Genomic DNA, 48,090 nt, shown 5'->3' with positions numbered 1-48,090 from the left:
CGCTGCGCGCGATCGACCCTCCCCCTCCAGGGGAGGGATCGATCCTCCTCCTCCAGGGGAGGGTGGCAGTCCGGCCCATGACTGAAGTGCGAGGCCCCATGTCCCAACCGCTGCTGATCGAGCACGATGACGGCGTCGACCGGGTGACGCTCAATCGTCCTGACAGTCTCAATGCGCTCGATCCTGCGCTGATCGACGCGCTCAACGACTACTTTCAGGGTCTTCAGCGCAATCGCGACACGCGTGTCGTCGTGCTGAAGGGCGCCGGCAAGAATTTCTGTGCCGGCCTCGACCTCAAGGCCGCGATGCAGCGCCGGGCCGGGCAGCAGGAGCCGCCTGGGGTCGCGGAGTCGCTGGACTCGCAGCGGCGCATCGCCGACATCGTGATGCTGATGCGGCGCTGTCCGCAGCCGATCCTGGCGCTGGTGCAGGGCGCGGCTGCGGGCGGCGGCTTTGCGCTGGCGCTAGCGTCCGACATCCGCATTGCGACGAGATCGGCGCGGATGAACTGCGCCTTCATCAAGCTTGGTCTCGGCGGCTGCGATATCGGCACCAGCTATTTCCTGCCGCGTCTCGTCGGCGTGTCGGTTGCATCCGAACTGATCCTCACCGGGCGCTTCATCGGCGCGGAGCGCGCGCTCGCGGTCGGCCTGGTCTCGGAAGTCGTGGACGAGGGCGAACTCGACGACGCGGCCGAGCCCTATGTCGAGGCGATGATGACCGCCTCGCCCGTTGGGCTGCGCCTGTCCAAGGAATGTCTCAACATGAGCGTCGATGCCGGATCGCTGGAAGCTGCGATCGCGATGGAAGATCGCAACCAGGTCCTGTGCAGCCGCTCGGAAGAGTTTTCGGAAGGCATCAGGGCCTTCCTTGAGAAGCGAAAGCCTGTCTATATCAAGCGCTGAACGACGAAGATCCGCAAAGGACAGTAATTCCGGGAGACGCAAAATGAGTGGAAGCGCGGCGGCGGTGATGACGAGGCCCGCCTTTCGCAAGGTCGCGTGGCTCGCGCGCGACATCGATGTCGAGCGTCGCGATGGCGGCACGGTGGTGCTGAAGTCGCGCATTCCGCTGCAAGCTTACGAGATGCACATCCCGGCTTCGCTGGCGAAATGGGCGGAGGAAGCGCCAGAGCGCATCTGGCTCGCGCAGCGCGGCGGGCCCAACCGCGAATGGCGCAAGGTGTCTTATGGCGAAGCCAAGCGCATCGTGGATGCGCTGACGCAAGGCTTGCTCAATCTCAAGCTCGAGGGACGTCCGGTCGCGATCCTCTCCGGCAATTCGATCGAGCATGCGTTGATGACGCAGGCCGCGATGCAGGCTCGTTCACCCGCGGCGCCGGTGTCGCCGGCCTACTCGTTGATGAGCCACGATCACGTCAAGCTGAAATATCTGTTCGACCTCATTAAGCCGGCCGTGGTGATGGTGCAGGACGGGCCGACCTTCGAGAAGGCGCTGAACGCGCTCGATCTCACCGGCGTCACCGTGGTTCACGTCGCGCGCCCCTGCGACGGCATCGCAAGCGTCAGTTTCGCCGAGCTCGCGGCAACGCCTGTCACGGCCGATGTCGAGGCGTCGATCGCACAGATCACGCCGCAGACCGTAGGCAAGCTGCTGTTCACGTCAGGCTCCACCGGTATGCCCAAGGCCGTCATCAACACGCAGCAGATGATGTGCGCCAACGCGGCGATGATGATGCAGGTTCGTCCGCGTGATCCCAACGGGCCGATCTCGACCATGCTGGACTGGATGCCCTGGAATCACACGATGGGCGGCAATGCGGCGTTTCATCCGATCCTGGTCGATGGCGGCACGCTCTACATCGACGAGGGAAGGCCGATGCCGGGCCAGTTCGAGGAGACGCTGCGGAACCTGCGCGAGATCTCGCCGACCTATTACGCCAACGTGCCGGCCGGCTACGCGGCGTTGGCGGCGGCGATGGAGAAGGACGACGCGCTCTGCCGCTCCTTCTTCAAGAACCTGTCGATCATGGCCTATGGCGGCGCGCGGCTGCCGGACGATCTGTACGACCGCATGCAGGCGCTCGCCGTGAAGACCACGGGCGAACGCATCGTGTTCTACACCGGCTGGGGTTCGACCGAGACCGCGCCGACCTCGACCGGCACCTATTGGGATACCGAGCGCGTCGGCCTGATCGGTCTGCCGTTTCCCGGCGTCGAATTGAAGATGGTGCCGTGCGGCTCGAAATACGAACTGCGCCTGCGCGGCGTCAACGTCACGCCCGGGTATTTCGGCCAGTCGGATCTCACGAAGAAGATGTTCGACGAGGAAGGATTCTACTGCATCGGCGATGCCGGCATCTTCGTCGACGATTCCGATCCGGTGCAAGGCATCATCTTCGCCGGCCGCGTGGTGGAAGACTTCAAGCTCACCACCGGCACTTTCGTCCATGTCGGCTCGCTCCGTACCGACGCGATCGCCGCAGCAACGCCTGTGGTGCACGACGCGTTGGTCGCGGGACAGGATCGTGCCTACATCGGCCTCTTGGCCTGGCCGAACCTGCACGCCTGCCGCCAGCTCGTCGGCAATCCCGATTTGAGCTTTGCCGATGCGGTGAAGCATCCCGAGGTGATTGCCTGCTTCAGGCGCGGCCTGGAAGCCCACAACCGGGAATGCGAGGGCGCCAGCAGCCGTATCATCGCGCGCGCGATGCTGATGGTCGAGCCGCCCTCGATCGACGGCAACGAGCTCACCGACAAGGGCTACATCAACCAGCGCGCCGGCCTGGAACGCCGCGCCGCGCTGGTGGAGCGGCTTTATGACGACAAGCCGGATGAAGATGTGATCGTGCTGCGATGAGCGCTCCACTCTCTCACCACCGTCATTCCGGGATGGCCCAAAGGGTCAGGCCCGGAATCCATAACCCCAGCCGGTGGCTATCGATTCCGGGCTCGCGCTACGCGCGCCCCGGAATGACGGCCCAATGAATCGAATGAATAAACAAAGGTAAGCCCGCCATGAACTTCGACTTCTCCGACGACCAGAAGCAGCTCCGCGACCAGGCGCGCAAATTCCTTGCTGAGAAGTGTCCGCCCAAGGCGGTGCGCGTCGTGCTCGATGGCAAGGCGCCTTACGACAAGGAGCTGTGGAAAGGCCTCGCCGAGATGGGCTTCCTCGGCGTCGCGATTCCCGAGGAGTTCGGCGGCGCCGGTGCCGGCCATCTCGAGCTCTGCGTGATCGCGGAGGAAATGGGCCGGGCCAACGCGCCGGTACCGTTCTCCTCGACCGTGTACCTTGCTGCCGAAGCGCTGCTGATTGCGGGCAATGATGCGCAGAAGAAGAAATGGCTGCCGGCGATTGCTTCCGGAGAGGCCATCGGCACGCTCGCGCTGTTCGAGGGCAAGGGCAACCCTTCGCCGAAGCACGTCAAGCTGACGGCTGCGAACGGTGTGCTCAATGGTGTCAAGAAACCGGTTGCCGATGGGGCAATCGCCGACTTCGCGGTGGTCGCCGCGCGCACGGGATCGAGCGGGCGCGACAATGACATCTCGCTGTTCCTGGTCGATCTCAAAGCCGGCGGCGCCCAGGTCAAAAGCCTCACCAATCTCGATCCGACCCGCGGGCAGGCCGAGATCATCTTCAAGGACGCCAAAGCTGAGCCGCTCGGCGCACCCGGCGAAGGCTGGAGCATCCTCACCCAGGTGCTCGACCGCGCAGCAGTGCTGTGCGCGTTCGAGCAGGTCGGTGGTGCCGATCGCGCCCTGGAGATGGGCCGCGACTACGCGCTCGACCGCATCGCTTTCGGCCGCCAGATCGGCTCGTTCCAGGCCGTCAAGCACATGCTTGCCGACATGTATGTCTCGGCGACGCTGGCGCGATCCAACAGCTATTACGGCGCCTGGGCGCTCTCGACCAATGCGGCCGAGCTGCCGGAAGCCGCGGCTGCGGCGCGCATCAGCGCGACGCAGGCATTCCAGCACTGCGCCAAGAACAACATCCAGGTTCACGGCGGCATGGGCTTCACCTGGGAGTTCGACTGCCACATGTACTATCGCCGCGCCAACGCGATGGCGCTCGGGCTCGGCAGCCTCACTTATTGGGAAGACCAGTTGATCGATCGGATGCGGAAGAAGAACGCAGCGTAACGAGAGATGCGTAGGGTGGGTTAGCCGAAGGCGTAACCCACCACTGACCGGCAGTGCTCGACAGAATTGGTGGATTACGCCTCCGGCTAATCCACCCTACGGACAACAGAGAAGCAAGATGAACTTCGACGACACCCCGCAGGAAGCCCAATTCCGCGCCACCGCGCGCGCGTGGATCGCTGCCAACGCGCCCAAGCAGTATGAAGAGGAACTGCGCAAATCCTCACTCGGCCGCACCGTGCTCAAGAACGCCAACATTCTCGAAGTGGCGAAGGCGTGGCAGAAGAAGAAGGCCGACGCCGGCTGGGCCTGCCTGCACTGGCCGAAGGAATATGGCGGGCGTGGCGCCTCGCCGATCGAGCGCGTGATCTGGCAGCAGGAGGAGGGGCCGTTCGGTCAGCTCTCCCGCATGTTCATCATCGGCCACGGCATGTGCGGGCCGACCATGATGGCGTTCGCGCGCGAGGAGCATAAGCGCACCTATCTGCCGCCGCTCGCCTCCGGCGAGAAGGTCTGGTGCCAGCTGTTCTCCGAGCCCGCCGGCGGCTCGGACGTTGCGGGCCTGCGCACACGCGCGGAGAAGGACGGCGACGACTGGATCATCAACGGCCAGAAGATCTGGACCTCGGGTGCACATTATTCCGACTACGGCATTTTGCTCACCCGCACCGATCCGACCGTGCCCAAGCACAAGGGCCTCACCATGTTCTTCCTGGACATGAAGAGCCCGGGCGTCGAGGTCAGGCCGATCAAGCAGGCGAGCGGCGCCTCCGACTTCAACGAGGTCTATTTCACCAACGTCCGCATTCCCGACCATCAGCGCCTCGGCGAGGTCGGCGACGGCTGGAACGTCTCACTGACCACGCTGATGAACGAGCGCAGCGCCATCGGCGCGGCCGTCTCGACCGGTTTCCCCGAATTGTTCGAGTACTGCTCCAGCCTGATGCTCGACGACGGCCCGGCGATCGAGGATCGCGCGGTGCGATCCAAGCTGGCGAACTGGGCGGTGAAGGCAAGCGGGCTGAAATACACCAGCATGCGCGCAATCTCGGCGCTGTCGAGGGGCGAACGCCCGGGGCCGGAGAACTCCATTGGCAAGCTGGTGGCCGGCTCCATGATCCAGGACGTCGCGACCTATGCACTCGATCTGCAGGGCGCATCCGGCGTCGTCAGCGGCGAGGATGGCGAGCTGGCCGGCCGTTTCCAGGCCATGCTGCTGCGTGCGCCGGGTACGCGCGTCGAGGGCGGCACCGACGAGATCATGCGCAACATCATCGCCGAGCGGGTGCTGGGCCTGCCCGGCGACATCCGCGTCGACAAGGACGTGCCGTTCAACAAGATCCCGACGAAGGGAAGAGGCTGAATTCGTAGGGTGGGCAAAGGCGGGGTACGCGCCGTGCCCACGTGTTCTATCGAAGGAAGGTGGTGGGCACGCTTCGCTTTGCCCACCCTACGCGCCGCGCAAGGATTGAGAGGTCCGCCATGAATTTCGACGACACCCCGCAGGAAGCCGTGTTCCGTGAGACCGCGCGCAAATGGATCGAGGCCAATGCGCCGAAGGAGCTGCATGGCGAGCTGTCAAAGTCCTCGCTCGGCCGCATCCGCCTTGCCAATCACGACATCGTCGATGTCGGCAAGGCCTGGCAGAAGAAGAAGTTCGAGGGCAATTGGGCCTGCCTGCACTGGCCGAAGGAGTATGGCGGCCGTGGCGCGACGCCGATCGAGAAGGTGATCTGGCAGCAGGAGGAGGGCGTCTACGGCAAGCTGACGCAGCCGTTCCAGATCGGCGAAGGCATGTGCGGCCCGACCGTGATGGCGTTCGGCAGCGAGGAGGCCAAGCGCCGTTACTTGCCGAAGCTCGCATCGGGCGAGGAGATCTGGTGTCAGCTGTTCTCCGAGCCGTCTGCCGGCTCGGACGTCGCGGGCCTGCGCACCCGCGCGGAGAAGAAGGGCGACAATTGGGTCGTCAACGGCCAGAAGATCTGGACCTCGGGTGCGCACTATTCCGACTACGGTCTCCTGATCGCGCGAACCGATCCGAACGTGCCCAAGCACAAGGGTCTCACGATGTTCTTCCTGGACATGAAGAGCCCCGGCGTCGAGGTGCGACCGATCAAGCAGGCCAATGGCATGCAGGAGTTCAACGAGGTCTATTTCACCGACGTCGTGATCCCCGACAGCCAGCGACTCGGCGCGGTCGGCGAGGGCTGGAGCGTGTCGCTGACCACGCTGATGAACGAGCGCATGTCGATCGGCGCGCGGCTTGCGACCGGCGTGCCTGAGATGTTCGAGTTCTGCTCCAACCTGATGCTGGAGGACGGCCTCGCGATCGATGATCCCGCCGTGCGCTCGAAGCTGGCGAGCTGGGCGGCGAAGTCGAATGGACTGAAATACACCAGCTACCGCACGATCTCGGCGCTATCGAAGGGCGAGCGGCCGGGCCCGGAAAATTCCATCGGCAAGCTCGTCTCGGGCATGATGCTCCAGGACATCGCGACCTACGCCATGGACCTCCAGGGCGCGGCCGGTGTTCTCACCGGCAACGACGAGGAGACGGTGCAGGGACAGTTCCAGCAGATGCTGCTGTCCTCGCCCTCGATGCGCATCGCCGGCGGCACCGACGAGATCCTGCGCAACATCATCGCCGAGCGCGTGCTGGGCTTGCCCGGCGACATTCGCGTGGACAAGGACGTGCCTTACAACAAGATCCCGACCAAGGGACGGTGATCTCGATGCGGAAACAACGGAGGTGGGTTACGTCTTCGGCTAATCCACCCAATGAGAGCAATGCGAGCTGATTCATGGACGCGACAGTCAAACAGAACGACCGCATCGGCGTGCTCGAAGAGCTCCTCAACGAGCGCTACTCGGTCCGCGCCTTCCTCCCGAAGGAGGTCGATCGCGCGACCATCGAGCATGTGCTGACCACCGCGCAGCGCACCGCGTCCTGGTGCAATAGCCAGCCCTGGCAGGTCATCATCGCCAGTGGCGAGGCCAAGGAGCGCTTTCGCAAGGCGATCTACGCGGAGGCCTCAAAGGGCCTTGGCGACGACTACGATTTCACGCCGCCGCGCGAATATGTCGGGGTCTATCTGGAGCGCCGCCGTGAGAGCGGCTTCCAGCTCTACAACACGCTCGGTATCGCGCGGGGAGACAAGGCGGCCTACGCCAGGCAGGCGCTGGAAAACTACAATTTCTTCGGCGCGCCGCATGTCGCGATCATCCACACCAACGAGCCGCTCGGCATTTATGGTGCGATCGATTGCGGCGCTTATGTCGGCAATTTCATGCTGGCCGCGCAGGCCCTCGGACTCGGCACCATTCCGCAGGCAGCGCTCGCACGGCATTCCGGCCTTATCCGCCGCCACTTCAATCTATCCGACGACCGCCGCGTCGTCTGCGGCATCTCGTTCGGCTATGCGGACCATGCGCATAAGGTCAACAGCTACCGCACATCGCGTGCGAGCGTGGCCGAAACCGTGACCTTCGTGGACGTGTGATCGGCCTCGGACGCGCAAGAAGACGGCCGTGGAAGCGGCCGTCTTCTTCTCGTCCCGATGATCCAATCGACGCCGGCTATCAGCCGCCGCTGCCGCCGATCACGGCCCGCACGGTCTCATCGGGCCCGAAATCCTCGGCGCCGTCGACATAGAGCAGCGCGGCGAGCTTCGAGCGGGCGCGGTTCACGCGGCTTTTGATGGTACCGACCGCGCAGCCGCAGATCGAGGCCGCGTCCTCGTAGGAGAAGCCGGACGCGCCGACCAGGATCAACGCTTCACGTTGATCCTGCGGAAGCTTGTCGAGCGCCGTGCGAAACTCCTCGAATTCGAGATGCGCATTCTGCGAAGGCTGGGTCTTCAGCGTCTTTGCGTAGTTGCCTTCGGCATCCTCGACCTCGCGCCGCCGCTTGCGATAGTCGGAACGGAACAGGTTGCGCAGAATCGTGAACAGCCAGGCCGGCAGGTTGGAGCCGGGCTGGAACGAGTCGATGTTGGCAAGCGCACGCAGCAGCGTCTCCTGCACCAGGTCGTCGGCACGGTCCGCATTGCCGCTGAGCGAGATGGCGAAGGCGCGCAGACTAGGGACTGCTGCCAAGATGTCGTTACGCAGGGAGTCCGTGAGAGGCATTAGTCCCTCCCATTGTTGTCGTTGGATCCGCCCTCATTTTCCACGTGGGGTGTCGCCCCCGGCGCATCAAGCTTCTTGATCAGTTCTGCGAACCGATCCGGAACCCCCTGTCGTACGACATCGTCGTACATGGCGCGCAACTGGTGCCCGATCCGTGATTGAATCTCCGGAGTGAGGCCTCCCTTGCCGGGGGTCGTGCTTCTGCTGGCTTGAGACTTGAGATCTTTCATGACCTGTTCCACGTTTCCCCGAGTTAAGTGACTGCAAATTCGAGAGGTTTTCTCAACCGGGAGCCGTTCCCTGGATAGGCACAATTCCAGGTCAGCGAAAAAGTTCCCAGCTCAGCGGAACTTTTCTTGACCTGATGCGTAATCAGCCCAGCAGGGGAACCCGGGCCCCCCGCGTGACTCCTGGACCTCAAGGCTGGCCCGAAGACGAATGGAGTGGGGATGTCCCGTTCACAGCTTGTTGCTGAACACTTGCCGTTGTTGCGCCGGTATGCGCGCGCCCTGACCGGCAGCCAGGCCTCCGGTGACGCCTATGTCGCAGCCATGTTGGAAGCCATGCTGGGAGATCCGTCGGTGCTCGACGAGAGCCATGGGCCTCGGGCCGGCCTGTTCCGGCTGTTCACGCAGATTTGGAATTCGGTCTCGGTCAACGAAGATGCCGAGGTGACGACCCTGCCGATGCCGCCGGAGCGGCGGCTGTCGAACATCACGCCGCTGCCGCGGCAGGCTTTCCTGCTGCTTTCGCTCGAGGGCTTTTCGGAAGAGGAAGTCGCCTTCATTCTCGGCACCGACGTCGCGGAGACGCGGCGTCTTGCAGACGCGGCCGGACGCGAGATGGCGGCCGAGATTGCCACCGACGTGCTGATCATCGAGGACGAGACCTTCATCGCCATGGACCTCGAGAGCCTGGTGAAGAATCTCGGCCACAACGTCGTCGGCGTCGCGCGCACCCACGCCGATGCGGTGGCGCTGGCCAAGAACAAGCGGCCCGGCCTGATCCTCGCCGACATCCAGCTCGCCGACGGCTCCTCGGGCCTGGACGCCGTCAACGAGCTGCTGCGCACCTTCGAGGTGCCGGTGGTGTTCATCACCGCCTATCCGGAGCGCTTCCTCACCGGCGAGCGTCCCGAGCCGGCGTTCCTGATCTCAAAGCCGTTCCAGCCGGCGATGGTATCGGCGGTCGCGAGCCAGGCGCTGTTCTTCCAGCGCAATTCGCGCAATCGTGCGCCGAAGGCACCGGCGGCGTAACAGGGCGCTGGTCCTGCCAGTTGGGAAGTGATTTGCTCCGGCGTGCTGCAAGGCACGCCGGATTTTTCATGCTCTCTGGTACGCTTGACGGCCGTGGAATTCACCGCTCATACGTCATGCAGCGGCTCCGCTTGCGGCCGCGCCAATCGGAGATGTGTCCATGGACCAGCCGCTGCTCGACCGCCTCGCCATCCGCGACCTCGTCGAGAACTGGGCGGTGTGGCGCGACGCCGGCGACTGGGAGCGATTTGCCACGGTCTGGCATGACGAGGGCTGGATGTCCGCCACCTGGTTTCAGGGGCCGGCGCGGGATTTCATGCGGGTCAGCCAGGAGGGGTTTGCCAAAGGCGTGCGCATCTTCCATTTCCTCGGCGGCACCAGCATCGATCTCGCGGGCGAGCGAGCCATCGCCCAGACCAAGATGACGATCTCGCAGCGCGCCCTGGTGCACGACGTGCTCTGCGACGTCGTCTGCACCGGCCGCTTCTACGATTTCCTGGAGAAGCGGCAAGGCAAGTGGGGCATCGTCCGTCGCCAGCCGATCTACGAGAAGGACCGGATCGATCCGGTCGATCCCGCCGCGACGCTGCGCCTCGACCAGAAGGCGCTCGCCGCGCTCCCCAAAGGCTACCGCCACCTCGCCTACATGCAGGAGCTGATCGGCTACAGGGTCAAGCGCGACATGCCCGGCCTCACCGGCCCGGAAGTCGAGAAGCTCTATGGCGAAGGGCGGGAATGGCTCGCGGCGAAGGCGAAGTAGGCGCCAGAAAAAAGTAAGGCGCGACTGGCATCACCACAGTCGCGCCCTACGTCGCCGGCTTATGGGGCAGGGGGGAATAGCCGGCTGCTGAGACGACTCCCGACTGTCAGAGTCGTTCCACGGCTAGCGAAATATTTCGCCGACCTGCGGCATTTTTCGCACACGGTTAAGTGATCGTAACGGCCGAGAACCGCCGATCCTGCGGCGGCGTTGTTCCCGCGATCGCCATGGGGCGAGGGATCGACGGTCATGTCGCAGATTCAAAAGGTTTTTTTAGGCACCATTGCGATCGTCGCAACGCTCGGTGCTGTGCAATTGGCCTCCGGACATGACTTGGCTGATCGCTGGCAGGCGATCGCCGACACATCCAGCCACAGCTCGAACCTCGCCCCGAGCCAGAACGTCAATCGCGCCGCGAAGGCGGACCGGCTCGCCGAGATCAAGCCGGCGCCGGTTCCGACCCGCACGGTGTCGATGCGGCTGAACGACCTCCCCGATACGTCCGTGCTGCTGCGGGTGCCCGCGGTGATCGAGACCGGCAATGCCAAACAGCCAGTGCTGCTCCAGAACCAGCAGAAGGTTCGCAGCAAGCCGACGATCGCCTGTGAGCCGATGGTCAGCTCCCTGACCGAGGTCGCGAAGCTGCTCCAGCCCGGCCGTTGCGTGACCTGATCCGCGCCTTCCGTGACGGCGATCCTCCGGGCGGATACTTCACGTCCTCTTGATCCGCCGTGGCCTCGCGCTATATCCGGGTTCCTCCCTTTTGTTTTCACCGGGTAAGCGCATGACGACGTCAGATACGGCTGTGCATATGCAGCCTTTCCAGGCCGAAGTTTCCGAACTGCTGCATCTGATGGTGCACTCCGTCTATTCGGAAACCGACATCTTCCTCCGCGAACTCATCTCCAATGCCTCCGATGCCTGCGACAAGCTGCGCTATGAGGCCATCGAAAGTCCCGCCCTGCTGGGCGAGGGTGACGCGCTCAAGATCCGCATCATCCCCAACAAGACGGCCAAGACGCTTACGATCGCCGACAACGGCATCGGCATGGAGCGGCAGGAGCTGATCGACCATCTCGGCACCATCGCCCGCTCCGGCACCAAGGCGTTCGTGTCCAAGCTGAAGGAGGCCAAGGACGGTCTCGGCCTGATCGGCCAGTTCGGCGTCGGCTTCTATTCCGCCTTCATGGTCGCCGAGAAGATCGTCGTGATCAGCCGCCGCGCCGGCGAGAGCGATGTCTGGACCTGGAGCTCCCAAGGCGGCTCCGGCTTCGAGATCGCCCGGGCCAGCGACGAGGAAGCGGCGCGCGTGATGCGCGGCACCGAAATCGTCCTGCACCTGAAGGACGACGCCAAGAAATATCTCGAGACCTACGAGATCGAGCGCATCGTCACGGCCTATTCCGACAACATCCTGTTCCCGATCGAGCTCGTGGCCGAAGAGGGCGAGCCGCGCCAGATCAATTCGGCGAGCGCGCTTTGGCAGCGCTCCAAATCCGAGCTGACGGCAGACGACTACAAGAAGGCCTATCAGCAGATCGCCTCCGCCTTCGACGATCCCGCGATGACGCTGCATTACCGCGCGGAAGGGCGCTACTCCTACGCCGTGCTGCTGTTCGCGCCCTCGACCAAGCCGTTCGACCTGTTCGAGCCGAACCGCAAGGGACGCGTGAAGCTCTACGTCCGGCGCGTCTTCATCACTGACGACGCCGATCTGTTGCCGGGCTATCTGCGCTTCATCCGCGGCGTCGTCGACAGCGAGGATCTCCCGCTCAACATTTCGCGCGAGATGCTTCAGAACAATCCGCAGCTCGCGCAGATCCGCAAAGCCGTGGCGACCCGGGTCGTATCCGAGCTCGAAAGCCTTGCCGATAAGGATCCGGAGAATTTCATCAAGATCTGGGACGCCTTCGGCGCGGTGCTGAAGGAAGGCATCTACGAGGATTTCGAGCGGCGCGAAAAGCTGCTCGCGCTGTCGCGCTTCACCACCACGTCGGGCGAGAAGCGGTCGCTGAAGCAGGTCATCGCCGATTTCAAGCAGAACCAGACAGAAATCTATTATCTGGTCGGCGACAGCATCGAGCGGCTGAAGTCCAATCCGCGGCTGGAAGCCGCGACTGCGCGCGGCATCGAGGTGCTGCTGCTGTCCGATCCCGTCGATGCCTTCTGGACTTCGATGCCGTCGGAGTTCGAAGGCAAGCCGCTGAAATCGCTGAGCCAGGGTGATCTCAATCTCGACCTGATTCCGCGCGTCGACGAGGCGGACGAGGCGAAGAAGGACGAGCCCGCCGCGGATGAAGCGGCCACCATCGCCGTGATCAAGGCCGCGCTCGGCGAGCGCGTCAGCGACGTCAAGGCCTCGACGCGGCTCACCAGTTCAGCCTCCTGCCTCGTCGCCGACAGCCAGGGCCCCAGCCGCGAGCTCGAGCGCATCCTGTCGCAGCAGAACCGCGGCATGAAGACCAAGCCGATCCTCGAGATCAATTTGCGCCATCCGCTGGTCACCGCGGTCACCAGGGCGCAAGCCGGCTCGAAGGTCGTCGACGATCTCAGCCTGCTCCTGCTCGAACAGGCGCAGATCCTCGACGGCGAATTGCCGGAAGACCCGGCGGCGTTCGCGGCAAGGCTGAATCGGCTCGTGCTGCAGGGGCTGGGCGCCTAGCGCCGTAGCCCCACCGTGCTCACCTTGCCGTCATCTTTCTCCAGGAACAGTCGCGTCCGCCGTGATGTTATGGCATATGATGCCGCCAGCCCCCGATCCGCCGGCGGCTACTGACTTGAGGACGCGTCCATGCGCTTGCCGATCTTGACCCTCACCGCGATTGCCACGCTGTTCGTCGCGGCAGATGCCAGCGCCCAGACCTATGATCCGCGCTATCCGGTGTGCATGCACGTCTATACGCCCGGCGGCTTCGGCGGTGGCGGCGGCGGGGACTATTTCGACTGCTCCTTCACCTCGCTGCCGCAGTGCCGCGCCACCGCGTCGGGCCGCTCGGCGAGCTGCGATCTCAATCCCTATTACGCCTTCGACGAACCGCCGCCGCCGCCGCGCCGGCGCCACAAGAAACAGCACTAGCGGTCGGCGATGCGGTTCTCATTCGCCTCGCGTGGTTCGCTCGGCCTGGCCATGGCCGTCGGTGTCCTGCTCGCCGCCGCCCCGTCGTATGGGCAAACCTTCGATCCCCGCTATCCCGTGTGCATGCACGTCTATTCCGGTGCGAATGGCGGTGGCGGGGACTGGTACGACTGCTCCTTCACCTCGCTGCCGCAGTGCCGCGCCACCGCTTCGGGGCGCGCCGCGACCTGTGACCTCAATCCGTACTACCCGGTTAACGCGCCGCCGCAGCATCTGCGTCACAGGCGAGCCGGCTAGCGCCTAACGGGTCGCCGCTTCCGCTTCGCGCGTGTGCTGCAACTACTGCTGATTCCAATCATTCCGCCCACCTTGCGCCAGCCGACTCGCGCCAGCCCTCGGCTCGGTAAGGAATGACTAGCGTTAATCGCGCACTAACTGGCTTTTACCCTGCCCCTTAACACCTGGGCAGGCGGCGCGGGCTAAGCTTGGAGAACCAGCAGCCACGGCCCGAGAGAATAACGGCATGACCACCGGTGTCATCGAGCAAGCGAAAGCCGCGCGCGCGCCGTCGGCGTCAAAGATCTGGCTGAAGGCCATCGAGCTCACAGCACGGATCGAGACGCTGCCGGGCCGGCTGTTCGCCGACGTTGTCGACGATTGGGCGCGGCGCCAGCCTGGTCGCATCGCGCTGGTCATGGATGACGCAGCGCTCGACTATGAAGGCTTGTCGAAGCGCATCAACCGCTATGCACGCTGGGCGCGCTCGGTCGGCGTGGCCAAGGGCGATACCGTTGCGCTGATCATGCCGAACCGTGCCGACTATGTCGCCGCCTGGCTCGGCATCAGCCGGATCGGCGGTGTGGTCGCGCTGATCAACACCAAGCTCGTCGGCCAATCGCTCGCGCATTGCCTCGATGTCGCAAAGCCGGCGCACATCATCGTCGCGCACGATGTGATGGCGACGCTGGAGAGCGCGAAGCCCTATCTGAAGACAGAGGCAAAGGTCTGGACCCACGGCGATGCCCGCAGCCAGCGCGCGATCGACGTCGCTCTTGCCGTCCTCGACGACGGTCCGCTCTCGTCGGACGAACATGGCGGCGTCACGATCGACGACCGTGCCTTGCTGATCTACACGTCAGGCACCACCGGCCTGCCGAAGGCCGCCAGCATCAGCCACCGCCGCATCCTCAACTGGGGCTTCTGGTTCGCCGGCCTCGCCGGCGCGACGCCGCAGGACCGGCTCTACGACTGCCTGCCGCTATTCCACTCGGTCGGCGGCATCGTCGCGCCGTGCAGCATGCTGGCTGCCGGTGGCTCGGTGGTGATTGCTGAGAGGTTCTCGGCTTCGCACTTCTGGTCCGACATCGTCCGGCATGACTGCACGATATTTCAGTATATCGGCGAGCTCTGCCGTTACCTGCTGAAGGCGGCGCCGTCGGAATACGAGAACCGGCACCGCCTGCGGCTCGTCTGCGGCAACGGCCTGCGCGGCGACATCTGGGAAGATTTCCAGGCACGCTTTGCCATTCCACGCATTCTCGAATTCTACGCGGCGACCGAAGGCAATTTCTCACTGTTCAATGTCGAGGGGCAGCCGGGCGCGATCGGGCGCATTCCACCGCTGCTTGCGCATCGCTTTCCCGCCAGTCTCGTCAAGCTCGACCCCGACAGCGGCATGCCGCTGCGCAATGACGAGGGCTTTTGCATCGCCTGTGCCCGCGGCGAGGCCGGCGAAGCCATCGGCCGCATCGGCACCGCGGACGAGGGCGGCGGCCGCTTCGAGGGCTACACCGATGCCGGTGAGACCGAGAAGAAGGTCTTGCGCAACGTCTTTGCCAAGGGTGATGCCTGGTTCCGCACCGGTGATCTGATGCGGATCGACGACAAGGGGTTCTTCCATTTCGTTGACCGGATCGGCGACACCTTCCGCTGGAAGGGCGAGAACGTCGCGACCTCGGAGGTGAACGACGCCGTGCGCGATTTCGCCGGCGTGGTTGACGCCACCACCTACGGCGTCGCCATCCCCGGCGCTGATGGCCGCGCCGGCATGAGTGCGATCGTCGTGAACCAGGGCTTTGACATCGCCGCGCTGCCTGCGCATCTCGCGCAGCGGCTGCCGGCTTATGCCCGTCCCGTCTTCATCCGCATCTCGCGCGAGCTCGATGCGACCGAGACGTTCAAGCAGAAGAAGGGCGATCTCGCGCGCGAGGGATTTGATCCGGCTGCGATCTCCGATCCGCTGTTCATGCTCGATCCGAAATCCGGCACCTATGTCACGCTGGATGCCAGTACATTTGCCGCAATCGTCGACGGTGCGATCCGGCTGTAACGGCAACAAAATCCGTCAGATAGGTCCAATTTTATCTGCATTGTCCAAGAAGCCATTTACTTCTGTCGGGTAGACAGACGGCCATGGGGAGGCGGTCATCAAGAGCCGCCGCAACACGAACGATAACGAAAAGCGAGCCAGCCATGTCGGTAAGGTCAAAGGTCATTGAAGCGATCCAGCAGATCGCCAAGGAGCAGCACGTCGCGCTGCCCGCACTCTCGGACGATCTGTCCCTGCACGAGACGGGCTTCGACTCGCTCGCCTTTGCGATTCTTGTGGCGCGCCTCGAGGACGAGATCGGCGTCGACCCCTTCACCATTTCCGAGGACGCAGCGTTCCCCGCCACTGTGGGCGATTTCGTGCGGGCCTACGAAAATGTCCCCGCGTGAGATCTTTGCGCTTCGCGACCATCTCGGTGCGGAGCTGAAAGGCCGCACGATTTCCGATGCGCACGACGTCGTGTCGCTGACCGACGTCCTGTCGCACACGGTTCTGGGCGGCCGCCTGTGCGAGCTGGCGGGCCGCGCCGTGCTGCTCAAGCTGTCCGACCAGCTCCGGTCAGGCCTTGCCATGATCGAGCTCGACGGCATCGCCCGCCGCATGCTGCTGTGTCCGCCCGATCTCAACCCGGCGCATCTCGATTCGTTAATCGCTGATGCCGGCATCGATGCCGTCGTCACCGACGAGCCCGATCGCTGGGTCCGCACCGGCGTTCCGCTGGTCGTCACCGCGCATTTGCCGCTTCATGCCACCACGCCGGCCACGAGCGAGCGTGCGACCGAATGGTTGATGTTGACGTCGGGCACCTCGGGCGTGCCAAAGATCGCTGGTCATATGCTGAAGGCGCTGACCGGCGCGATCGTTGCCGAGGGTCCGACGCGCGGTCCGGCGCCGGTATGGGCGACGTTCTACGACATTCGCCGCTACGGCGGCCTGCAGATCTTCCTCCGCGCCATCCTGTCCGGCGGCTCGATGGTGCTGTCCGATCCGCATGAAGCGCTCGGCGACCATGTCGCTCGGTTGAATGCGCGCGGCGTCTCGCACATCTCGGGCACGCCCTCGCATTGGCGCAAGCTCCTGATGAGCGGCGCGGCCGCGCAGTTCGCCCCGGCCTATGTCCGCCTTTCCGGCGAGATCGCCGACCAGGCTGTGCTCGACGGCTTGAAGGCGGCGTTCCCCAATGCTTCTGTCGGTCACGCCTATGCCTCGACCGAGGCCGGCGTCGGCTTCGCCGTGAATGACGGGCTGGAAGGCTTTCCGGCCAATTATCTCGGCAGTCGCAACGGCGTCGAGATGAAGGTCGTCGACGGCTCGCTGCGGATCCGCTCGGCGCGCACCGCGCATGCCTATGTCGGCCGCAACGCGGCGGCGCTCACCGATGCCGACGGCTTTGTCGACAGCGGCGACATCGTCGAGCTGCGCGGCGACCGTTATTACTTCGTCGGCCGTCGCGGTGGCATCATCAATATCGGCGGGCTGAAGGTCCACCCCGAGGAAATCGAGGCGGTGATCAACCGCCATCCCGACGTGCGGATGTCGCGCGCGAAGTCGCGCCGCAGCCCGATCACCGGCGGCATCGTCGTCGCCGACGTGATCCTCACTGAGGGCACCGATCCGGCGCGCGCGAAAGAGATTCGCGACCAGATCCTGGATCAGTGTCGCGCCCGGCTCGCGTCCCACAAGGTGCCGGCGGTGATCCGCTTCGTCGAGGCGCTCGACGTCACCCCGGCCGGCAAACTGGCGCGCACCGATGCATAACGTTCTGGTCACCGGCGGCAGCCGCGGTATCGGCCTTGCCATTGCAACGCGCCTCGTCGGCGGTGGCTTCAACGTGATCGCGGCGGCGCGGCGCGAGACCGACGAGCTCAGGGCGGCGATCGCCAAGTCCGACGGGCGCCTGCATTTCCGCGCCTGCGATCTTGCGGTGATCGATGCAATACCGGCCTTCGCAAAGCTCGTGCGCGACGAATTCGGCCCGATCTACGGCCTCGTCAACAACGCCGGCCTCGGCACCGAAGGCTTGCTCGCCACCATGCACAATTCCGAGATCGCGGCACTGGTGCAGCTCAACGTGCTGTCGCCGATCATCCTCACCAAATATGTCGCGCGGCAGATGATGGCCGATGGCGCCGGTCGCATCATCAACATCTCCTCGATCATCGCGACCACGGGCTACAATGGCCTGTCGGTCTACGGCGCGACCAAGGCTGCCGCCACCGGCTTCACCCGCTCGCTCGCCCGGGAGGTCGGCAAGCTCGGCATCACCGTGAACGCGATCGCACCGGGTTTCATCGACACCGAGCTCACGCATAATCTCTCCGACGAGGGACGCAAGCGCATCGCCGGCCGCAGCGCGCTGCGTCGCCTGCCGCAGACGGACGACGTCGCACGCATGGTGGAATATCTGCTGGGGGAAGGCGGCCGCAATGTCACCGGAACGGTGTTCACCGTCGACGCGGGGAATACGGCATAAGCGGAACTCAGCCATCATGATCGCATTGATCCGGCACAATGACATTCAGCCGGATTTGGTCGTAAGATGCCCCGCAATCGGTTGGGTTACGTCAATCGATCTGCCCTAATCGACGGGGAGCAGTCCATGACCACGCCGAACATGACCGCTTCAAATCGGGGCTGCACGGAAGAATCCCGTGCGAAGTCGGACGATGTCCACTGCCCGCCGATGTCGCATCAGAATTCCGGCAGTCACGGGCATGAAATACACCCGCAGCAATTCGTGCGCCTTGTCGGCTGCCATGATGCGTCTCTCGATCCGCTGCGCAAGCGTCAGGACGTGAAGCTGCACTAGAGCATGATCCGGAACGGTGTGCAGCGGCTTTCCGACGAGATCATGTTCACACGGATGAACCAAAGCGCGATGACGATCCATCCAGGCTCATCACGCGTTAACTGTTCACGTCCGCTGCTTCGGTAAGTCCTTCGGCAGGTCAATCCGTTCGTGTGAGAATTCGGGCGGCCCTTCGGTGAGGCGGCGGATGCGGCGCTCGCGTTCGTCCGCCGGCAACGCCGGGTCGAGCAGCGTCTCGATCTCGTGGACGGCGATCTCCTCGATCCTGGTGGCCTCCGATTCGATCGGGTGCACCGGCGTGAGGACCGGCCGCGGGATATTCAGGCCCAGCTCGATCAACTTGCAGATCGCATCCGAGCGGGTCAGGTGATGAGCTTCAGCCCAGGCGTCGACGGCTGCCGTCAGCCTCTCGGGCATTTTCACCGCGCTGATCGGGTCGATACCCGTGCGCCGGCGGACCGGCGAGGTGGAGTCCTTGTTGCCGAAGTCGGGCACCTCGATCATCCCATGCAATCCCTTGGAGCTGAGCGACGATATCCGGTCTCCCTCGGCGGTCGTTTGATGCCGATCAATGATCCCGCCGCGGCGTTGCAACGCTGCCGTATCTTGTTGTCAGGGTCGGTTTCGGCCAATGATTGTATGGGGCGCCGGTCAGCGAACCCGGATCGATCCTCCCACGTATTTGTTTCGCACTCCAACCATCCGGCATCCCCGATGACCTCTGGCGAATCCTTCTATGGCGGCATTCCGGTGTTCCGAGGCTTCACCAGCCTGATGGACCCTGCGCTGTATTCGCCGCTCCCGGACGACTGGAGCATCGGTGTTGCCGACATCGTCGATTCGACCAAGGCGATCGCGGCGCAGCGCTACAAGGCGGTCAACATGGCTGGCGCCGCCGTGATCGCGGCGGTGACGAACGCGTTGGGAGGACGCGAATTCCCCTTCGTGTTCGGCGGCGACGGCGCAAGCTTCGCGGTTGCGCCAGACGATCTCGAACTTGCCCGCGAGGCGCTGGCTGCGACCGCGACCTGGGTGCGGGAAGATCTCGATCTGATCATGCGCATCGCGCTGGTGCCGGTCAGCATCATTCGCGCTCAAGGCCTTGACGTGCGCGTCGCCCGCTTCGGGCCGTCGGCAAACCTGTCCTATGCGATGTTCTCGGGCGGAGGACTCGCTTGGGCCGACGCCGCGATGAAGCGTGGCGAGTTTGCGGTCACGGCGGCGCCCGCCGGCGCACAACCGGACCTCTCGGGCCTGTCGTGCCGTTTCGAAGTGATGCCGGCTGCGCGCGGCCTGATCCTGTCGGTGCTGGTGATGCCGGTGCGCGGCGTCGATCCGCACGCCTTCCGAAAGGTGATCGAGGACATCATCCATCTCGTCGAGCGCAGCCCGGAAGGGGGCCGTCCGGTGCCACCGCAGGGGCCGCCGCTGAAATGGCCGCCGCAGGGGGTGGAATTCGAAGCCCGCACCAGGCGCGGCGGTTCGCTGCTCGCGCGCAGGGCCAGCGTGCTGGCCTATACGCTGTTCGCCTATCTGATCATGCGCTTCGACATCAAGATCGGCGGTTTCGTGCCCAGTCTCTACAAGCGCCAAGTCGTCGAGAACTCCGACTTCCGCAAGTATGACGACGGCCTGCGCATGATTCTCGACTGCACCCCGCAGCTCGAGCGACTGTTGAGCGATCGTCTCGCGGCAGCCGCGCGCGACGGCATCGTCCGGTACGGCCTCCATCCGCAGGATGCCGCGATGATGACCTGCTTCACGCCGTCGGCGCTGCGCAGCGACCACGTCCACTTCATCGACGGCGCCCGAGGCGGCTATGCCTCGGCGGCGACGGCGTTGAAAGCGATGATGGCGTGAGAAGATCGCGTCCGGGACACAGACTACCGTCCCGCGCGCGTCCAGGTCTCGCCGCCACAGAGCGCCCCGACGCAGCCTTCGACCCGCAGCGAGTCCGCGCCAGTCAGGCTGATGTTGCTCGCATAGGTGCTGCCGTCGTCGGCATTGTAGATCTGCCCCGACCATTTGTTCGGACCTGCGGACTGCATGTCGCTGAACAATGGCAGGCCGATCATCGGGCGTCTTGCGAGCGCGGGATTGGGATTCTTGCTGTCGGTGGCGGGCTGACCGGTCGAGGTGTCGTAGGGCTCGCGCAGCCAGACGATGTGGCCGCAGATGCCGCCGCATTTGCTGATCTTCACGCGCGCGTCGCCCGCCTGCGTGAGCCAAGTCCCATCGGCGCTCTGCGCACGAGCGCCAGATGTGCCAAGCAACGCGGCGAGGAGGACGCTGAGAGCTGCGAATCTGGACGTCATGGAAGGCCCCCAAAATGGAGCGCCTCCATAGCAGCCCGGTAGGATAGTGCAACGCCGGCTGGAATCACTTTCCTGCGTTCAACGGCTTGAACGATTTGCCTGCGCTCATTTGCCCCATCGCACGAAGGCGACCGAGGCCGCGGTCGACAGCCCGAACGCCACCATGGCGCCGCCGACCAGCGCGAACAAAGTCCAGGCCGGAGCTTGCGCAGCCATGAGTCCGACGCCGCCGATCGCCACGATCAGGAGCCGCGCCGTCGAGGCGAGCACGGGCCCGCCGACGCGTGCCGCGCCCTGTGACGAGAAGTATAACGACACACCCATGCCGAAGAACACGAAGGCCGGACCGGCCCAGTGGAAATAGCTGTGCGCAGCGGCGGTGACGCCGGGATCCCGCGTGAAGAGCCCGACCCACAGCGACGGAGCGAGCGCAACGGTGAGGCCGATCAGGCCGACTGTGAGTCCGGAGGCCGCAGCCGCTGCCCAGGCCACATGCCGCGCGCGCTTCACGTGTCCGGCGCCGATCGCCATGCCGACCATCGGCACCGAGGCGATGCCGAAGGCGAAGGTGATCGGAATCAGCAGAAATTCCAGCCGCGATCCGATGCCATAGCCTGCCAGCATCTCGGTGCCGAAGGTCGCGAGGATCTTTGTGAAGATCAGGATGGTAAGCACGGTCTGGAGCGGCGACAAACAGGCCACCGCGCCGACTTTGAGGATGTCCAGGAACATCGCGCGCTCGAAATGAAACGCTCGGATGTCGAGCGGCAGCCGGCTGCGCCCGGACAACAGATACCAGAGGAAGAAGATCGCGGCGCAGCTGAACGCGATCAGCTGCCCGCTCGCGACACCCGGCATGCCGAATCGCGGCACTCCGAACAGGCCGAGCCCGAGGGTGCCGCCGAGCACGATCTGCAGCGCGCTCGCGCCGATCAGAATCATCGAAGGCAGGCGCATGTCACCGGTGCCGCGGATCACCGAGGCCAGCGTGTTGACGAGCCAGATCGCGACCGCGCCGGAGAACAGCACCTGCGAATAGCCAACGGCTTCCTCGAGAACGCGCTCGCGGCCGCCGAGCAGCGCGAAGAGGGAGCGGCCGAAGGCGAGCATCATCACCGTGAAGAACAGCCCGCCGCAAAGGCCGATGATGGCGGCATGCAGCGCCAGCGTCGCGGCGCGGTCGCGATCCCCGGCACCGAGCGCGCGGCTGATCGCAGAGGAGACACCGCCGCCCATCGCGCCCGCGCTCATCATCTGCGTCAGCATCGCGAACGGAAACACCAGTGCGATCGCGGCGAGCGGAATGGTGCCGAGCCGGCCGATATAGGAGGTCTCGGCGATCGCAACCAGCGTGCTGCCGACCATCGCGATCATGTTGGGAATCGCGAGCCGCAGCAGCGTCGGCAGGATCGGCGAGGTCAGGAGGCTGGCGATGGGGGAGGCAACCGGCGCAACCGGCGGGACGGCGTCTGCAGGGGCGTCGATCGTCATGTTCACCGGGTGGAATATTAAATGATGATCGACATATTATAAGACGTGCGGCAGCCGGTGCAGCCCTCGCTCACGCAGGGCTCACCACGGCAGGCCGCATAGGTCGATGGTTCCGAGCGTCGGAGCGCGCACGATGTCGAGGACATACGGCGCCATGTAGTCGAAGCGGATCCGCCCCTCCGGCTGCTCGCAATAGACCTCGCCTTTGAACGGCTGCCATTTGCGGGCCTCGTAGAACGCGAAATTATGCGGCTCGCAGAACAGCAGCCCGAAGCGGACCGCCTCGTTGGCGCGCATGGTATGCACCGCGGCGTCGATCGCGATGGTCGCATAGCCGCGGCCGCGCCGGTCCTCACGCGTGCAGACGCCGCCGATGCCGCCGACGTGAACCTTCTGTCCGTTCCAGGTGATGGTGCGGAAGTAGATGCCGACATGGCACACGAGACCATCCTCGGGCGTCTCGACCAGCACGCGGAGATCGGCATTGGCCCATTTGACATGAGCCCAGGGCTTGCCTGCGACCAACTGCGGTGCCCAGACCGCCTGAAGTAGCGGCTCGGCCATCGGCCACGAGGCGTCGCCGTTCAATATGTCGATCTCGATGCTCATGGCTCTGTCCTTCGCAACGTCGGTGCGCAGGGCATTGGTTCTGCCATAAGCGCCTCAAAGGCAATGATATTTTGTATCGAGCCACCACGACCGCGCAGATGTCCGCGTGCTGCGACGATTTTATGCAATTGTGCTAAGCGCCCCGGTCACGCGTTTTCGAAATTCTGAGGTATTTAATGGCGGCGGAACCTTCTATAAGGGGTGACCGTTAGAACTCGTTCCCCACCAGTTGCGGACAAGAACCCATGACCTTTACGCTGCCCCCACTCCCTTACGCCTATGACGCCCTCGGCCAGTACATGTCGAAGGAGACGCTGGAATATCATCACGACAAGCATCATCAGGCCTACGTCACCAACGGCAACAACGCGCTCAAGGGGACCGAATGGGAAGGCAAGTCCCTTGAAGAGATCGTCAAGGGCTCGTTCGGCAAGAACCCCGCGGTGTTCAACAATGCCGGCCAGCACTACAACCACATCCACTTCTGGAGCTGGATGAAGCCCAATGGCGGCGGCACCAAGCTGCCCGGCAAGCTCGAGAAGAAGATCAACGAGGACCTCGGCGGCTTCGAGAAGTTCAAGACCGACTTCCAGGCGGCCGGTGTCGGCCAGTTCGGCTCCGGTTGGTGCTGGCTCCAGGTCAAGAACGGCAAGCTCGAAATCTCCAAGACCCCGAACGGCGAGAATCCGCTGGTGCACGGCGCCACCCCGATCCTCGGCTGCGACGTCTGGGAGCACTCCTACTACATCGACTATCGCAATCGCCGCCCCGACTATCTCAAGGCGTTCGTCGAGAACCTCGTGAACTGGGAATACGTGGAGTCCCTGTTCGAGAAGGCCTGAGTTCTCACCTCGTCCTTCCGGGATGGTGCGCCAGCACCAGACCCGGAATCTCGAGATTCCGGGCTCGCGCTTCGCGCGGCCCGGAATGACGGAAGTCAAAAAGGCGGTCGCGTCAGCGGCCGCCTTTTTTGCTGTGCGGAATTGCCCTGCACGGTGCGCGTATCGGCCTGTGATCGTTCCGTTTGCAACGCCCGGCCGGCGCTCCTAATCAGAACGGGCCATCCCCTCGATCCCGACCGAGCCCGTTGTCAGAACCTTCCCCGAAAGACCCGGCTGCCGAGGACGCAGACTCCGAGCCGCGGCCGGGGCGCGTGCGCAAGCCGATCGGCTGGTCGACGATCATCATCGCAGTCCTGGTGGCGGTGAGCGCGGCGCTGGTCTGGCGGCGCGACGGCGCCGACGGCGTCCTCGACATTCTCACCCACGACCTGTCGCTGTTCGGCGGCATCCTGCCGCGCGTGCTGGCCGGTTGCCTGCTCGGCGCCTTCATCTCCGAGATCCTGCCGCACGAAAATGTCTCGCGCTCGCTGGGGCCGAGATCCGGCCTGATGGGCCTTCTGATCGGCACCGCCTTTGGCGCGATCCTGCCGGGCGGTCCCTTCACCGCCTATCCCGTGGCCAGTGCGCTGCTCGCGGTTGGCGCCGATTTCGGAGCCACCATCGCCATGGTGGTGAGCTGGACCCTGATCGGCTACGGCCGGGCGGTCGCCTGGGAGATCCCGATCATGGGCACCGATTTCACGCTGTGGCGGATCATGATCTCGCTGCCGCTGCCGGTGCTCGCAGGTGCCCTCGGCCGCTTCGTCTACGTCAGGCTCTATCCCAAGCCGCTCGCGAAGGACGACGAGAGTTGAGCGCAGCGCTTCTGATCGACATCCTGCTATGGGGCTCGGTGCTGGGCGTCGGCCTGATCGCGTTCCGCCGCGGCCCTCCCGTGTTCGTGGCCTCGCTCCGCGAAGGCTCGATGGACTTCATCAACATCGTGCCGCGGATTGCGCTCGGCGTGATTGGCTCCGGCTACATCGCCGCCATCATCCCGCAGGAGGTCATCACCGGCTGGCTCGGCCCTGACAGCGGTTGGTTCGGGGTCGCGGCCGCCGTGGTCGCCGGCGCCGCCACGCCGGGCGGCCCGGTGATCGGCTTCTCCATCGGCACCGTGGCGCTGAAGTCCGGCGGCGGGGTGCCCCAGGTGGTCGCCTATGTCGTCGCCTGGGCCCTGTTCGCGTTCCAGCGCGTGATTTTGTGGGAAATCCCGTTCATGCCGGCCCGTTTCGTCTGGTTCCGCTGCGCCGTATCGGTGCCGTTCCCGTTCGTGGCCGCCGCCATCGCGATGTTGATCGGCAAGCCGTGAGCCGGCGTGGACAGGCGGAATGTTATAATATAACGTTGTTGGCATGGTTCCCGCCGCGTCCCGTGCCCATCATCATGACCATGCCGATGGCAACGCCCAGGGACACGGGCATGCGCACGGGCGCGACCACAGCCATGCCCATGTTCATGATGCGGCGTCTCCGCATCCGGCCCAGACGGCGCCCTGGTCGATCCTGCGCATGACCATGGCGGGCCGTCTCGCGGCTGCCGCCGCCGTTTGTGCCGTGCTCTGGGGCGTCGTTCTTCTGGCGATGAGGTGAGGATGGCGGCGCTGCATTTCCACAACGTCACGCTGGGCTATGACCGTCATCCGGCGGTGCACCATCTCAGCGGCGAGGTCGCCCCGGGTGCACTTGTCGCCGTGATCGGCCCGAACGGCGCCGGCAAGTCGACCCTGCTGCGCGGCATCGTCGGCATCCTCAAACCGCTCGATGGCACCATCCATCTCGGCGGCCTCGATGCCCGCGACATCGCCTATCTGCCGCAGAGCGCGGAGATCGACCGCAGCTTCCCGATATCGGTGTTCGACTTCGTCGGCACCGGGCTGTGGCGCGCGACTGGCCTGTTCGGTGGCATCGGCAAGGCCGCCCGCGAGAAAATCCTCGGCGCGATCGCGTCCGTCGGCCTCAATGGCTTCGAGAACCGCCCGATCAGCACGCTCTCGGGCGGCCAGATGCAGCGCGTGCTGTTCGCGCGCGTGCTGCTCCAGGATGCGGGCCTGATCGTGCTCGACGAGCCCTTCAACGCCGTCGACAGCAAGACCACGGCCGATCTGCTCGCGCTGGTGAAGCGCTGGCACGGCGAGGGCCGCACCGTGCTCGCCGCGCTGCACGACATGGAGATGGTGCGCAACCATTTCACCGAAACGCTGGTGCTGGCGCGCGGCCCTGTGGCGTGGGGCCCGACCGCGGAGGTGCTGACGCCGGAAAACCTGATCGTTGCGATGCGGATGTGCGAGGCCTTCGACGACAGCGCCGCGGCCTGCGCGGCCGATGATATTAGCTCGCGGGCGGCTTGATGTTCGATGATCTATGACGCGCTGATCGGTCCGTTCACCGAATTCGAGTTCATGCGGCGGGCGCTCGCCGCCGTGATCGCGCTGGCGCTGGCGGGTGCGCCGATCGGCGTATTCCTGATGCTGCGGCGGATGAGCCTCGTCGGCGACGCCATGGCGCACGCGATCCTGCCCGGCGCGGCCGTCGGATTCCTGCTCTCGGGCCTTAGCCTGTTCGCGATGACGGCCGGCGGCCTGATCGCCGGCTTTGCCGTCGCGATCCTCGCCGGCGTGGTCGCCCGCTCGACCGGGCTGAAGGAGGACGCCTCGCTTGCGACTTTCTACCTGGCCTCGCTTGCGCTCGGCGTCACCATCGTCTCGATCAAGGGCACGAATATCGATCTGCTGCACGTGCTGTTCGGCAACATCCTCGCAATGGACGATCAGACGCTGCTGGTAGTCGCCTTCAATGCCACGGTGACGCTGCTGGTGCTCGCGGTGATCTATCGCCCGCTGGTGATCGAGAGCGTCGATCCCCTGTTTTTGCGCACCGTGAGCCGCGCCGGCGGCCCCGCGCATCTCGCCTTCCTCGCGCTCGTCGTCATCAACCTCGTCAACGGCTTTCAGGCGCTCGGTACGCTGCTCGCGGTCGGCCTCATGATCCTGCCCGCGGGCATTGCCCGGTTCTGGTCGCGAGATCTGACCAAGATGATCTGCATCGCCGTCGTTGCCGCCGCGGTCTCGGGCTATGCGGGGCTGGTGCTGTCGTTCCAGACCCGTGTGCCGTCAGGTCCCGCCATCATTCTCGTGGCGACGATGCTCTACATCGTCTCCGTGCTGTTCGGCCGTGTCGGCGGCATCGTCCGGCAACTGCTTCCCGGCCGGCATCTGGAAGCATGACGATGCGGCTCATCCTGTTTTGTGCGCTGTTGCTGGTCGCCGCGCCGCTGCATGCCGCGGAGCGGCTCAACGTCGTCGCGAGCTTCTCGATTCTCGGCGATTTCGTCCGCAATGTCGGTGGTGACCGCATCGATCTGACGACGCTGGTCGGCGCGGACGGCGACGTCCACGTCTACACGCCGGCCCCCGCCGACGCGAAGCGGGTCGCGGATGCAAAGCTCGTCATTGTCAATGGACTCGGCCTCGAGGGCTGGCTGCCGCGTCTCGTCCAATCTTCCGGCAGCAAGGCAACGGTCGTCGTTGCCAGCGCCGGAATCGTACCTCTGAAACTTGGCTCAGCCGCGGATCCCCACGCCTGGCAGTCTCTCCCGAACGCCAGGATCTACGTGACCGACATCGCCAATGCGTTGGCCGCCGCCGTCCCGGGTGAGGCGGACTTCTTCCGCGCCCAGGCCAAAGCCTATCTGGAAAAGCTCGAAACGCTCGACCGCGAGATCCGCGACGCCGTGGCGAAAATTCCGCCGGAGCGGCGTAAGGTGATCTCCACCCACGATGCCTTCGGCTATTTTTCCGCCGAGTACGGTATCCGGTTCATCGCCCCCCTGGGCGTTTCGACGGAAACCGAACCCAGCGCGCGCGACATTGCGGCCATCATCAGCCAGATCAAGGCCCAGAAGATCCCGGCCGTGTTCCTGGAAAATATCAGCGACGATCGCCTGATCCGCCGGATCGCGGCCGAGAGCGGCGCCAAGGTCGGCGGGACTCTGATTTCGGATGGTTTGACCGGCGAAAAGGGGGCTGCACCCACTTACATTGACATGGTCAGGCACAATATAAAGGCCCTGACCAGCGCGCTTGACCACTAGGGCGGGGGCCACCCCGCCTCGCGTCGCGCGACAAGCCCGAAGTCCGGAGTTGTTATGTCTGAAGCGACCTCCCAAAAGATTCCCGTGACTGTCCTGACCGGCTATCTCGGTGCCGGCAAGACCACGCTCCTGAACCGCATCCTGTCGGAAAACCACGGCAAGAAGTACGCCGTCATCGTCAACGAATTCGGCGAGATCGGCATCGACAACGACCTCATCATCGGCGCCGATGAGGAAGTGTTCGAGATGAACAATGGCTGCATCTGCTGCACCGTGCGCGGCGACCTCGTCCGCATCATGGATGGACTGATGAAGCGCAAGGGCAAGTTCGACGCCATCATCGTCGAGACCACCGGCCTCGCCGATCCCGCGCCGGTCGCTCAGACCTTCTTCGTCGACGAGGACGTGCAGAAGAACGCACGGCTCGACGCGGTCGTCACGGTCGCCGACGCAAAGTGGCTGTCCGACCGGCTGAAGGACGCACCCGAGGCCAAGAACCAGATCGCCTTTGCCGACGTCATCGTGCTGAACAAGACCGACCTCGTCAACAAAGGCGAGCTCGCGGAGGTCGAGGCGCGCATTCGCGGCATCAACCCCTATGCGAAACTCCACCGCACCGAGCGCTGCTCGGTGGCGCTGGCCGACGTGCTCGACCGCGGCGCGTTCGACCTCGACCGCATCCTCGACATCGAGCCGGACTTCCTGGAGGCCGACGATCATGACCACGACCATGATCATCACCATCACGGCCACGACCATCACCACCACGATCACGGCCTGAAGCACTATCATGATGAGGAGATGCAGTCGCTCTCCCTCAAGACCGACAAGCCGCTCGACCCGAACGTGTTCATGCCCTGGCTCCAGAACCTGGTGCAGGTCGAGGGCGGCAAGATCCTTCGCTCCAAGGGCATTCTCGCCTTCCATGACGACGACGACCGCTATGTCTTCCAGGGTGTCCACATGATGCTGGAGGGCAATCACCAGCGGAAGTGGAAGGAGGGCGAGCCGCGCGAGAGCCGTCTCGTCTTCATCGGCCGCGAATTGCCGGAAGAGGCGATCCGCAAGGGTTTCGAGAGCTGCATCGTCTCGTGATGAAAGAGTTCACGCCGCCTCCCGATTCCGCCTCGATCGTCTCAGTCACCGACCGCGTCAAGCCTGTTACGCTCGGTATGGCCGTGACCTCGGTGCATTTCCTTGGCCCGCGCGCCGCCTTCGTCGGCGGCGAGGAAAACGTCGCATTCGTCGATGGCAAAGGCGAGATCACCACGGTTGCCGTGCACAGTGGCGGCATTCTCTCGACCGCTTCCGATGGCAAGCACCTCGTGATGGGCGGCGACGACGGCAAGGTCGTGTCGCTCGACGCCAAGGGCGAGGTGACGCTGCTCGCCACCGACCCGAAGCGGCGCTGGATCGATGCGGTGGCGCTGCACGCAGACGGTGCCTTCGCCTGGTCGGCCGGCAAGACGGCCACCGTCAAGAGCGGCAGGGCCGAGGAGAAGTCGCTCGAGGTGCCCTCGACCGTCGGCGGCCTTGCCTTCGCGCCGAAGGGCCTGCGGCTCGCGATCGCGCATTACAACGGCGTGACGCTGTGGTTTCCGAACATGGCGGGATCAGCCGAATTCCTGGCCTGGGCCGGTTCGCATCACGGCGTCAGCTTCAGCCCGGACAACAAATTCCTGGTCACCGCGATGCACGAGCCGGCGCTGCATGGCTGGCGGCTTGCCGACAACAGGCACATGCGCATGACCGGCTATCCCGGCCGCGTCCGCTCGATGTCCTGGAGCGCCGGCGGCAAGGGGCTCGCGACCTCGGGAGCCGACACCGTCATCGTATGGCCGTTCGGCAGCAAGGACGGCCCGATGGGCAAGGAGCCCGCGATGCTCGCCCCGCTGCAGGCGCGCGTGTCGGTCGTCGCTTGCCATCCCAAGAACGACATCCTCGCCGCCGGTTACAGCGACGGCACCGTGCTGATGGTGCGTCTTGAAGACGGCGCCGAGATCCTGGTCCGCCGCAACGGCACGCCGGCCGTGGCCGCGCTCGCCTGGAACGCCAAGGGGACGCTGCTGGCCTTTGCCGATGAAAATGGGGATGGCGGCCTGCTGGAGCTTTAATCTGTCATGGTTCCGGCCGTATAGGGAACCATGCGATTTCTCACGACCTTCCAGCTCGCCGATTTCGCGGACACGCTGGCCAGCCTGACCACGGCCTTCGTGCTGGGCACGCTAATCGGCGCCGAGCGGCAATACCGCCAGCGCACCGCGGGCCTGCGGACGAATGTGCTGGTCGCGGTCGGAGCCGCTGCCTTCGTCGATCTCGCCATGAACTTGGCAGGTGCGGACGGTGCGGTGCGGGTGATCGCCTATGTGGTGTCTGGCATCGGTTTCCTGGGGGCCGGCGTCATCATGAAGCAGGGCATGGACGTGCGCGGCCTCAACACCGCGGCAACGCTGTGGGCGTCCGCAGCGGTCGGTTCCTGCGCCGGCGCCGACATGATCGCGCAAGCTGCGGCGCTGACCGTCTTCGTCATCGCCGGCAACACCATGCTGCGTCCCCTCGTCAACGCCATCAACCGCATCCCGCTGAACGAGAAGGCGCTGGAGGCGACGTATTATTTCAAGCTCGCGGTTGCGGCTGATGCTCTTCCGGACATGCGCGACCGTCTGGTCGAGAAGCTCGAGAGTGCGAAATATTCGGTGGCCGACATCGATGTGGCCGAGATCGGCGACGACATCCTGGAGATCGCAGCAAAGCTGGTCGCGACCGCGGTCGATCCGAACGAGCTGAACGCGGTGGCGACTGATCTCCAGCATTTGCCGGGCGTGCGCCACGCCACCTGGGAGGTCAGCACGACCGAGTGAGCGCGGCGTTTGGCACGCAAGGGGTGGGTTCCCGCCTCTTCGGTCCGGGAACCGGGGCGGCCCGGTTTCGTTGATCCCGCGGACAAAGGCGGTGATCGATATGCCCGGCCAAGATGAGAAGCGCAGACTGAAGCTCGATCTGACAATTGCCGGCGCGCTGTTCGCAGCAGGCGTCGTGGTGTCGGTGATGTCGCTCGCGCAAATCCGCGCCGAAAGCCGGATGGAACTGGCACAGGCGACGCCACCGCTCCAGGGCACTCCGTCCGACGATCAGAACAAGACGCCCGCGGAGTCCAAGCCCGGTGGTGACCGGCCCACCACGCCGGCCCCCGAGCCCGCGCGACCGGATTCCCAGACGCAGGGTGCGGCGACCAAGCCTGCATTGCCGCAGGCGCCGGCCGAGAAGATCGCGCCGCCGATCAAGGAGAAGTAGGTTTCTCCGTCATTCCGGGCTCGCACCAAGTGGCGCACCCCGGAATGCAGGGTGGACAGGGATGGCGCCTCACCGCACCAGAATATTCCGGAACTGCCAGGGATCGCTGGTGTCGATATCCTCCGGGAACAGTCCGGGACGATCCGTCAGCGGCGTCCAGTCGGTGTAGAAGCCCTTCACCGGGCCGAGATACGGCAGCTGGATTTCGAGGAGGCGATCGAAGTCCATCTCGTCGGCTTCGACGATGCCTTCGTTGGGATTTTCCAGCGCCCACACCATGCCGCCGAGCACGGCGGAGGTCACTTGCAGGCCGGTGGCGTTCTGATAGGGCGCCAGCTTGCGGGTCTCCTCGATCGAGAGCTGCGAGCCGTACCAATAGGCATTGTTGTCGTGGCCGAACAGCAGCACGCCGAGTTCGTCGATGCCGTCGACGATCTCGTTCTCGTCGAGGATGTGGTGCTTCTCCTGCATCTTCCCGGCGCGGCCGAACATTTCATGCAGCGACAGCACGGCATCGTCAGCCGGATGGTAGGCGTAGTGGCAGGTCGGCCGGTAGATCGCCTTGCCCGATGCGTCGCGCACCGTGAAGTAGTCGGCGATCGAGATCGACTCGTTGTGGGTGACGAGAAAGCCATATTGCGCGCCGCGGGTCGGGCACCAGGTGCGCACGCGCGTATTTGCGCCGGGCTGCATCAGATAGATGGCGGCGCCGCAGCCGGCTTCGTGGGTCCGTGCATTCTCGGGCATCCATTTTTCATGGGTGCCCCAGCCGAGTTCCGACGGCTGCACGCCTTCCGACAGGAAGCCTTCCACCGACCAGGTGTTGACGAAGACATCGGGCTCCTTCGGTTTCTTGGACCGCTGGGTGTCGCGTTCGGCGATGTGGATGCCCTTGATGCCGGCCTGCCGCATCAGGTCTGCCCATTCGGCCCTGGTCTTGGGCCTGGGGGCGTTGAGCTTCAGGTCGGCGGCAACATTGAGCAGCGCCTGCTTGACGAAGAAGGAGACCATGCCGGGATTGGCGCCGCAGCAGGAGACCGCCGTGGTGGAGCCCGCGGGGCGGGCCTTCTTGGCGGCCAGAGTCACTTCGCGCAGCGCGTAGTTGGAGCGCGCTTCCGGTCCCTTGGAGGCATCGAAATAGAAGCCGAGCCAGGGCTCGTTTACGGTGTCGATATAGAGAGCGCCGAGCTCGTTGCAGAGCTCCATGATGTCGGTCGAGCCGGTATCGACCGAGAGATTGACGCAAAAGCCCTGGCCGCCGCCCTCGGTGAGCAGCGGCGTCAGCACCTCGCGATAATTGTCCTTGGTCAGGCCCTTCTGGATGAACCTGACATTATGCTTCTCGCAAAGCGCCTTGCGGCCCTCGTCCTTGGGATCGAGCACGGTGATGCGCGACTTGTCGTAGTCGAGATGCCGCTCGATCAATGGCAATGTGCCTTTGCCGATGGAGCCGAAGCCGACCATGACGATGGGACCGGTGATCTTCGCGTAGATCTGCGAGGCGGGGCTCATGGGATGGTTTCTCCGGAAAGTGCTGGCAGACAAGGGTGGGGTAGATCAGGCGCTGCGGCGCTCGTCAGATGCTGCGGCGCTTGGCGGTGACTTCGATCTCGACCTTCATCTCGGGCTTGGCGAGGGCGCTGACGACCAGCAACGTCGCGGCCGGCCTGATGTCGCCGAGAACCTCGCCGCAGACGGCGAAGTGGGCGTCGATGTAGCTGGAGTCGGTGACGTAGTAGGTCGCACGGACGATGTCGGCCATCTCGAATCCGCCCTCCTTCAGGGCGGCTTCGATGGTCTTGAAGCAGTTGCGTGACTGGCTCGTGACATCGGCCGGCATCGTCATCGTGGTGTAGTCATAGCCGGTCGTTCCCGCGATGAAGGCAAAATCGCCGTCGATCACGGCGCGGCTGTAGCCGACGGTCTTCTCGAGGGGCGAGCCGGTGGAGATCAGGCGACGGGACATGGTCATGGACCTCGACGGACGGAAGGGTGTTTCGCGGGGTTAAAGGGCGTTTCTCGCGCCTGCGCAACCCCAAAGGAAGCCAGCGCAGGCGCGGCCGGGCGCTGGCGCTCAGTGCTATTTCGCTCTTCGCTATGAAGGCGACCTCTTAGGCCGCGTGCGCCTGGAGAGCGCGAACCGCCCTCCGTTTGGACAGGGCCGCGCCGGTCGGGACGATCATCCCTTCGGCGCCGTCGAGCGCGCCATCGGTGAATTCGACCGCCAGCAGGCGGTCGCGCTCGAACGGGCCGGGCAGCGAGAGCTCGCCGGTCTTCCCCGCCGAGAAGCCGAAGCGGGCGTAATAGGGCGCGTCGCCGAGCAGGATCACGGCGGCATGCCCGCGCGCCCGGGCGGCGGCCAGCGCTTGATGCATCAGCGCGGCGCCAATCCCGAGCTCGCGGCAGGCAGGGTCCACCGCCAGCGGTCCGAGGACCAGAGCGGGCCTGCCTCCGGCGCTGACGTGCCACAGCCGCACGGTTCCCACGAGCTTGCCCTCGCGCATCGCCGATAGGGCAAGGCCTGCAGCGGGTGCGCGTCCGTCGCGCAGGCGCTGGCAGGTGCGGCCGTGGCGGGTCTCGCCAAAGCAGGCATCGAGCAGTGCCTCACGCATCACGACGTCGGCGGCACGCTCCGCGCGGATCACGAACGGAGCGGCTTTCGAGGAGAGGGCGATCTGTGGCTTCCGAGGAGCAGTCATGGCACGTCAGTCCCCGCTCGAATCCGAGCGCCAGGGGCACGCGGACTCGCGCGTCGTCAGAATGGCAATGTCAGGAAGGGAGCCGGCGGACCGGCTCCCGGGTTCGTCAGGCCTCGAGAACAGAGAGGCGGATCAGATGTGGTACGTCCTCAGCGGCGGGATGCCGTTGAACGCCACCGACGAGTAGGTCGACGTATAGGCCCCGGTGCCTTCGATCAGCACCTTGTCGCCGATCTCGAGCGTGACGGGAAGCGGATACGGGTTCTTCTCGTACAGCACGTCGGCGCTGTCGCAGGTCGGACCTGCGAGCACGCACGGCGTCATGTCCGCGCCGTCGTGACGGGTGCGGATGGCGTAACGGATCGACTCGTCCATGGTCTCGGCGAGACCGCCGAACTTGCCGATGTCGAGATACACCCAGCGGACCTCGTCCTCATCGCTCTTCTTCGAAATGAGCACGACCTCGGATTCAATGATGCCGGCGTTGCCCACCATGCCGCGGCCCGGCTCGATGATGGTCTCCGGGATCTGGTTGCCGAAGTGCTTGCGCAGCGCGCGGAAGATCGAGCGGCCGTAGGTCACGACCGGCGGCACGTCCTTCAGGTACTTGGTCGGGAAGCCGCCGCCCATGTTGACCATCGACAGGTTGATGCCGCGCTCGGCGCAGTCGCGGAACACCTGCGAGGCCATCGCCAGCGCACGGTCCCACGCCTTCACCTTGCGCTGCTGCGAGCCGACATGGAACGAGATGCCGCACGGCTCCAGGCCCAGGCGCTTGGCGAGGTCGAGCACCTCGACCGCCATTTCCGGGTCGCAGCCGAACTTGCGCGACAGCGGCCACTCGGCGCCGGCGCAGTCATAGAGGATGCGGCAGAATACCTTCGCGCCGGGGGCGGCACGCGCGACCTTCTCGACCTCGGCGGCGCAGTCCACGGCGAACAGCCGAATGCCGAGCGCGAAGGCGCGCGCGATGTCGCGCTCCTTCTTGATCGTGTTGCCGAAGGAGATGCGGTCGGGCGTCGCACCAGCAGCCAGCGCCATCTCGATCTCGGCGACGGTCGCGGTGTCGAAGCAGGAGCCCATGGAGGCGAGCAGGGCCAGCACTTCCGGCGCCGGGTTCGCCTTGACGGCGTAGAACACGCGGCTGTCGGGCAGCGCCTTGGCGAAGCTCTGGTAATTGTCGCGCACGACCTCGAGGTCGACGACGAGGCACGGCTCGGTGTCGAGGCCATCCTTGCGGCGATTGCGCAGGAATTCCTGGATACGTTCGGTCATGGCACTCTCCCAAACGGCCCAGCGACGGGCCCGTTCAAAACATGACGTCGGATAAGAGTGCTCTGGCCGGATCGCGCGATGGAGGCGCGACGAAGCCACAAGACTCAAACCAGACTGTGCTGCCGTGGATTGGTTGGGAGTGTTCCCGCCCGCACACCTGGCAATGAAGGACAAGCCTTTTCAGTAGCCCGCGCCGGCGTTGGACTGCCGGTAGAGACCAAAAAAGCCCGATCCGTCGTTGCTTTAAGTCGCGTCCCCCGTTGAGAGCGGGGTGCGCCGGTTCGCCTCCGGCTGCCAGTCACGGTTGCAAAGAGTAAAGTCACCTTCGACATGGCATCTCTTTGAGAGAGATGCTGGACACTTCGGGTTTGCCTTCGTCTTCGGACCTCGATCCTCTGACTTCTGCACTTCCGAAGAGCCCCTCGGCTTCTTCACCCCTTGGCGGCTGTCCGGCCTCTTGTCCGGATACCTACCGACTGACACACGACCACAGGCACGTGCGAAATTGGGCAAATCCGCACATAAGCGTTTTGACTCTGCTTCGCAAGAATTTTTTTAGGCTGCCAACCGAATTGCCTAACATCTGCTTGCGCAGTGTTGCGCGAGCGACGCGGAAGATGAACGCGCGTTAAGCTTCTCCACGCGGCGCGCGCGTCTGCCGCGCGCGAGCTTCAGCCGCGCTTCGTGAACGGCTCGACGCGCTGAGCTGCGCGGATGAACGCGGTCATCACCAGCACGCCGAGTGCGAACAACACGGCCTGAAGGATGTGGGCGCCCTGGTCGCCGAGCCCGAACAGGATCGCGAGCGCCCAGCCGCCGGCAAAGGCCGCGCCGAACACCTCGGCGCCGATCAGAATGGCGGCGCTGATCACGGTGATGACGCTGGGCCAGGCGATCTGGCGGGAAGAGGAAGAGGGCGCGTTCATGGGCTCGGGGGTCCTGACTTCGAGGGCCGCAATCTCCCCGAAAAGGCGGCTCGGAGCAAGGGCAAACGGCCCAAAAAAGCCCCATCGCGTGCTATAGCTGGCCGCAACAATCGCCCATGAAAATCGGACTTGTGATGTCAGAATCCCGCCAAATTTCGGATGCCCAGACCAATCCGCTGCTGAAGGCCTGGGTGACGCCGTTTGCGACCCCGCCCTTCGACGAGATCAAGCCGGAGCACTTCCTCCCGGCGTTCGAGCAGGCCTTCGCCGACCACGCGGCCGAGATCGCGGCGATCACCAACGATCCAGCGGCACCCGACTTCGCCAACACCATCACGGCGCTGGAGCGCTCGGGCAAGCTCCTGAGCAAGGTCGCGGCGGTGTTCTACGACCTGGTCTCGGCGCATTCCAACCCGGCCATCCTGGAGATCGACAAGGAGGTCTCCTTACGGATGGCGCGACACTGGAATCCGATCATGATGAACGCCGTGCTGTTCGGTCGCATCGCCCAGCTGCACGAGAAGCGCGCCAACCTCGGGCTCACGCCCGAGCAGCTGCGCCTCCTGGAGCGCACCTATACCCGCTTCCGCCGCGCCGGCGCCGGTCTCTCCGAGGAGGCGAAGACGCGGATGGCCGCGATCAACGAGCGACTCGCCCAGCTCGGCACCAGCTTCAGCCACCATCTGCTCGGTGACGAGCAGGACTGGTTCCTGGAGCTTGGGGAGGTCGACCGCCAGGGCCTGCCGGAGAGCTTCATCGCTGCCGCCAAGGCTGCGGCAGAAGAGCGCGGTATGGCCGGCAAGGCCATCGTCACCCTGTCGCGCTCCTCGGTCGAACAGTTCCTGAAGAGCTCGGCGCGGCGCGACCTGCGCGAGAAGGTCTACAAGGCCTTCATCGCGCGCGGCGACAACGGCAACGCCAACGACAACAACGCGGCCATCGGAGAAATCCTGAAGCTGCGCGAGGAGAGCGCAAACCTCCTGGGCTACCCGACCTACGCCGCCTACCGGCTCGAAGACTCCATGGCCAAGACGCCGGACGCTGTGCGGAGCCTGCTCGAGCGGGTCTGGAAGCCGGCCCGGGCCCGGGCGCTCGCCGACCGCGACGAGATGCAGGCGCTGATCACGGACGAGGGCGGCAATTTCAAGCTCGCCCCCTGGGACTGGCGCTTCTACGCCGAGAAGCTCCGCCTCCAGCGCGCCAATTTCGACGATGCCGCGATCAAGCCATACCTCAGCCTCGACAACATGATCGCGGCTGCCTTCGACTGCGCCACGCGCCTGTTCGGCGTCACCTTCGAGGAGCGCAAGGACGTTCCGGTCTGGCACCCGGACGTCCGGGTCTGGGAGATGAAGGGGCCGGATGGCAAGCACAAGGCGCTGTTCTATGGCGACTACTTCGCCCGGCCGTCGAAGCGCTCCGGCGCCTGGATGACCTCGCTGCGCGACCAGCAGAAGCTCGACGGCGACGTCGCGCCGCTGGTTCTCAACATCTGCAATTTCGCCAAGGGGGCCGGCGGCGAGCCGTCGCTGCTGTCGCCCGACGATGCCCGCACCCTGTTCCACGAGTTCGGCCACGGCCTGCACGGCATGCTCTCCAACGTGACCTATCCCTCGCTGTCGGGCACGTCCGTGTTCACCGATTTCGTCGAGCTGCCGTCGCAGCTCTACGAGCACTGGCAGGAGCGGCCCGAGGTGCTGCAGAAGTTCGCCCGCCATTACCAGACCGGCGAGCCGCTGCCGGATGAGCTGCTGCAGCGGTTCCTGGCCGCGCGAAAATTCAACCAGGGCTTCGCCACGGTCGAGTTCGTTTCCTCGGCGCTGATCGACCTCGAATTCCACACCCAGCCGGCCGCCGCCGCAGAGGACGTGCGCGCGTTCGAGAGACGCGAGCTGGAGAAGATCGGCATGCCCGAGGAGATCGCGCTGCGTCACCGGCCCACGCAGTTCGGCCACATCTTCACCGGCGATCATTATGCCGCCGGCTATTACAGCTACATGTGGTCGGAGGTGATGGACGCCGATGCCTTCGGTGCGTTCGAGGAGGCCGGGGACATCTTCGATCCTGCCGTCGCCAAGCGCCTGCACGACGACATCTATTCGAGCGGCGGATCGGTCGATCCCGAAGCTGCCTATGAGGCCTTCCGCGGCCGCCCGCCCGAGCCGGATGCGCTGCTCCGCCGCCGCGGCCTGCTCGACGCAGCGAAGGCCGCCTGATGGGCATGCGCGCTCTTTTCGGCCTGCTGCTCGCCGCCGCGATGACGCTCGCGGCGGGCGCGGCGCAGGCGCATCCGCATGTCTGGATCACCGCGACCAGCGAGCTGCTCTACGCCGCCGACGGCAGCATCACCGGCGTGCGCCATGCATGGACCTTCGACGACATGTTCTCGGCCTATGCGGTGCAGGGGCTCGAGAGCAAGACCAAGGGCGCTTATACGCGCGAGGAGCTGACGCCGCTGGCGCAGACCAATGTCGAGTCGCTGAAGGAATACGCCTACTTCACCTTTGCGCGAGCCGACGGCAAGAAGGAAAGATTCCAGGAGCCGGTCGACTATTTCCTCGACTACAAGGATACGGTGCTGACCCTGCACTTCACGCTGCCGCTGAAGAACCCGGTCAAGCCGAAGCAACTGGTGCTCGAAGTGTTCGACCGCTCCTTCTTCATCGACTTCCAGATGGCCAAGGACGATCCGGTCAAGCTGGTCGGCGCGCCAGCGGGCTGCCAGATGAAGCTGGAGCGACCGAACGACGGCACCGCGAGCGCGCAGAAGCTGAACGAGCAGACCTTCCTGAACGGCGAGAGCGCGAATTTCGGCATGATGTTCGCCAACAAGATCACGGTGGATTGCCCTTGAAGCCGCAACTCTCTCCGCTCGTGCGCGGGCTGCTCGCCTGCACCGCCGTTCTGCTTGTCGTCGCCGTGGCCGATGCCGCGCTCCATGATCTGCTCGCGCAAAATCCGTTCGGCGCGCCGCGACCGGCGCAGGCGGCCGAGCCTGAAGCCGGCGGTGTGATCGGCTGGCTGCTGGCAAAACAGTCGGAATTCTATCGGCAGATGTCGGCGACCATCCGGGCGGCGAAGTCCGACGGCTCGGCGGTGTGGACGCTGCTGTTCATCTCGTTTGCCTACGGCATCTTCCACGCCGCCGGTCCCGGCCACGGCAAGGCGGTGATCGCGTCCTATCTCGTCGCCAATCGCGAGACCGCGCGCCGCGGAATTGCGCTGTCCTTTGCCTCGGCGCTGATGCAGTCGCTGGTGGCGATCCTGATCGTCGGCATTTCGGCCTGGATCCTGAATGCGACCGCAAAGACCATGTGCAGGGCGGAAGGGGTGATCGAGATCGCGAGCTACGCCCTGATCGCGCTGTTCGGTCTGCGATTGGTCTGGGTCAAGGGCGGCACCTTCATTCGTGCGCTTCAGGCGGTCCAGCCGGTGCCGGCGATGGCGGGCGTGCCGCACCATCATGATCACGATCATCACCATCATCGTGAGGCCCATGCTCATCATGACCACGATCACGGGCATGATCACCACCATGGCCACAGCCACGCTCACCATGACCACGGCCATGGTCACGTCCATGACGAGCATTGCGGCCATTCCCACGGCCCCACCCCCAGCGAGCTCGCTGGCCCCGGTGGCTGGCGGCGCGGGTTCGCCGCGATCCTGACCGTCGGCATCCGCCCGTGCTCGGGTGCGATCCTGGTCCTGGTGTTCGCACTGGCCCAGGGCCTGTTCTGGGCTGGCGTCGCCGCAACCTTCCTGATGGGTCTCGGCACCGCGATCACGGTCGCGGCCATCGCGATCGTCGCCGTCTCCGCCAAGGATATCGCCGCCCGCCTCAGCGCCGGGCGCGACGGCGGCGGCGCGCTCTTCATGCGCGGCATCGAATTCGGCGCCGCCGGCCTCGTGCTGCTGTTCGGAGTCGGGCTGCTGTTCGGCTACATCGCCGCTGAACGGACGACGTGTTTTTGAGGACGCGCCTGCGGTTCGCGGCGCTAGCTGGACACGACAGTCGACACCTTGCTCCGTCATTGCGAGCGTAGCGAAGCAATCCAGAGTGTCTCTGCGGCGGCAGTCTGGATTGCTTCGTCGCAAGGGCTCCTCGCAATGACGAGGACGGACCATCCGGGCCATGGCACCTTTGCGAACTCCCTCCGGTCCGCTATTCACATCATCAAACCAAACAAGAACGTCTCGGGGGATACCATGTCGCGCGAAAATTTCTGGTTCTTCCACCCATTCCGGGTGCGCTATTCCGAGATCGACGGCCAGGGTGTCGTCTTCAACGCGCATTACCTGACCTATTTCGACACCACCATTACCGAATATTTCCGCGCGCTGGGCTATGACCAATATGCGGATGCTCAGGCAAGCGGCATCGATTTTCACGTCGTCAAATCGCTGATCGAGTACAAGGCGCCGGTCCGCTTCGACTGGGAGCTCGACGTCGGCGCACGCGTGGCGCGGATCGGCAATTCGAGCCTCGTCTTCGAACTCGCCATCTTCCGCAAGAGCGGCGCCGACGCGCTGGTGACCGGCGAGATCGTCTGGGTCTACACGGACCAAAACACCCATCGTCCGGTCACGATCCCGGCATCGATGCGGGCGCTGATCGGGACGCGCGAGCGTCATTTGGCGGTGTGACGCCGCCTCACACCGGCAGGAACCGCTTCAGGGCCGGCATGAAGAAGATCCCGAGGTTGATCGCAAAGCCGATGCTCCAGAGGATCGAGCGCAGGGTCGGGCGGTTGCCGAGATAGGTCAGCACATAGGCGAGGCGCACGATCAGGAACAGCGCCGCGAGCTCGTCGATCAGGCGCTGCGGCGAGCCCCGGTATTCGGCAAGCAGCACCGCGAAGGCGAAGAACGGAAAGGTCTCGATGCCGTTCTGGTGCGCCCCGAGTGCGCGCTGCGAGAGAGCGTCCTCATAGAAGGCGGGATCGCGCGGCCGGGAATTGTCGAAGCGGCGAAACCTGATCCATTTGACCGAGGCGATCGTTGCCAGATACAGCAGCAGCGCTCCGAATACGCACCATTCCGCGAGCGTCATCTTGCCTCCCCCCGCTTGGGTGCGACCCTAGCGAACCCCGGCTCATCTTGACAAGTTCGGACCAACGCGCGACCCACAGAGCCATGACCAGTGTCGTCCCTATCGAGACCGCGAGACCGGCCACCCAGTCCACCTTGCCGCGTGTTGGCGTGCTCCTGATCAATCTCGGAACGCCTGACACCGCCGATGCGCCGGGCGTACGGGTCTACCTCAAGGAGTTCCTCAGTGACGCCCGCGTCATCGAGGACCAGGGCCTGATCTGGAAGCTGGTGCTGAACGGGATCATCCTGCGCAGCCGTCCCCGTACCAAGGCGTTGGACTACCAGAAGATCTGGAACACCGAGCGGAACGAGTCGCCGCTGAAGACGATCACGCGCTCGCAAAGCGACAAGCTCGCAGCAGCCTTGTCGGACCGCGGCCACGTCGTTGTCGACTGGGCGATGCGCTACGGCAATCCCTCGATCAAGTCGGGCATCGACGCGCTGATCGCGAAAGGGTGCGAGCGCATTCTCGCCGTGCCGCTCTATCCGCAATATTCCGCCTCGACCTCGGCGACCGTCTGCGACGAAGTGTTCCGCGTGCTGGCCCGCTTGCGCAACCAGCCGACGCTGCGGGTGACGCCGCCCTACTATGAAGATGCGGCCTATATCGAGGCGCTCGCGACCTCGATCGAGGCGCATCTGGCGACGCTGTCCTTCAAACCGGAGCTGATCGTGGCGTCCTTCCACGGCATGCCGAAATCCTATGTCGAGAAGGGCGATCCCTACCAGCAGCACTGCATTGCCACGACAGAGGCGCTGCGCCGCCGGCTCGGCATGGACGACACGAAGCTGCTGCTGACCTTCCAGTCGCGCTTCGGCAATGACGAGTGGCTCCAGCCCTACACCGACAAGACCATGGAGCGGCTCGCCAAGGAAGGCGTGCGCCGCATCGCGGTGGTGACGCCGGGCTTTGCCGCCGACTGCCTGGAGACGCTGGAGGAGATCGCGCAGGAAAATGCCGAGATCTTCAAGCACAATGGCGGAGAGCAGTTTTCCGCGATCCCGTGTCTCAACGATAGCGTATCAGGCATGGACGTGATCCGCACCCTGGTGCTGCGCGAGCTTCAGGGCTGGATCTGATGGGCGCCCCATGAACCGTCGTGAGTGCCTGGCGCTTCTCGGGATGATCGTGGCGCTGCCGGCCCCGGTACTGGGGCAGCCGCCGAACGCGGCACGGCGGCTCGGCGTGCTCTCGGTCACGGCCGCCGATGATGCGATCGGGCGGGCGCGCAGCACAATCCTGGTCGAAGCGCTCGCCGGCCAGGGCTGGAAGGAGCGCGACAACCTCAAGATCGATTGGCGCAGCGGCGGCGGCGACCGCGCCCGCATCGCGCAGCTTGCGGACGAGCTGATCGCGCTCAAGCCCGACATCCTGCTCGCGGTCGGCACGCCCTCGGTGGAGGAGCTGCGCCGGCGTACCACGACGATCCCGATCGTGTTCGCCGTCGTCACCGATCCCGTCAGCCAGGGCTTTGTCGAAAATCTCGCGCATCCCGGCGGCAACATCACCGGCTTCACCGATTATGACGGTCCGCTCGCCGGCAAATGGCTGGAGATGCTGACCCAGGTCAGGCCGCCCGTCCGCCGCGTGGTCGTCGTCTACAATCCCGCCACCGCGCCGTTCGCGCCCCTGATGCTGCGCACCATCGAGGACGCCGCACGGACTCTGCACGTGACGGTCGAGCCCGCGCCGGTCCATGACGCCGCCTCGATCGGGGCACTGGCTTCGCGGAAGGACGGCGCCATCCTGGTCCTGCCGGACTTCTTCACCATGGCCAACCGCGCGCAACTGCTTTCGGTGATCGCACAGGCGCGCGTGCCCGCGGTATTCTGGAGCCGGACCTTCGTCGACGAGGGCGGGCTGATGTCCTACAGCACCGACAGCGCCGAGCAGCTCCGGCGCGCCGCGGACTACATCGATCGCATCTTCAGGGGGGCACAGGCGGCCGACCTCCCGGTCCAGAACCCCACCAAGTTCGAGCTGACGATCAACCTGAAGACGGCGAGGGCGCTCAGCGTCACACTTTCCGCGGGCCTGCTTGCAATCGCGAATGACGTCATCGAATGAAGCCGCCCGCGGCCGACGGCACGGCCGGATGCGTTAATATTGTCGCGGCGGGCGCCGCTCGCTTTCAAGAGCCTCATGCAAATACATCTCGCGAGCGTTCCCTCTTCGCGCGACTTGTGCAGAATCGCACCCATGCCGAGGTTACGCGCGACCGCTGAACCGGTAAGGTCGCGATCTCGACCAATGACAGCGCGGGAAAAGGGCTCTCCCGCCTTGGAGGATATATGAGCGGTTTCGACATTTTCGCGATTGTTCTGGTATTGCTCGTCATCGTCACGCTGGTGGCCGGCGTGAAGACGGTACCGCAGGGCTATGACTGGACCATCGAACGGTTCGGCAAATACACGCAGACGCTCAGCCCCGGGCTCAATCTGATCGTGCCTTATTTCGATCGCGTCGGACGCAAGATCAACATGATGGAGCAGGTGATCGACATTCCCGAGCAGGAGGTCATCACCAAGGACAACGCCACCGTGACGGTGGACGGCGTCGCCTTCTACCAGGTGTTCGATGCCGCAAAGGCGAGCTACGAGGTCGCCAATCTCAACCAGGGGATCACGGTCCTCACCATGACCAACATCCGGTCGGTGATGGGCTCGATGGACCTCGACCAGGTGCTGTCGCATCGCGACGAGATCAACGAGCGCCTCTTGCGCGTCGTCGACGCCGCGGTCTCGCCCTGGGGCGTCAAGGTCAACCGCATCGAGATCAAGGACATCGTGCCGCCGGCCGACCTGGTCGAGGCGATGGGCCGGCAAATGAAGGCTGAGCGGGTCAAGCGCGCCGACATCCTTGCCGCCGAAGGCCAGCGCCAGTCCGAGATCCTGCGCGCCGAGGGCGCCAAGCAGGGCCAGATCCTCCAGGCGGAAGGCCGCAAGGAAGCGGCGTTCCGCGACGCCGAGGCACGCGAGCGTTCGGCGGAGGCCGAGGCGAAGGCCACCCAGATGGTGAGCGAAGCGATTTCAAAGGGCGACGTCGCCGCATTGAACTATTTCATCGCAGACAAGTATATCAAGGCGTTCGGCCAGCTGGCGGACTCGCCGAACCAGAAGGTCATCATGCTTCCGGTCGAAGCGATGAGCATGCTCGGCTCGCTCGCCGGCATCGGCGAGATCGCCAAGGCGACGTTCGGCGAAGGCGCGGTGTCCGCGGCCGCCCGCCGTGGCTCGGTGCCGTCGTCCCGTCCGACGCCGCCGACCGTGCCGCCGCAGTGACGGGATCACCCACAGAGGCCGTATCATGACCGACATGTTCGTATCGCTCGGCACCTGGAACTGGCTGATCTTCGGCTTCGTCCTGATGGCGCTGGAGGTGCTGGCGCCGGGCATCTTCCTGTTCTGGCTCGGACTGGCTGCGCTGCTGGTTGGGCTGATCTCGTTCGCGGTCGGCATCTCCTGGCAGATCCAGCTCGTCATGTTCGCGATCTTCGCCGCCGCCGCGGTGCCGGTGTGGCGCCGGCTCGCCAGGCCGAAGCCGGACGCGAGCGCCAGCCCGTTCCTCAACAAGCGCGCCGAGGCGCTGCTGGGGCGCGAATTCACGCTGGAGAAGCCGATCATCGACGGCAGCGGCACCATGCGTATCGGAGACACGGTGTGGCGCGTTGCCGGTCCGGATACGCCGGCCGGAACGCGGGTGAAGGTGGTGCAAGTTGACGGTGCGAACCTGACGGTCGCCGCGGCGTGATTCTCTTACCCTCCAGGGGAGGGTAAGAGATGTCCTACCTCCTCCACCGCTCCGCAAACCTATGCAGCGGCATGAACGTCTCGCATAATTCCTGCCCCAGCGGCGTCAGCCCGTAACCGCCGCCGTCACCCAGCTCCACGAACCCAGCCTCGCGCAGCTCCGTCAGCCGCGCTTGCAGCACCGTGGGCGAGGCCTCATCGCAGGCGGTGCGTAGCGCACGGGAGGTGAGGGGGCCGTCCCGCAATTCCCACATTATTCGCAGGCTCCAGCGCCGGCCGAGAAGGTCGAGCAGCACCATGATCGGCCGTCCGGTGCGCGAGCCCCGCACCGGACTGGTCTTCGTGTCTGCCTGTTTTGCCATCATCACCCTCTTGCATGGCGCTACGAATAGTGTAGCATCTTGCTACGATAATTGTAGCGATGGAGGCAGCCGATGTCCCAACCCGCGCCACGCATTGCCCCGCTCGCGCCGCCTTATCCCACGGAAATCCAGGCGCAGCTCGATCGTATCATGCGGGGTGCGCCGCCGCTGGTGCTGTTCCGGGTGCTGGCGGGCCACAGCCGCGCCTGGGACAAGTTTCGCGCCGGCGGCCTGCTCGATCCCGGACCGCTCTCCCTGCGCCAGCGCGAAATCGTCATCGACCGCACCTGCGCGCTGACCAGGTGCGAGTATGAATGGGGCGTGCATGTCGCAATCTTCGCCGGGCCGGCAAAGCTCACCGAGGATGAAGTGCGTGCGACGGTGCAGGGCGACGCGGCATCGCCATGCTGGTCGCCGGCCGAGCAGGCGCTGATTGCCGCCGTCGACGCGTTGCATCATCGCGCGACGTTGAGCAACGAGGAATTCGTCGCACTCTCGGCGCATTACGACGAGGCACAGATCCTGGAGATCATGCTCTTGTGCGGCTTCTATCGCACCGTGTCGTATCTGGCCAACGGGCTGCGACTGCCCCTGGAGGAGAACGCGGCGCGGTTTCCGGCGCCGCTCTAATCACCGACATTGCGAGCCACACCCTCGCTGTCATTCCGGGGCACGCGAAGCGTGAACCCGGAATCTCGAGCTTCTCGGGTGCGGGAGCCCGCACCCTAGTTCGATGCTTTGCATCGCCCCGGAATGACTCCGTGGAGAGTGCGTGCCCTACGCCACCCCCGCCCGCAGCAGATCGTGCAGATGCACGATGCCGACCACCTTGCCCGCTTCGGTCACCAGCAGCGTCGTGATCTTGCGGGTGTTCAGCACCTCGATCATTTCGGTCGCGAGCATCGAGGGCGGTACGGTCTTGGGCTGCTTCGTCATGATCTCATCGACCGTCACCGTCAAAAGGTCGGGCCGCATGTGGCGGCGCAGATCGCCGTCGGTGATGATGCCGACGGCCTCGCCCGCATCGTTGACGATGCAGACGCAGCCGAGCCCCTTGGCCGACATCTCGACCACGGCCTCCGACATCTTGGTGCCTTCAGGCTTGACCGGAATCTCGGCGCCGGTGCGCATGTAGTCGCGAACGAATTTCAGCATCGCGCCCAGCTTGCCGCCAGGGTGGAAATGCGCGAATTCCAGCGCTGTGAAGCCGCGGCCTTCGAGCAGCGCGATCGCGATGGCGTCGCCGATCGCAGCCTGCATCAGGGTCGAGGTGGTCGGCGCCAGATTGTGCGGGCAGGCCTCGCGCGCCTTCGGCAACTCGATCACGATGTCGGCGGCCTGACCCAGCGACGAGGCCGCGTTCGATGTCACCGCGATCATGGGAATCGCAAAGCGCGCCGAATAGTTCACGAGGTTCTTCATCTCGGGCTGCTCGCCGGACCAGGACAGCGCCATGATGACGTCGTCGGTGGTGATCATGCCGAGGTCGCCATGGCCGGCTTCGGCGGCGTGCACGAAGAAGGCGGGCGTGCCGGTCGAGGCCAGCGTCGCCGCGATCTTGCGGCCCATGTGTCCGGACTTGCCGAGCCCGGTGACGATGACGCGACCCTTGGCGTTGCGGATCAGGTCGACGGCCTTCGCGAACGTCGCGCCCAGTGGGCCGCGCAGGGCTGCGGCGAGGGCGTTGATACCGCCGCTCTCGGTCTCCAGCGTGCGGAGCGCGGATTCGACGCTGTCGGGGATGGGGCCGGATGATGCGGTCATCAGCGGTTTCGAGCTCGGCATGGTCTGGTCCAGGGAGGATGGGCGTTCGCCCGTTGGCGCCTGCTTAGCACGCCCCGACAAGCGAGGCGACGAGTGCTCCGACACCCTCAACGGGTCATTAACCATAATTGTTTTAACTCCATTAACGATGGCTCCTGCCGGCCGGCCGGGGCGATCGTGGAAGTGTTTGATTTTGTTGAGGTTGTTCCATCGTGGGGTCGTCTCCAGGCACTGGCCGGAGCAAACGCGAGCATTTCCTGCGCGCGGCTTTGCCATGCCTCGCGCTGACCGCCCTCGGAAGCGGCCCGGCGGCCGCCCAGAACCTCACGCCCGACCTGTTCAATCCCAACCGCGGCGGCTTTGCCGCGCCCGACACGTTGCCGACGCGCCGCACCGCGGGCGTGCCGCAGGCGCCATCGGATGCGTTGCCGACGCTGCCCGATCCCAATGCCGATCCTCGCAAGGCCAGCGAGAGGTCGGCGGCCTCGCGCGTCGGTCAGGTCCCGACCTACGGCCTGCCCGCAGCCACCGGCGCGAGCAGCTCCGGCTACGACTCGCTCAACCGCAAACGGCAGCAGCCAAAGCTTTATCCCGGCCAGCCGAAGCCGAAGCGCGCGGCCGGTCCGGGCTCGAAGGCCCCGCCTGCAACACCGGAGCGCACGCTCACTCCGCCGCGCATCGCGCCGCCGCCCTCCGAGACCGCACACAAGGTCCCGGTGCCGCCGGCGATGGCGGGCAACGTGCCTGGCCAGCCGCTGCGCCGCCGCCTGAGGGCCGATGAGGATCCGTTTGGTGCCGTCGGCGATTATGCCGGCAGCTTCCTGATCAAGGGCGGGCTCGAACTCTCCGCGGGCTACGACACCAATCCGACGCGCCTCAACAAGCCTGTCGGTTCGCCGGCCTATGTGATCGCGCCGGATCTGCTCGTGGTGTCCGATTGGGAGCGCCATGCGCTGGTCGCCGATCTGCGCGGCTCGTTCTCGGGCTACACCAACAACATGCCGGCGACGATCGACGGCCTCGCCTCGCCGTCGCCGGTCGAGGCCAACCGTCCCGATTTCACCGGCCATGTCG

At 65.0% G+C, this 48,090-nt stretch carries 53 protein-coding genes (1 of these 53 cut by a window edge); 39 read left to right on the top strand and 14 right to left on the bottom strand.

Features of this window, described 5'->3' with window-relative positions:
* Nucleotides 1-98: 98 nt before the first annotated feature.
* The 6 genes from EHH60_RS31865 to EHH60_RS31840 all read left to right on the top strand — a co-directional run bounded on the left by EHH60_RS31865 (nucleotide 99) and on the right by EHH60_RS31840 (nucleotide 7,606).
* Entirely contained in the window at nucleotides 99-905 is an 807-nt protein-coding gene (locus tag EHH60_RS31865; RefSeq protein WP_124163299.1) for an enoyl-CoA hydratase/isomerase family protein, read from the top strand.
* Nucleotides 906-948: 43 nt separating this feature from the next.
* On the top strand, nucleotides 949-2,820 hold the full coding sequence (locus EHH60_RS31860; protein ID WP_124163298.1) for an AMP-binding protein: 1,872 nt from the start codon (nucleotides 949-951) through the stop codon (nucleotides 2,818-2,820).
* 158 nt (nucleotides 2,821-2,978) lie between these two features.
* The gene (locus EHH60_RS31855) at nucleotides 2,979-4,106 is read left to right on the top strand and encodes an acyl-CoA dehydrogenase family protein (RefSeq protein ID WP_124163297.1); all 1,128 of its coding nucleotides are present in this window, start codon (nucleotides 2,979-2,981) and stop codon (nucleotides 4,104-4,106) included.
* A 118-nt stretch (nucleotides 4,107-4,224) separates the two neighbouring features.
* On the top strand, nucleotides 4,225-5,469 hold the full coding sequence (locus EHH60_RS31850; RefSeq protein ID WP_124163296.1) for an acyl-CoA dehydrogenase: 1,245 nt from the start codon (nucleotides 4,225-4,227) through the stop codon (nucleotides 5,467-5,469).
* Nucleotides 5,470-5,588: 119 nt separating this feature from the next.
* Nucleotides 5,589-6,833 carry an acyl-CoA dehydrogenase gene (locus tag EHH60_RS31845; RefSeq protein ID WP_124163295.1) on the top strand — a complete coding sequence of 415 codons (1,245 nt, stop codon included), beginning with the start codon at nucleotides 5,589-5,591 and terminating at the stop codon, nucleotides 6,831-6,833.
* Between the two features lie 74 nt (nucleotides 6,834-6,907).
* On the top strand, nucleotides 6,908-7,606 hold the full coding sequence (locus EHH60_RS31840; RefSeq protein WP_124163294.1) for a nitroreductase: 699 nt from the start codon (nucleotides 6,908-6,910) through the stop codon (nucleotides 7,604-7,606).
* Nucleotides 7,607-7,685: 79 nt separating this feature from the next.
* Here the strand turns inward: EHH60_RS31840 and EHH60_RS31835 are convergent, their stop codons facing one another.
* Together EHH60_RS31835 and EHH60_RS31830 are read right to left on the bottom strand one after the other, a co-directional pair.
* Nucleotides 7,686-8,234, bottom strand: a complete 549-nt coding sequence (locus EHH60_RS31835; RefSeq protein ID WP_018316216.1) for a sigma-70 family RNA polymerase sigma factor — start codon at nucleotides 8,232-8,234, stop codon at nucleotides 7,686-7,688.
* The gene (locus EHH60_RS31830; RefSeq protein WP_199752298.1) at nucleotides 8,234-8,464 is read right to left on the bottom strand and encodes a NepR family anti-sigma factor; all 231 of its coding nucleotides are present in this window, start codon (nucleotides 8,462-8,464) and stop codon (nucleotides 8,234-8,236) included. Before EHH60_RS31830 ends, EHH60_RS31835 begins: the two co-directional genes overlap by 1 nt.
* A gap of 219 nt (nucleotides 8,465-8,683) precedes the next feature.
* On the opposite strand from EHH60_RS31830, the gene EHH60_RS31825 reads away from it, so the two are divergent.
* From EHH60_RS31825 to EHH60_RS31775, 11 genes are all read left to right on the top strand, one after another.
* Nucleotides 8,684-9,490, top strand: coding sequence for a response regulator (locus EHH60_RS31825; protein ID WP_124163292.1), 807 nt, complete (start codon nucleotides 8,684-8,686; stop codon nucleotides 9,488-9,490).
* Nucleotides 9,491-9,650: 160 nt separating this feature from the next.
* Complete coding sequence (locus EHH60_RS31820; protein ID WP_124163291.1) at nucleotides 9,651-10,250, top strand: nuclear transport factor 2 family protein; 600 nt, start codon at nucleotides 9,651-9,653, stop codon at nucleotides 10,248-10,250.
* A 249-nt stretch (nucleotides 10,251-10,499) separates the two neighbouring features.
* The gene (locus tag EHH60_RS31815) at nucleotides 10,500-10,922 is read left to right on the top strand and encodes a hypothetical protein (protein WP_124163290.1); all 423 of its coding nucleotides are present in this window, start codon (nucleotides 10,500-10,502) and stop codon (nucleotides 10,920-10,922) included.
* A gap of 112 nt (nucleotides 10,923-11,034) precedes the next feature.
* A complete protein-coding gene (gene htpG / locus EHH60_RS31810; protein WP_124163289.1) occupies nucleotides 11,035-12,912 on the top strand; it encodes a molecular chaperone HtpG in 1,878 nt (625 codons plus the stop codon).
* Between the two features lie 129 nt (nucleotides 12,913-13,041).
* Nucleotides 13,042-13,326, top strand: a complete 285-nt coding sequence (locus EHH60_RS31805; protein WP_124163288.1) for a DUF3551 domain-containing protein — start codon at nucleotides 13,042-13,044, stop codon at nucleotides 13,324-13,326.
* 9 nt (nucleotides 13,327-13,335) lie between these two features.
* Nucleotides 13,336-13,623 (top strand): DUF3551 domain-containing protein, encoded by a 288-nt coding sequence (locus EHH60_RS31800; protein WP_124163287.1) that lies wholly within the window; start codon nucleotides 13,336-13,338, stop codon nucleotides 13,621-13,623.
* Nucleotides 13,624-13,849: 226 nt separating this feature from the next.
* On the top strand, nucleotides 13,850-15,655 hold the full coding sequence (locus EHH60_RS31795) for a long-chain-acyl-CoA synthetase (RefSeq protein ID WP_124163286.1): 1,806 nt from the start codon (nucleotides 13,850-13,852) through the stop codon (nucleotides 15,653-15,655).
* A gap of 143 nt (nucleotides 15,656-15,798) precedes the next feature.
* Complete coding sequence (locus tag EHH60_RS31790) at nucleotides 15,799-16,044, top strand: acyl carrier protein (RefSeq protein WP_124163285.1); 246 nt, start codon at nucleotides 15,799-15,801, stop codon at nucleotides 16,042-16,044.
* The gene (locus tag EHH60_RS31785; RefSeq protein ID WP_199752296.1) at nucleotides 16,031-17,413 is read left to right on the top strand and encodes a class I adenylate-forming enzyme family protein; all 1,383 of its coding nucleotides are present in this window, start codon (nucleotides 16,031-16,033) and stop codon (nucleotides 17,411-17,413) included. Before EHH60_RS31790 ends, EHH60_RS31785 begins: the two co-directional genes overlap by 14 nt.
* Entirely contained in the window at nucleotides 17,406-18,128 is a 723-nt protein-coding gene (locus EHH60_RS31780; protein ID WP_124163283.1) for an SDR family NAD(P)-dependent oxidoreductase, read from the top strand. Before EHH60_RS31785 ends, EHH60_RS31780 begins: the two co-directional genes overlap by 8 nt.
* A 126-nt stretch (nucleotides 18,129-18,254) precedes the next feature.
* The gene (locus tag EHH60_RS31775; protein ID WP_124163282.1) at nucleotides 18,255-18,464 is read left to right on the top strand and encodes a hypothetical protein; all 210 of its coding nucleotides are present in this window, start codon (nucleotides 18,255-18,257) and stop codon (nucleotides 18,462-18,464) included.
* A 105-nt stretch (nucleotides 18,465-18,569) separates the two neighbouring features.
* On the opposite strand, the gene EHH60_RS31770 is transcribed toward EHH60_RS31775, so the two are convergent.
* A complete protein-coding gene (locus EHH60_RS31770; protein ID WP_124163281.1) occupies nucleotides 18,570-18,968 on the bottom strand; it encodes a hypothetical protein in 399 nt (132 codons plus the stop codon).
* Nucleotides 18,969-19,178: 210 nt separating this feature from the next.
* Here EHH60_RS31770 and EHH60_RS31765 point away from each other — a divergent pair, with 210 nt between their 5' ends.
* Nucleotides 19,179-20,324 carry a DUF3095 domain-containing protein gene (locus EHH60_RS31765; RefSeq protein WP_124163280.1) on the top strand — a complete coding sequence of 382 codons (1,146 nt, stop codon included), beginning with the start codon at nucleotides 19,179-19,181 and terminating at the stop codon, nucleotides 20,322-20,324.
* Between the two features lie 23 nt (nucleotides 20,325-20,347).
* On the opposite strand, the gene EHH60_RS31760 is transcribed toward EHH60_RS31765, so the two are convergent.
* From EHH60_RS31760 to EHH60_RS31750, 3 genes are all read right to left on the bottom strand, one after another.
* Nucleotides 20,348-20,779, bottom strand: a complete 432-nt coding sequence (locus EHH60_RS31760) for a DUF2147 domain-containing protein (protein ID WP_124163279.1) — start codon at nucleotides 20,777-20,779, stop codon at nucleotides 20,348-20,350.
* Between the two features lie 105 nt (nucleotides 20,780-20,884).
* Nucleotides 20,885-22,270 (bottom strand): MATE family efflux transporter, encoded by a 1,386-nt coding sequence (locus EHH60_RS31755; protein WP_199752294.1) that lies wholly within the window; start codon nucleotides 22,268-22,270, stop codon nucleotides 20,885-20,887.
* A gap of 81 nt (nucleotides 22,271-22,351) precedes the next feature.
* Nucleotides 22,352-22,879: a GNAT family N-acetyltransferase gene (locus EHH60_RS31750; protein ID WP_124163277.1), complete on the bottom strand. Its 528-nt coding sequence runs from the start codon at nucleotides 22,877-22,879 to the stop codon at nucleotides 22,352-22,354.
* A 245-nt stretch (nucleotides 22,880-23,124) separates the two neighbouring features.
* Here EHH60_RS31750 and EHH60_RS31745 point away from each other — a divergent pair, with 245 nt between their 5' ends.
* The 11 genes from EHH60_RS31745 (at nucleotide 23,125) to EHH60_RS37785 (ending at nucleotide 31,146) form a co-directional block, all read left to right on the top strand.
* A complete protein-coding gene (locus EHH60_RS31745; protein WP_027573470.1) occupies nucleotides 23,125-23,721 on the top strand; it encodes a superoxide dismutase in 597 nt (198 codons plus the stop codon).
* A 245-nt stretch (nucleotides 23,722-23,966) separates the two neighbouring features.
* Complete coding sequence (locus EHH60_RS31740) at nucleotides 23,967-24,575, top strand: permease (RefSeq protein WP_124163276.1); 609 nt, start codon at nucleotides 23,967-23,969, stop codon at nucleotides 24,573-24,575.
* Entirely contained in the window at nucleotides 24,572-25,072 is a 501-nt protein-coding gene (locus tag EHH60_RS31735) for a hypothetical protein (RefSeq protein ID WP_124163275.1), read from the top strand. The genes EHH60_RS31740 and EHH60_RS31735 overlap by 4 nt, the downstream gene beginning before the upstream one ends.
* Before the next feature lie 43 nt (nucleotides 25,073-25,115).
* Nucleotides 25,116-25,352, top strand: coding sequence for a hypothetical protein (locus tag EHH60_RS38210; RefSeq protein ID WP_124163274.1), 237 nt, complete (start codon nucleotides 25,116-25,118; stop codon nucleotides 25,350-25,352).
* A gap of 2 nt (nucleotides 25,353-25,354) precedes the next feature.
* Nucleotides 25,355-26,110, top strand: a complete 756-nt coding sequence (locus EHH60_RS31725) for a metal ABC transporter ATP-binding protein (RefSeq protein ID WP_199752292.1) — start codon at nucleotides 25,355-25,357, stop codon at nucleotides 26,108-26,110.
* Nucleotides 26,111-26,116: 6 nt separating this feature from the next.
* Nucleotides 26,117-26,986 (top strand): metal ABC transporter permease, encoded by an 870-nt coding sequence (locus EHH60_RS31720; protein WP_124163272.1) that lies wholly within the window; start codon nucleotides 26,117-26,119, stop codon nucleotides 26,984-26,986.
* A 2-nt stretch (nucleotides 26,987-26,988) separates the two neighbouring features.
* Nucleotides 26,989-27,852, top strand: coding sequence for a metal ABC transporter substrate-binding protein (locus EHH60_RS31715; protein WP_199752300.1), 864 nt, complete (start codon nucleotides 26,989-26,991; stop codon nucleotides 27,850-27,852).
* A 54-nt stretch (nucleotides 27,853-27,906) separates the two neighbouring features.
* Nucleotides 27,907-28,947 carry a CobW family GTP-binding protein gene (locus EHH60_RS31710; RefSeq protein ID WP_124163270.1) on the top strand — a complete coding sequence of 347 codons (1,041 nt, stop codon included), beginning with the start codon at nucleotides 27,907-27,909 and terminating at the stop codon, nucleotides 28,945-28,947.
* On the top strand, nucleotides 28,947-29,966 hold the full coding sequence (locus tag EHH60_RS31705) for a WD40 repeat domain-containing protein (RefSeq protein WP_199752290.1): 1,020 nt from the start codon (nucleotides 28,947-28,949) through the stop codon (nucleotides 29,964-29,966). Before EHH60_RS31710 ends, EHH60_RS31705 begins: the two co-directional genes overlap by 1 nt.
* A 30-nt stretch (nucleotides 29,967-29,996) precedes the next feature.
* Nucleotides 29,997-30,713, top strand: a complete 717-nt coding sequence (locus tag EHH60_RS31700; RefSeq protein WP_124163268.1) for an MgtC/SapB family protein — start codon at nucleotides 29,997-29,999, stop codon at nucleotides 30,711-30,713.
* A 100-nt stretch (nucleotides 30,714-30,813) separates the two neighbouring features.
* Entirely contained in the window at nucleotides 30,814-31,146 is a 333-nt protein-coding gene (locus tag EHH60_RS37785) for a hypothetical protein (protein ID WP_199752288.1), read from the top strand.
* 69 nt (nucleotides 31,147-31,215) lie between these two features.
* Here EHH60_RS37785 and EHH60_RS31690 read toward each other — a convergent pair whose 3' ends face one another.
* The 5 genes from EHH60_RS31690 to EHH60_RS31665 form a co-directional block, all read right to left on the bottom strand.
* Nucleotides 31,216-32,658: a homospermidine synthase gene (locus tag EHH60_RS31690; RefSeq protein ID WP_124163266.1), complete on the bottom strand. Its 1,443-nt coding sequence runs from the start codon at nucleotides 32,656-32,658 to the stop codon at nucleotides 31,216-31,218.
* Between the two features lie 64 nt (nucleotides 32,659-32,722).
* Nucleotides 32,723-33,112 (bottom strand): RidA family protein, encoded by a 390-nt coding sequence (locus EHH60_RS31685; RefSeq protein WP_124163303.1) that lies wholly within the window; start codon nucleotides 33,110-33,112, stop codon nucleotides 32,723-32,725.
* A gap of 145 nt (nucleotides 33,113-33,257) precedes the next feature.
* Nucleotides 33,258-33,845 (bottom strand): GNAT family N-acetyltransferase, encoded by a 588-nt coding sequence (locus EHH60_RS31680; RefSeq protein WP_124163265.1) that lies wholly within the window; start codon nucleotides 33,843-33,845, stop codon nucleotides 33,258-33,260.
* A gap of 132 nt (nucleotides 33,846-33,977) precedes the next feature.
* Nucleotides 33,978-35,120 (bottom strand): type III PLP-dependent enzyme, encoded by a 1,143-nt coding sequence (locus EHH60_RS31675; protein ID WP_124163264.1) that lies wholly within the window; start codon nucleotides 35,118-35,120, stop codon nucleotides 33,978-33,980.
* 671 nt (nucleotides 35,121-35,791) lie between these two features.
* The gene (locus EHH60_RS31665; protein ID WP_124163263.1) at nucleotides 35,792-36,046 is read right to left on the bottom strand and encodes a hypothetical protein; all 255 of its coding nucleotides are present in this window, start codon (nucleotides 36,044-36,046) and stop codon (nucleotides 35,792-35,794) included.
* Nucleotides 36,047-36,180: 134 nt separating this feature from the next.
* On the opposite strand from EHH60_RS31665, the gene EHH60_RS31660 reads away from it, so the two are divergent.
* The 4 genes from EHH60_RS31660 to EHH60_RS31645 all read left to right on the top strand — a co-directional run bounded on the left by EHH60_RS31660 (nucleotide 36,181) and on the right by EHH60_RS31645 (nucleotide 40,693).
* Nucleotides 36,181-38,262, top strand: coding sequence for a M3 family metallopeptidase (locus EHH60_RS31660; protein WP_124163262.1), 2,082 nt, complete (start codon nucleotides 36,181-36,183; stop codon nucleotides 38,260-38,262).
* The gene (locus EHH60_RS31655; RefSeq protein ID WP_124163261.1) at nucleotides 38,262-38,900 is read left to right on the top strand and encodes a DUF1007 family protein; all 639 of its coding nucleotides are present in this window, start codon (nucleotides 38,262-38,264) and stop codon (nucleotides 38,898-38,900) included. Before EHH60_RS31660 ends, EHH60_RS31655 begins: the two co-directional genes overlap by 1 nt.
* Nucleotides 38,897-40,021 carry a nickel/cobalt transporter gene (locus EHH60_RS31650; protein WP_199752286.1) on the top strand — a complete coding sequence of 375 codons (1,125 nt, stop codon included), beginning with the start codon at nucleotides 38,897-38,899 and terminating at the stop codon, nucleotides 40,019-40,021. Before EHH60_RS31655 ends, EHH60_RS31650 begins: the two co-directional genes overlap by 4 nt.
* A gap of 234 nt (nucleotides 40,022-40,255) precedes the next feature.
* Nucleotides 40,256-40,693 (top strand): acyl-CoA thioesterase, encoded by a 438-nt coding sequence (locus EHH60_RS31645; protein ID WP_124163259.1) that lies wholly within the window; start codon nucleotides 40,256-40,258, stop codon nucleotides 40,691-40,693.
* Between the two features lie 7 nt (nucleotides 40,694-40,700).
* Here the strand turns inward: EHH60_RS31645 and EHH60_RS31640 are convergent, their stop codons facing one another.
* Nucleotides 40,701-41,099, bottom strand: a complete 399-nt coding sequence (locus tag EHH60_RS31640; RefSeq protein WP_124163258.1) for an MAPEG family protein — start codon at nucleotides 41,097-41,099, stop codon at nucleotides 40,701-40,703.
* An 83-nt stretch (nucleotides 41,100-41,182) separates the two neighbouring features.
* On the opposite strand from EHH60_RS31640, the gene hemH reads away from it, so the two are divergent.
* From hemH to EHH60_RS31620, 4 genes are all read left to right on the top strand, one after another.
* The gene (hemH, locus tag EHH60_RS31635; RefSeq protein WP_124163257.1) at nucleotides 41,183-42,220 is read left to right on the top strand and encodes a ferrochelatase; all 1,038 of its coding nucleotides are present in this window, start codon (nucleotides 41,183-41,185) and stop codon (nucleotides 42,218-42,220) included.
* A gap of 10 nt (nucleotides 42,221-42,230) precedes the next feature.
* Nucleotides 42,231-43,208 carry an ABC transporter substrate-binding protein gene (locus EHH60_RS31630; RefSeq protein ID WP_124163256.1) on the top strand — a complete coding sequence of 326 codons (978 nt, stop codon included), beginning with the start codon at nucleotides 42,231-42,233 and terminating at the stop codon, nucleotides 43,206-43,208.
* Nucleotides 43,209-43,432: 224 nt separating this feature from the next.
* On the top strand, nucleotides 43,433-44,422 hold the full coding sequence (locus tag EHH60_RS31625; protein ID WP_124163255.1) for an SPFH domain-containing protein: 990 nt from the start codon (nucleotides 43,433-43,435) through the stop codon (nucleotides 44,420-44,422).
* 25 nt (nucleotides 44,423-44,447) lie between these two features.
* A complete protein-coding gene (locus EHH60_RS31620; protein WP_124163254.1) occupies nucleotides 44,448-44,891 on the top strand; it encodes an NfeD family protein in 444 nt (147 codons plus the stop codon).
* A gap of 34 nt (nucleotides 44,892-44,925) precedes the next feature.
* On the opposite strand, the gene EHH60_RS31615 is transcribed toward EHH60_RS31620, so the two are convergent.
* A complete protein-coding gene (locus EHH60_RS31615; protein WP_124163253.1) occupies nucleotides 44,926-45,252 on the bottom strand; it encodes a winged helix-turn-helix transcriptional regulator in 327 nt (108 codons plus the stop codon).
* Nucleotides 45,253-45,324: 72 nt separating this feature from the next.
* On the opposite strand from EHH60_RS31615, the gene EHH60_RS31610 reads away from it, so the two are divergent.
* Nucleotides 45,325-45,882 (top strand): carboxymuconolactone decarboxylase family protein, encoded by a 558-nt coding sequence (locus tag EHH60_RS31610; protein WP_124163252.1) that lies wholly within the window; start codon nucleotides 45,325-45,327, stop codon nucleotides 45,880-45,882.
* 147 nt (nucleotides 45,883-46,029) lie between these two features.
* Here EHH60_RS31610 and EHH60_RS31605 read toward each other — a convergent pair whose 3' ends face one another.
* Nucleotides 46,030-47,037 carry a KpsF/GutQ family sugar-phosphate isomerase gene (locus EHH60_RS31605; RefSeq protein WP_199752284.1) on the bottom strand — a complete coding sequence of 336 codons (1,008 nt, stop codon included), beginning with the start codon at nucleotides 47,035-47,037 and terminating at the stop codon, nucleotides 46,030-46,032.
* Between the two features lie 191 nt (nucleotides 47,038-47,228).
* Between EHH60_RS31605 and EHH60_RS31600 the strand changes: the two genes are divergently transcribed.
* Nucleotides 47,229-48,090: the 5' portion of an outer membrane beta-barrel protein gene (locus EHH60_RS31600; RefSeq protein ID WP_124163250.1), read on the top strand. 881 nt of this gene lie beyond the right edge of the window; the window shows 862 of its 1,743 coding nt (coding positions 1-862); it begins with the start codon at nucleotides 47,229-47,231; its stop codon lies off the right edge, out of view.

Source organism: Bradyrhizobium sp. RP6, assembly GCF_003837805.1.
In the GTDB taxonomy this organism is placed as follows: Bacteria; Pseudomonadota; Alphaproteobacteria; order Rhizobiales; family Xanthobacteraceae; genus Bradyrhizobium.
This window is presented reverse-complemented; position numbering and strand designations above follow the sequence as displayed.

Excerpts from the sequence above, each read along its gene's own strand:
- EHH60_RS31760 (WP_124163279.1), bottom strand. The coding sequence starts at position 20,779 with ATGACGTCCAGATTCGCAGCTCTCAGCGTCCTCCTCGCCGCGTTGCTT.
- hemH (WP_124163257.1), top strand. The coding sequence starts at position 41,183 with ATGACCAGTGTCGTCCCTATCGAGACCGCGAGACCGGCCACCCAGTCC.
- EHH60_RS31845 (WP_124163295.1), top strand. The coding sequence starts at position 5,589 with ATGAATTTCGACGACACCCCGCAGGAAGCCGTGTTCCGTGAGACCGCG.
- EHH60_RS31690 (WP_124163266.1), bottom strand. The coding sequence starts at position 32,658 with ATGAGCCCCGCCTCGCAGATCTACGCGAAGATCACCGGTCCCATCGTC.
- EHH60_RS31775 (WP_124163282.1), top strand. The coding sequence starts at position 18,255 with ATGACCACGCCGAACATGACCGCTTCAAATCGGGGCTGCACGGAAGAA.
- EHH60_RS31660 (WP_124163262.1), top strand. The coding sequence starts at position 36,181 with ATGTCAGAATCCCGCCAAATTTCGGATGCCCAGACCAATCCGCTGCTG.
- EHH60_RS31795 (WP_124163286.1), top strand. The coding sequence starts at position 13,850 with ATGACCACCGGTGTCATCGAGCAAGCGAAAGCCGCGCGCGCGCCGTCG.
- EHH60_RS37785 (WP_199752288.1), top strand. The coding sequence starts at position 30,814 with ATGCCCGGCCAAGATGAGAAGCGCAGACTGAAGCTCGATCTGACAATT.
- EHH60_RS31700 (WP_124163268.1), top strand. The coding sequence starts at position 29,997 with ATGCGATTTCTCACGACCTTCCAGCTCGCCGATTTCGCGGACACGCTG.
- EHH60_RS31825 (WP_124163292.1), top strand. The coding sequence starts at position 8,684 with ATGTCCCGTTCACAGCTTGTTGCTGAACACTTGCCGTTGTTGCGCCGG.
- EHH60_RS31780 (WP_124163283.1), top strand. The coding sequence starts at position 17,406 with ATGCATAACGTTCTGGTCACCGGCGGCAGCCGCGGTATCGGCCTTGCC.
- EHH60_RS31815 (WP_124163290.1), top strand. The coding sequence starts at position 10,500 with ATGTCGCAGATTCAAAAGGTTTTTTTAGGCACCATTGCGATCGTCGCA.
- EHH60_RS31705 (WP_199752290.1), top strand. The coding sequence starts at position 28,947 with ATGAAAGAGTTCACGCCGCCTCCCGATTCCGCCTCGATCGTCTCAGTC.
- EHH60_RS38210 (WP_124163274.1), top strand. The coding sequence starts at position 25,116 with ATGGTTCCCGCCGCGTCCCGTGCCCATCATCATGACCATGCCGATGGC.
- EHH60_RS31840 (WP_124163294.1), top strand. The coding sequence starts at position 6,908 with ATGGACGCGACAGTCAAACAGAACGACCGCATCGGCGTGCTCGAAGAG.
- EHH60_RS31640 (WP_124163258.1), bottom strand. The coding sequence starts at position 41,099 with ATGACGCTCGCGGAATGGTGCGTATTCGGAGCGCTGCTGCTGTATCTG.
- EHH60_RS31625 (WP_124163255.1), top strand. The coding sequence starts at position 43,433 with ATGAGCGGTTTCGACATTTTCGCGATTGTTCTGGTATTGCTCGTCATC.
- EHH60_RS31710 (WP_124163270.1), top strand. The coding sequence starts at position 27,907 with ATGTCTGAAGCGACCTCCCAAAAGATTCCCGTGACTGTCCTGACCGGC.
- EHH60_RS31675 (WP_124163264.1), bottom strand. The coding sequence starts at position 35,120 with ATGACCGAACGTATCCAGGAATTCCTGCGCAATCGCCGCAAGGATGGC.
- EHH60_RS31850 (WP_124163296.1), top strand. The coding sequence starts at position 4,225 with ATGAACTTCGACGACACCCCGCAGGAAGCCCAATTCCGCGCCACCGCG.
- EHH60_RS31765 (WP_124163280.1), top strand. The coding sequence starts at position 19,179 with ATGACCTCTGGCGAATCCTTCTATGGCGGCATTCCGGTGTTCCGAGGC.
- EHH60_RS31630 (WP_124163256.1), top strand. The coding sequence starts at position 42,231 with ATGAACCGTCGTGAGTGCCTGGCGCTTCTCGGGATGATCGTGGCGCTG.
- EHH60_RS31605 (WP_199752284.1), bottom strand. The coding sequence starts at position 47,037 with ATGCCGAGCTCGAAACCGCTGATGACCGCATCATCCGGCCCCATCCCC.
- EHH60_RS31800 (WP_124163287.1), top strand. The coding sequence starts at position 13,336 with ATGCGGTTCTCATTCGCCTCGCGTGGTTCGCTCGGCCTGGCCATGGCC.
- EHH60_RS31615 (WP_124163253.1), bottom strand. The coding sequence starts at position 45,252 with ATGGCAAAACAGGCAGACACGAAGACCAGTCCGGTGCGGGGCTCGCGC.
- EHH60_RS31770 (WP_124163281.1), bottom strand. The coding sequence starts at position 18,968 with ATGATCGAGGTGCCCGACTTCGGCAACAAGGACTCCACCTCGCCGGTC.
- EHH60_RS31820 (WP_124163291.1), top strand. The coding sequence starts at position 9,651 with ATGGACCAGCCGCTGCTCGACCGCCTCGCCATCCGCGACCTCGTCGAG.
- EHH60_RS31750 (WP_124163277.1), bottom strand. The coding sequence starts at position 22,879 with ATGAGCATCGAGATCGACATATTGAACGGCGACGCCTCGTGGCCGATG.
- EHH60_RS31835 (WP_018316216.1), bottom strand. The coding sequence starts at position 8,234 with ATGCCTCTCACGGACTCCCTGCGTAACGACATCTTGGCAGCAGTCCCT.
- EHH60_RS31830 (WP_199752298.1), bottom strand. The coding sequence starts at position 8,464 with ATGAAAGATCTCAAGTCTCAAGCCAGCAGAAGCACGACCCCCGGCAAG.
- EHH60_RS31805 (WP_124163288.1), top strand. The coding sequence starts at position 13,042 with ATGCGCTTGCCGATCTTGACCCTCACCGCGATTGCCACGCTGTTCGTC.
- EHH60_RS31855 (WP_124163297.1), top strand. The coding sequence starts at position 2,979 with ATGAACTTCGACTTCTCCGACGACCAGAAGCAGCTCCGCGACCAGGCG.
- EHH60_RS31860 (WP_124163298.1), top strand. The coding sequence starts at position 949 with ATGAGTGGAAGCGCGGCGGCGGTGATGACGAGGCCCGCCTTTCGCAAG.
- EHH60_RS31685 (WP_124163303.1), bottom strand. The coding sequence starts at position 33,112 with ATGTCCCGTCGCCTGATCTCCACCGGCTCGCCCCTCGAGAAGACCGTC.
- EHH60_RS31725 (WP_199752292.1), top strand. The coding sequence starts at position 25,355 with ATGGCGGCGCTGCATTTCCACAACGTCACGCTGGGCTATGACCGTCAT.
- htpG (WP_124163289.1), top strand. The coding sequence starts at position 11,035 with ATGACGACGTCAGATACGGCTGTGCATATGCAGCCTTTCCAGGCCGAA.
- EHH60_RS31645 (WP_124163259.1), top strand. The coding sequence starts at position 40,256 with ATGTCGCGCGAAAATTTCTGGTTCTTCCACCCATTCCGGGTGCGCTAT.
- EHH60_RS31785 (WP_199752296.1), top strand. The coding sequence starts at position 16,031 with ATGTCCCCGCGTGAGATCTTTGCGCTTCGCGACCATCTCGGTGCGGAG.
- EHH60_RS31680 (WP_124163265.1), bottom strand. The coding sequence starts at position 33,845 with ATGACTGCTCCTCGGAAGCCACAGATCGCCCTCTCCTCGAAAGCCGCT.
- EHH60_RS31720 (WP_124163272.1), top strand. The coding sequence starts at position 26,117 with ATGATCTATGACGCGCTGATCGGTCCGTTCACCGAATTCGAGTTCATG.
- EHH60_RS31610 (WP_124163252.1), top strand. The coding sequence starts at position 45,325 with ATGTCCCAACCCGCGCCACGCATTGCCCCGCTCGCGCCGCCTTATCCC.
- EHH60_RS31715 (WP_199752300.1), top strand. The coding sequence starts at position 26,989 with ATGCGGCTCATCCTGTTTTGTGCGCTGTTGCTGGTCGCCGCGCCGCTG.
- EHH60_RS31865 (WP_124163299.1), top strand. The coding sequence starts at position 99 with ATGTCCCAACCGCTGCTGATCGAGCACGATGACGGCGTCGACCGGGTG.
- EHH60_RS31665 (WP_124163263.1), bottom strand. The coding sequence starts at position 36,046 with ATGAACGCGCCCTCTTCCTCTTCCCGCCAGATCGCCTGGCCCAGCGTC.
- EHH60_RS31790 (WP_124163285.1), top strand. The coding sequence starts at position 15,799 with ATGTCGGTAAGGTCAAAGGTCATTGAAGCGATCCAGCAGATCGCCAAG.
- EHH60_RS31755 (WP_199752294.1), bottom strand. The coding sequence starts at position 22,270 with ATGACGATCGACGCCCCTGCAGACGCCGTCCCGCCGGTTGCGCCGGTT.
- EHH60_RS31620 (WP_124163254.1), top strand. The coding sequence starts at position 44,448 with ATGACCGACATGTTCGTATCGCTCGGCACCTGGAACTGGCTGATCTTC.
- EHH60_RS31655 (WP_124163261.1), top strand. The coding sequence starts at position 38,262 with ATGGGCATGCGCGCTCTTTTCGGCCTGCTGCTCGCCGCCGCGATGACG.
- EHH60_RS31745 (WP_027573470.1), top strand. The coding sequence starts at position 23,125 with ATGACCTTTACGCTGCCCCCACTCCCTTACGCCTATGACGCCCTCGGC.